The organism is Rothia sp. HMSC078H08 (genome assembly GCF_001808955.1).
Taxonomy (GTDB): Bacteria; Actinomycetota; Actinomycetes; order Actinomycetales; family Micrococcaceae; genus Rothia.
In genome coordinates this window covers 1-57,671 of the sequence record NZ_KV795254.1, presented here as the reverse complement: position 1 = coordinate 57,671, position 57,671 = coordinate 1, and the positions used below count along the sequence as shown (strand labels likewise).

The window sequence follows — 57,671 nt, the reverse complement described above, 5'->3', positions numbered from 1 at the left end:
CCCCACTCCCGAAGAGGAGTAGGTGACGCGGGCTTTACGCATGCTCAGGCAATTGACGCAAGCTAATCTCTGTAGCCCCAACCGGCGCGACTGAGCCTGGTTGCCTAGCGCAGTTGCCTAGCGTGCCGAGAAGATCTCGGACGCCTCCACAATCGCGATCTGCGCGGTGCGGGTCGAAATTGCCTCTTCGCGGCGTGCATCAGCGCGGCGCTTGAAGAACCAGCCGATACCCAGAATCGCGAACCAGACGGGCATCGCAAGCAGACCCATGAGGGTTTCCTCATCCATGGTGAGAACACCGATAGTGAAGGCGAAGAACGCCAGCGCCAGCCAGGCTGAGAACAAGCCGCCGGGCAGGCGGAACTTGGACTTCTCGTGACGCGAGGGGAACTTCTTGCGGTACATCAGGTAGCTGACCATAATCATGGCCCACGCGAAAATCACCAGCACCGCAGCCACGGTGGTGACCAGGTTGAACGCACGAGAAATCGAGTCACCTGCGTAGAGCAGCACGATGGAGGAGAGCAACATCACGGCCGAGAGGAACAGCGCGTTACGCGGTACACCGTTCTTGGAAATCTTGCCAAGGAACGCGGGGGCGCTACGCTCGCGCGCCAGGCCGAATGCCATACGCGAGGTAGAGAAGATACCGGAGTTCGCCGAGGAGGTCGCACTGGTAATCACCACAAAGTTAATGATGTGCGCGGCGATGCCCAGGCCCGCCAGAGTGAACATGGCCACGAAGGGGCTCTTATCGGGGCTGACGAGGCGCCAGGGGGTAACCATCAGGATAGTAGCGAGCGCGCCCACGTAGAAGACCATAACACGTACCGGTACGGCGTTGATTGCCTTGGGCAGGGTCTTTTCGGGGTCCTTGGTTTCTGCGGCGGTGGTACCAACCAGCTCGGAGCCCATGAAGGCAAAGACGGCAATCTGGAATGCGCCGAGGAAGCCAATGAAGTGGTTCGGGAACATGCCGCCGTCATTCCAGAGGTTTGCAACGGATGCCTGCGCGCCACTGGGCGAGGTGAAGCCGATAGCGACCATGCCGCCGCCAACAATAATCAGGGCAACGATGGCGACAATCTTGATCATGGCGAACCAGAATTCGATTTCGCCGAAGTTCTTCACGGACACCAGGTTCAGGGTCAGCAGAACACCGATGACGGCGAGCGCCGGAATCCATGCCTGCAGGTCGGGCCACCACATACGCAGGTAGCCAACAATTGCGATGATATCCGCGACGGCGGTGACCACCCACATGAACCAGTAGGACCAGCCGAGGAAGAACCCGGCCATGGGGCCGACCAGGTCGGTGGTGAAGTCGGAGAAGGACTTGTACTTCAGGTTGGAGAGAAGGATCTCGCCCATGGCTCGCAGCACCAGGAAGATGACGGCGCCGATGAGCATGTACACGAAAATGACGGAGGGGCCGGCGACGGAGATAGCGCGTCCGGATCCCATGAACAGGCCGGTGCCGATGGCACCGCCGATTGCAATGAGCTGAATATGTCGGTTGCTCAGACCGCGGTGCAGTCGTTCTCCCTGTTCGGGAGCTTTAGGATTCAGGCTGACGTTGTTCTGTTCAGTCACGACGTCCTCTTTTCTGCAGTTAGGCCCCGTAGCGCATATAGTGCATGGTGGATGAGGATTTTCGGCGACATCCGGCAGGTTTCGCGTATAGATATGCAACCACTATTAATGCGGGGCAGCCCCGGCTTTCGGGGCGGAAGATGCGCTCAACCATGGTTCGCGCCGCATCCGGGGCGCGTTCGAACATCACCCGATGCGGGAACCTTTGGGAGCTTACACATCTGTTTGGATAGATATTCTACACGCTTTGAACGGTGAATGAAATGTTTTTCTACCTTTGGTGTGTCGCGAATCTATTAAACAGGTCACTATCTGCCGCCTGACGGGGGCTAATAGACACAGAAAGCCCCGCCCTGCGCATCCATCAAGAATGCGGGGCGGGGCTCACACAAACCAGCCGGAGGAGAGCTGAAGACTACTTCTGAACAGCCTTGTCAGCAGTGCTCTCAGTAGCCAGCGCGCGAGCGCGCTTCGCGGCGTGGCGGCGGGTTAGGATCTCGTAGCCAATCGCCAGAACAATGAACCAGATGGGGGTCAGTGCCAGACCGACAGCGGTATCCGGGTACAGGCTCAGGGCGTAAACCATCACGGCAAAGAAGACCAGACCAAACCAGCTCATGCCAATACCCCAGGGCATCTTATACTCGGACGCTTCGTGGCGCTCCGGGAACTTCTTGCGGTACACCAGGTACGCAATCAGGATCATGCTCCAGGTGAAGATACCCATCATCGACGCCACCGAGGTCACCACGGTGAACGCCTCCATAATGCCGCTACCGGCATAGAGCATGACCAGGCTAAACAGCAGCATCACGGTGGTCAGGTACAGGGCGTTGGCGGGCACACCGTTCTTGGTGAGCTTACCCAGTGCGGAGGGTGCGGCACCATCGTGCGCCAAACCGTAGACCATGCGGGAGGTCGAGAAAATACCGGAGTTCGCCGAGGACGCCGCGGAGGTCAGCACCACAAAGTTCACCATGGAGGCGGCAACACCAATGCCAGCCAGGGAGAACATGCCCACGAAGGGGCTCATGGACTTATCCAGCTTGTCCCAGGGGGTCACGGCGAGGATGGTCATCAGCGGCACAGCGTAGAAGAGCGCAATGCGGAAGGGCACCGCGTTAATTGCCTTGGGCAGGGTGCGTTCGGGATGTTTGGTTTCCGCCACGGCGGTGCCGACCAGCTCAGCACCCACGAATGCGAAGAGCGCAATCTGGAAGGCGCCCAGGAAGCCAGTCACACCCTGGGTGAAAATACCGCTACCGGAGGGACCGGGGTGATCCCAGAGATTCGCTACGGAGGCGACGGTACCGTCGGGCGCAGTGAAGCTGAAGGCGACCATAAGCGCACCCACAACAATGAGCAGCACAATGGCGACGATTTTAATGACGGCGAACCAGAATTCGATTTCGCCGAAGTTCTTCACCGAGGGCAGGTTTAGCAGCAGTAGAGCCACGATCACGGTCAGCGCCGGGACGAAGGCGGGGATGTCCGGCCACCAGTATTTGACGTAGCCGGTAATGGCGATGACGTCCGCAATGCCGGTGACCACCCAGAAGAACCAGTACGACCAGCCGACAAAGAACCCGGCACGAAGACCAAGAATGTCGGTAATGAAGTCGGTGAAGGACTTGTACTTGGGGTTGGAGAGCAGAATCTCGCCCATGGCGCGCAGAACAAAGTAGATAACGCTACCGATAATGGCGTAAACAAAGACGATGGAGGGGCCGGTCAGGGCGATGGTCTTTGCTGAGCCGAGGAAAAGGCCGGTGCCGATGGCGCCGCCAATAGCGATCAGCTGAATGTGTCGGTAGCTTAGTCCGCGCTGAAGCTTGGAGTGCTCAGCTTCGGAGTCTAGGCCGGTGACGGAGTTGTGCTGCATTGGCTGCTGTGTCACGTATTTCTCTTTCCTGCGTCGATTCGCCCTAAATTTCACTCGGGGGCGAGTCCGGGTGGTTGGTATTCGTGCATAATCCTGAACGGCGTGCCAGGAGGCGGTTCCCGCGTTTCCCGAGCCGGCGCGGTGGACTTGGGCTTGTGGGCTCGGATTTCGCGGGGCTTCCGATTTCTTGCATCACCAATATAGGGTTATGCAGAGAATGCATAATTTCAAATTTTACCCCCTCATACCCACACAAGTACAAGGAATACAACATCACCAGATTTTTGAGACGGGACAATTGAGACGGGGCGAGCCTGTGGCATCTCTCAACCTTCACCCGATACACGCCTCGCATCACCCCTGAGCCGCCGCACTTTTGTCTGCGCACTGAATTTCTGTGTTTCTCAGACCGGCATACTCCCGGCTAGTTCAGTCTCACGCCCGGCTAGTTCAGCGTCACGCCAGCCCTGCGCGCCGCGAAACCGCACGGTGTAGCGGCGCTACGCTATTCTTTTAGGTATGTCTACTGAGAACACGCAGCCTAGCCAGGCACCCGAATCCACCGAAGAGAAGGCTAAGAAGCCGGTTCCCGAGGAATTCTTCCGCCAGCCCTACTCCTTCGTCCGCCGCGGCGACCGCCTCACCGCGCGCCGCCAGAAGGCCTGGGACACCTACTCCCCCACCCACGTGCTGGACATTCCGCGCCTGCGCACCGATACCTCCGTCGCGCCCGAGGCGACCTTCGACCCGGTTAAGATTTACGGCCGCGAGGCCTACCAGGTCGTCGAGATCGGTTCCGGTCTGGGCGAGGCAATCGTGCACCGCGCGGCTGAGGTGCCCGAGGCGAACTTCCTCGCCGTTGAGGTGTACACCCCCGGCATCGCGGACCTGCTGCTGAAGATGGGCAACGCCGGCGTGGAGAACGTGCGTGTGGCTCAGGCGAACGCACCCGAACTGCTCGACAACATGCTTGAGGAGAACTCCGTGGACGAGCTGTGGGTGTTCTTCCCGGACCCCTGGCACAAGTCCCGCCACCACAAGCGCCGTCTGGTGTCCCCGGCGTTCGCTGATAAGGTTGCACGCGTACTCAAGCCCGGCGGTATTTGGCGTCTGGCGACTGACTGGGAGGAGTATGCCCTGGTCATGCGCGAGGTTCTGGAGGCGCACCCCGACTTTGAGAACGTGAACCCCGGCGCCGGTGCGACCGAGGAGGATCCGCAGGGTGGTTGGGCTCCGCGTTGGGAGGGTCGTACCCTCACCAGCTTTGAGCGTAAGGCTCAGGAGGCGGGCCGCCGCGCGCACGATCTGACCTACCGCCGCAAGTAAACACCGCCGCAAGTAAGCAAGGCAACGCCAGTTACCGCCAGGTGGTTTCCCGCCAGCGCGCAAAGTGCATATAGGTTAAAGCAGGTGAGGCTCCCCGATCATTCGGGGAGCCTCACCTCCTTGTGTGTGGGTCTGAGTGCATGCGGGGCGGGGGTCTACCCTACCTCGCTCGCGCGGCGCTAAGACGCACAAGTCTATATGGGCGGCTGACCAGCTCAAATGAACTAGAAGCGAGCTAGAACAGCCGAACCATTTATCCCAGTGTAGCGGGTTTAGCCGGTTTAGCGCTGCGGTTTCGTATCATCCGCCGTAGCCGGCTGGTGACGCTGACGGTACAGCACCACAGCCGAAGAACGCTGACGAGGCGCCGGGCGGGTACCGCGGGCAATATGCACCACGTCGCCACTGGTACCGGCGGCGAACACGCGCTCCGCCAAGCCCAGCTTCACCTTCGCATCCTCAACCTGACGCTGCAGCGCCGCAATCTGCTCCTGCTGCTCCTCCACGAGGGACTCCAGCTCAATAATGCGGCGAATACCCTCCAGGGAGACGCCCTCCTGCGAGAGCTGCTGAATCTGCTGCAGACGGTTCACGTCACGCTGCGAATAGCGGCGCGCCTTACCGGGCGCACGCGAAGGCTGGACCAGGCCGATGCGGTCGTACTGGCGCAGGGTCTGCGGGTGCATGCCCGCCAGCTCAGCCGCCACAGAAATCACGAAAACCGGCAGGTCCACGCTGTGCAACGGCTTGCCGCTACGGGACTTAGATGATGATTCTCGAGATGCCATGGTTTACTTCGCCTTCTTCAACAGATCCTTACGCGGGTTCTCCTGCGGTGCCAGTTTTACAAACTTATCGAATGCTTCCTGCGCCTCTGCGCTCAGCTCGGTGGGCAGAACAATCTCCGGGATGACCAGCAGGTCACCGTCGCCGCCCTTAGCCTTGAAGCCGCGGCCCTTAGCGCGCAGTCGGCGGCCGACCTGACCGGGTGCCAGGCGCAGCTTCACGGTGGATGCGTCGGGCAGGGGCACCTCAATCACTGCGCCGTCGACGGCCTCGGCGAGGGTGACGGGCGCACGCATAACCAGGTTGTTGCCCTCGCGCGAGTACACGGAGTCATCGGAGACGCGCACGGTGACCTTCAGGTCGCCGCCGCGCAGGCCCTTGCCGCGCAGGCGGACCTTCTGGCCGTCCTTAATGCCGGCGGGGATGCGTGCCTCGGTGTGGGAGCCGTCCGGCAGGAACACGGTCACGGTCGCGCCGGTGTATGCCTGGGCGAGACTGACGCGGGTGCTGGTGGTGCTTTCTTCGGGGGCCGCGTGCTGTGCGCCGCCGAAGCCGCCGCCACCCATGCCGCCGAAGTCGGCGCTGGTGAAGCCTGCGGAGCGTCGGGAGCCGCCGGCGCTACCGCCGAAGAGGCCGCCGAGCAGGTCGTCAATGTTGATGCCTGCACCGCCGTTGCTGAAGCCGCCGAATGCGTCCGCGCCGGGGTAGCCGGTGTAGCCACCACCACCGAAACCGCCACCGCCGAAGCCGCCCATGCCAGATGCGCCGTAGCGGCGGATCTGATCGTACTCTTCGCGCTGCTTCTTGTCGGAGAGCACGTCGTATGCTTCCGAGATTTCCTTGAACTTCTTCTCTGCTGCGGCGTCGCCGGGGTTCAGGTCCGGGTGGTACTTGCGGGAGAGTTTGCGGTACGCCTTCTTGATGTCGCTTTCGCTTGCGTCTTCGCTGACACCCAGTGCCTTATAAAAGTCGTCGGTTAGCCAGTTTTCACTTGCCATGTTGTGTTTCTCCTTCTGCGGTGATGCGCCGCCCTCCTCGGTTACGGGACGGCTTGCAGGGGCACCGCGTGCTTGTGTTAATACTCTATATAAAAGTTTAGTCTACTTGACTCAATTTTGAAAGGGCTGAGCCCAAAAAATAGCACCCCTACAAGCCTTCTCGCCGCCACCACAGCTCGCCAAAACCCGCGCCAACACGCCGGTATAGCAACCCCGGCAGAACAGCTTAGGCAAACAACAGGGCGGGCACTCCCCCACCAGGGAGAGCACCCGCCCGTCGTTAGTTATTCAGCCATTGCTGAGCCGACCACCTTACGGTGCGACAGCCACAGCCACCTGAGCGGTACGAACCACGCGGTCGTTCACGCGGTAGCCGTAACGCAGAACCATGGAGACATGATCCTCGGCCACCTCGTCGGTGGGCTGCTGCAGTACAGCTTCGTGGATGTTCGGGTCGAAGGCGTCGCCTACTTCACCGAAGCGCTCCACGCCCTGCTTGCCGAGCAGCTCTTCGAGCTTCGCGGCGATGGAGGCGAAGGGGCCGTCCTGCAGGTCGCCGTGCTTGCGTGCGGCGTCGATGTCGTCGAACACCGGCAGCAGTGCGCCGACCAGGTCACTGATTACGAAGAGTCGCAGCTGCTCCTTTTCGCGGGCGGTGCGGTTCTTGTAGTTGGTGAACTCTGCCTGCAGGCGAAGCAGGGAGTCCAGGCGCTCTGCGGCGAGTGCCGCATCCGCAGATTCTGCTTCTACGGCGTCCTGGAGCTCAGCCTCGACGGCTTCCGCAGCTTCCTCGGGGCTTTCGACCGATTCAGCTTCGGGGTGGCCTTCCGCTGCGGGGGCGTTGAATGCCTCCTCCAGCGGGTCGGGGGTGGTGTTTTCCTGCTCAGCCATGATTACTTCTTCTCGTCTTCGTCGATAACCTCGGCGTCGACAACGTCCTCATCAGCGGCGGGCTTGGACTCGGATGCCTCAGCCTGAGCTGCTGCGTAGAGTGCCTCGCCCAGCTTGGACTGGGATGCCTGCAGCTTCTCGAATGCGGACTTCACTGCTGCGTCGTCGTCGCCCTCGAGTGCCTTCTTCAGCTCGTCGACATCGCCCTGAACGGAGGTCTTGACGTCCTCGGGCAGCTTGTCGCCGTTCTCCTTCAGGAGCTTCTCGACGGAGTATGCGACGGACTCAGCTGCGTTGCGGGTGTCAGCAGCCTCGCGGCGTGCCTTATCCTGCTCAGCGTGTGCCTCTGCGTCCTTGACCATGCGGTCGATGTCGTCCTTGGAGAGGGAGGTACCGCCGGTGATGGTCATGGACTGCTCAGCGCCGGTGCCCTTGTCCTTTGCGGAGACGTGCACGATGCCGTTTGCGTCAATGTCGAAGGTGACCTCAATCTGGGGCACGCCACGGGGTGCGGGGGCGATGCCGGTCAGCTCGAAGGTACCCAGGTTCTTGTTGTCGCGAGTGAACTCACGCTCACCCTGGAAGACCTGAATGGTCACGGAGGGCTGGTTGTCCTCTGCGGTGGTGAAGGTCTCGGAACGCTTGGTCGGGATTGCGGTGTTGCGCTCGATCAGCTTGGTCATCACGCCGCCCTTGGTCTCGATACCGAGGGAGAGAGGGGTGACGTCAATCAGCAGAACGTCCTTACGGTCGCCCTTCAGAACGCCTGCCTGCAGTGCTGCACCCATTGCCACGACCTCGTCGGGATTCACGCCCTTGTTGGGCTCGCGGCCGGTGAGCTCCTTGACGAGCTCAGCGACGGCGGGCATACGGGTGGAGCCACCGACCAGGATGACCTCAGAAATCTCGGAGATGGACACGCCAGCTTCCTTGATGACGTCGAGCACGGGCTTCTTGGTGCGCTCGAGCAGGTCGTGGGTCAGTTCCTCGAACTTTGCGCGGGTCAGCTTCTCGTCCAGGTGGATGGGGCCCTCGGGGGTCACGGACAGGTACTGCAGGGAGATGTTGGTGCTAGAAGCGCTGGACAGCTCCTTCTTAGCCTGCTCAGCTGCCTCCTGCAGACGCTGCAGAGCAATCTTGTCCTTGGACAGGTCAGCGCCGGTGTTTGCCTTCACCTGTGCGAGCAGCCACTCTACGACGCGGTGGTCCCAGTCGTCACCACCGAGGCGGTTGTCACCGCTGGTTGCGCGAACCTGAATGGTGGAGAAGCCGTCGTCGTCCTTGCCGACTTCCAGCAGGGAGACGTCGAAGGTACCGCCACCGAGGTCGAAGACCAGGATGAGCTCGTCTTCCTTACCCTTGTCCAGGCCGTATGCGAGTGCTGCGGCGGTGGGCTCGTTGACGATACGCAGGACGTTCAGGCCTGCAATCTCGCCGGCTTCCTTGGTTGCCTGACGCTCAGCGTCGTTGAAGTATGCCGGGACGGTGATGACAGCGTCGGTGACCTTGTCGTTCAGGAATGCCTCTGCGTCGCCCTTCAGCTTCATGAGGATACGAGCGGAGATTTCCTGCGGGGTGTACTTCTTGCCGTCAATCTCGGTGGTCCAGTCGGTGCCCATGTGGCGCTTGACGGAGGAGATGGTGCGGTCGACGTTGGTCACTGCCTGACGCTTTGCGACGCTACCGACCAGAACCTCGCCGTCCTTGGAGAATGCGACGACGGAGGGGGTGGTGCGGGTGCCCTCTGCGTTAGCGATGACGACCGGGTCGCCACCTTCCAGTGCTGCTACGACCGAGTTGGTGGTACCGAGGTCAATACCTACTGCACGTGCCATATGTTTATTCACTCCTTAGGTGTTAGTGCCCCGCTTCTTCTAATGCGAGGCGGGATAGTTTGAAAGTTTTGGAGGCGGTCGGTGCTGCGCGTGCCGCTCCGCGTGGGGTGGTTTGCGCGGCTCCCTTGAGCCTCATGTACTCAAGTATGCACTCTCCCGGAGGGGCTGTCAATAGACTTGAGCGAACTTTACTCAACTTTTTTATGCGGAGGGGCGTGAGGGGTGGGTTTTTTAGGGTTCTAGGCCGGTGTTTTGCGAGTGATTTTGAGGTGGCGGCGAGGCGCGAATGGGGCGTTTTGCCGCGAAATTCCGGGGTTTTTGGGTGGTGTGAGGGTGCGGTGCGGCGATTCAGCGCACGGCGGACCTGGGCGGGCTAACTGGGCGAAAAATTTTTTAAAAATTTTTAAAAAAAGGGGTGGAAAACCGAAAAATTGGGGTACGAGAGGTGGCGCAGGGGCAGCTTATATAGGGTGTGCGAGGCGATTTTTAAGTCTGGGGGCTAGGCCTCTGGCAGCGTTGCTAGAGGTGCGCTTCGTGCAGGCATCTCAAGTACGAACACCCGTAGCGAGAGATTAGAGATTCGTTCCTCTTATACAGAGGGCATGTTTATGAGCTCCATCGCTCACCTTATGAAGGTATCCCCGCTTGTCCGACCCGCAATTCTCTAACCTTCACCTGTGGCTTGAGGACGCCACCTGCCGTATGCTGGTTACTACCATATCCTCTCAAAGTAGACAGGAGACGCCAGTGTCCAAGACAGACAGCAATCAACATCAGGATAACGAAATACCATCCATCCCAGCAGGAGATTTCATTCTTTTCATTCTTTTCATACTCCTCACAGGCGCAATGATAACACCAGGAATATTATCCCCAAATCCACAAAATACACTCTCTTTCATTGCCTTAGTCGTAGATATCATAATATTCTTTCGCCTTACGACATACCTAACCAACAAGAACTCCCTATCTATCATAGTAAAAAAATGGGTTCATTATACACAGCAGTGCAGGGTTGAAGTCTCGCGAGTTATGCGCTCAATAATTCAAAATAAATGGACCATAAGGACATTTGTATTAGCCCTGTCCTTCTCTGCCTCTTTAATACTTGCAGAACACTGGAAAGAGGTAGTAAGTAAAATAACCACAGTACTTGAATTTTTCATAATTGAGAACAAGCCACTCGGAATTTCAATATTGATAACATTCATAGTTACTCTAATAATATTTCACAAAAAGATTATTACAACTTTCCAGAAATTTATTTCCGGCTTAACAAGTAAATATTTCATATTCACATTGGCCATCCTTGCAATTATTGGTGCATTATCAGCTTTATTAATACCAAGCTATACAAGTTGGTTTAGGGAGCCCGGATATACCAGTGCACAGCATGATAGCGCCAAAGAAACCCCAGAAAAGGTGCAGGAAACTCCCGCTTCTACGCCCTCGCCTACCGGCAATAAGGCTGCAGAGGTAGAACAAAAATCGACTTCGGATTTAAGACTTCACCTTCTGTATATCACGGGTGGAATTATTGCTATCCTTGGCCTAATTGAAACAAATCGAAAAAATAGCCAAGATCATATCCGCCAAGTTCATGCAGCTCGCCGCGACCGTTACATTGTAGCGGTTGATAAGCTATCAAATTCGGATGCATCTGTTCGTCTTGGTGGAGTGTATGCCCTTGTAGGCCTTGTCGATGAGTGGCTATATGACGACAATATCGATGAAAAGATTCGAACAAAAGAGGGGCAAGTTATTATCAATAATCTCTGCGCTTATGTTCGTTCACCGTTCCCTTTAGCAGAGAAAATTGACGGATATGAAACCCATAAGAAAATAGAAGATCGCAAGGAAAAAGAATCTAAGAATGAACTCAGCGAATATGAGTCCGAGCGCTTCAAAACTATACTCGAATATCTCACAAATCCCAATGATTATAAAGAACCCAAGGATATTACTACAGACTATGCAAAGTTTCACGAAGAGCAGGACGTACGCCGCACTATCTTTGATGAAATACACAAGCGCAGTAGCAAGATCTTCAAGAACGAGAGAGGCAAGGTAGTCAAAACCACTCCAGGACTGTGGAGTGACTTTGAATTTGATTTCAGCAGAGCACCAATCTTTTATTCCCTTAACGACCTCAAAATCGAAAAAGGTAATTTTTCAAACGCAAAGTTATATGCTGATGCAAGTTTCACCGGTTCAGATTTCGTCAGTGACGCTAACTTTAGCAATGCAACCTTCAGCAACAATGCATACTTCAACAAGGTAGCGTTCAGTAAGGCAACGTTCATCAGCCGCGCGGAATTCAACCACGTGAAATTCACCTGGGCCGACTTCGATAACGTGACCTTTGCAGGCCACGCAGAATTCGATGCGGTGGAATTCACCCAACATGCAAGTTTTTCCAAGGCGACCTTCGATAATCCTGTACGTTTCCGTTACCTGGCTGAGTTTATCGGTAACGTTAACTTCTCTGAGGCAGTCTTCACCAGCGAGGTGGACTTCACCAGAGCGACCTTTATTCAAGAGGTAGACTTTAGCAAGGCGACCTTCGCTCAAAAGGTAAATTTCAACTGTGTAATTTTCAAAAAATATGAACCAACCTTTGTGCAGGGGAACTCGAGAGCCCAGTTCTCCGTACACTCAGCTCACGAGGACTATAATTTCTCGCTCCATAGCAACAGTAAGCCTATTCCACCGGGTGAAGCCGAGCTTGACGGAGTAAAACGCCAGATTCCGGCCGGAACTGTGCTCTTCGACCCCGATTCAGACCGTATAAGTGAGCCTGCGAAGCCAATAGATAAGTTTGATAATCAGGGAGAAGCTCCCTCCAAGTAAGGCTCATTAGGAGAAGCCCCGTCTGCGTACTTCGCGCAGGCGGGGCTTCTTCTTTCAACCAGTGCGAGCGCGCAGGGGCGGGGCTCTCCCCTATGCTGGATATAAGCCAGCACCGGAGCAGGAAGGGCACACCGCCATGAACCTCAACAAACTCTTAACTGCGCTGCGGCAACGCAAAAACACCCCGGCACGCAACCAGCAGGCTGAGCGGCGTGAGCGCTACACGCACGCCCTCGAACAATTCCTCGACGGGCAGCCCGCCGTACGCCTCGGCGGGGCATACACACTCGCAAACCTGGCAGACGAATGGCTCACCGACGCATCCCTCCCCGAGCAGGGGCGCCGCGAAGAAGCCCAGACCATCATCGACGCGCTGACCGAGTGCATCCGCACCCCCTACCCCCTCGCGCAAAAGCGGCAGGTTCTAGAATCAGACGAAGCCCCCGAATGGTACGAAGGCAACTTTACGCGCGATCAGGAGGCACTACGCGAAGAGCAGCTAGTGCGCCGCACCGTCTTCATGGAGTTCAGCCGCCGCCTCGCCGCCGCCGAGAGCAACAAAGAAGGCAATGAGGAAAGCCAGCACACGGTGTCGCCGTCATCACCAATGTGGGCTGACCTGCGCTTCGACTTTGGCGGTGCACCCATCTTCTACCCGCTACGGCAGCTGCACTTTCAGAACGCCGACTTCGCCTCCGCAACCTTCTACGGTCCGGCGGATTTCTTCGGCGCAACCTTCCACGGTGACACCAGCTTCTCGGCGGCGCAGTTCACGGCCGACGCATCCTTCCATGGCGCGAACTTCAACGACTGGGTGGGTTTCAGCGCCGCACACTTCGCAGGCGCGGCAGAATTCGGCGAGGCACGTTTTGCGGACGCGGCAAGCTTCGCAACCGTAACCTTCACCGGCGAGGCGGACTTCTCAGACGTGGTCTTTTCAGCTGCGGCCGACTTCGGGGTAGCTTCCTTCGAGGCCGACGCCGACTTCTCACGCTTGAACACCGCAGGCATAGCCAGCTTCGCGGCGGTCACCTTCGGCGGAGAGGCAATATTCGCCGCCTCCACGTTCCACGATGAGGCGCACTTCGCCGCGTCGGTCTTCAACCGCCCGGCGGTGTTCTCCAAGTCGCTGTTCGGCGGGGCCGCGCGCTTTGCCGGTATAGCCACCAAGCAGACCGCAATATTCTGCAACGTACGCTTTGCGGGCGCGGCGGACTTTAGCGGGGCGACCTTCACGCAGTACGCGGATTTTAGTGGGGCGCGGTTCGACGGCGACGCCATGTTCAGCCGGTCGAGTTTTTTTGCGGTTATAAGGACGAGCTATGACATGGACTTCCCGCAGTACGCGAACTTCGCTAACGCGGCATTCGCGCAGGGCGCCGACTTTAGTGAGGCGACGTTCACGGCATTTGTCGGCTTCGGTAGGGCGACGTTCGCGGGGGCGGTGAGCTTTAACGGGGCGAACTTTGCGGGAGCCTACTTTGCGGGAGCCTACTTTGCGGATGCGAAGTTCAGTCAGAAGGCTGATTTTAGGCAGACTAGATTCGCGTACGCTGAGCCGTCTTTTTGGGACTCGGAGGGTCAACAGAAGAGTGCCCGGTTCTCGGCGCAGGCGAATCCGCAGGATTACCTGTTCGAGGTGCGCCCGGAGAGCCCGCACGGTTTCAGCTGTGGCGAGGCGCAGCTTCTTAATAGAACGTTCGTTCTCCCTGTCGGTGCGGTACTGTACGACCCGGATTCCTGGGACGAAGAGAAGCAGGAGTACACCCGCGTTAGTGAGCCCGCACAGTAATATCCCGAGGCCCCGCCACATTGAATGTGTGGTGGGGCTTTTGCGCGTCTGGTGGCCGCCGCCGAGCAGCTGGGCACAAAATAAAAACGGCACGAAAAACCCCGCTAAGCCTGTAGGCTCTAGCGGGGTTTTTCGAATCTTATCTACCCGGATTCGTTTATCGCTTTCCAGTGGTGTTACACCATGCCGGAGATAAATAAAACATAAATTGGGTAGCAAAAATCCGCGGAATGTTTGTCATCTGCTAAAATCAGCAGTGACAACGCAATTCCGCGTTGTCACCAAATCTCCATTCAAATAGAGAGGAGGTGAATCATATGGCCAAGAATTTTTGGCTGATTGTGGAACGTGGTAGCTATCTGGCTACCTTGTTCGTCGGTCTCGTAGAGATGCTCGATTTTGTGTCTTCGTGTCTCTTCTAGACCATTCTTTCGTGGGGCTACTGGCGATGTTCCCCCATCGCTGGTAGCTCCACTTTTATTTTATGGTCATTGTATATAAGGACAAGCCCTACACACGCGACCGTATACCTAATAATGTAGCGTAATTCTTAAGACATAACAACACGACAACACTAATTACGCACCTATTGTATCCACTGCAGGGAACAATATCGCCTATTTTGAGGATTTCCATACTCACCTCGTCTGCCGCAGATAACGGAAGCACCGCCTGTGCATCTCACGCAGACGAAGCCCCCCCCCCGTTGATGACCGGGCGCGACTCACGGCAAGCAGGTTTACCCTATGCTGGAAGGTGAACGTTCCTATCAGAGAGGACAGGAGAACCTAGTGCCCCGCGATAACGCATCATCCGCTCCGGAAAACCCGGTAATCCCAAAAGCGCAGGAGAAGCCTTGGTATATCCAACACTTTACTAAGCTCCTCATTAGCTTTGGTCTGGGTGGCGGCGCGGTTGCGATTCTTCTGCCTTGGATGCTGTGGTTGCACTGCGGTATGAGCTCCGGCAGTTCAGATCAGTTGCGCCTGCATCTTCTGTACGTCACTGGCGGTATTATTGCAGTTCTGACTCTTCTGCAGACGAACTGGAAGAACCAGGGTGACCGCTTCAAAATTGATGCCGACATCAAGAAGAATGAGCAGGACGCGGAGAAGAACGAGCGCGACCATATCCGCCAGGTTCATGCGGAGCGCCGTAGTCGTTACACCAAGGCTGTAGAACAGCTAGCCGACGAGAAAGCGGCCGTCCGTCTGGGCGGCATCTATACCCTCGTGGGTTTGGTCGATGAGTGGCTTGCTGATGAAACCCTCGACCCAGAAGAACAACAAAAAGAAGGGCAGGTTATTATCAATAACCTCTGCTCCTACAGCCGTTCTCCCTTCCCTCTTGCGGAGAAAATTGACGAATACGAAGCCCGCCAGGAATTAAAAGAGCTCGAATCAAAAAAGCCTGACACTCTTCTTCCAGATGAATCCTCAAAGCTCGATACTCTACGCAAGCGTTTTGAGGACTCTGCGGAATATCAGGAACCCGATAACATCGCGGCACTTCAAGCAGCATTTCATGAAGAACAGGACGTACGCCGCGCCATTTTCGAGGAAATGAGCAAACGTAGCAGCAAAGTCAGCATGGGTAAGAACAAGAAGGTAACCGTTACCCCCGGCACATGGAGCACCTTTGGGTTCGACTTTAGCCGGGCACCAATTTTCTACCCCTTGAACAACCTCACCATTGAACAAGGCAATTTTGTATCCGCCCGATTCTACGGTGAAGCAGACTTCGGTGGTGCAAAGTTCGCCGGAGCCGCCGACTTCCGGGATGCGAAGTTCGCCGGAGCCGCAGACTTCGGTGGTGCGGAGTTCACTGGACTCGCGTACTTTGACTACGCGGAGTTCGCCGGAGGCCACGCGGAGTTCGACGAAGCCGCAGACTTCAACAACGCAAAGTTCACCGGAAATGCAAACTTCGAGAATGCGATGTTCGCTGGGGACGCAGACTTCGATGGCGCAAAATTCGCCGGAGCCGCGTACTTTGGCGAAGCAGAGTTCGCCGGGACCGCAGACTTCGATGGCGCAAAATTCGCCAGAGCCGCAGGCTTCGGAAACGCAACGTTCACCGAAAACGCATACTTCAGCAGCGCGGAGTTCACCGAAGACGCATACTTCCGGGGCGCGAAGTTCAGCGGCAAAACAAGCTTCGAGGAGGCATATTTCGAAAAGTGTGCACCCATATTTGCTGATGCTTCCAACTCTGCCAGGTTCTCTGCACAGGTGAATCCGCAGGAATACCTGTTCGAGGCACACTCAGAAAGCCCGCACGGTTTCAGCTGCGGCGAGGCGAAGCTTCTTAACAGAACGTTCATTCTCCCTCACGGAGCCGTACTCTTCGACCCGGATTCCTGGGACAAAGAGAAACGGGACTACACCCGACTCAGTGAGCCCGCGCAGTAATATCCAGAGGCCCGCCACGTTGAATGTGTGGTGGGGTCTCTGTTTATGACCGCTAGAGGCCCCAGTCAGGTAGCTTATGCACTATGCTGAAAGGTGACCGTTCCTCTCAATGAAGACAGGAGATTGTCTTGGCAAACAATGAGACCCCGCTAGAAGAGCCACCTTATATTCGTCATTTCTCCCTGATACTCATCTTCCTCGGGTGCCTTGGAGGCTTCCTGGCACTTACAGTTCCTCTATGGAAGTCTTTATCCAACATTCCTGTCGTGGGCCCCGTTCTGGGTTTCTTAAGTCTGCTTATCCCGGCTAGCGACGCTGACAATAAGTACCCTGAAAGCAAAGCAATTGCGGATCTTCGTCTACACATTCTCTACATAACTGGCGGCATCATCGCCATCTTGACTCTTTTGCAGACCAGTTGGAAGAACCAGGTCGACCGTCGCAAGGTCGAGGCTGATATTCAAAAGAATGAACAGGATGCAAAGAACGAGGCTGCAAAACGTGAACAAGATGCCATCAAGAGTGAACGTGACCATACCCGCCAGGTACACGCTGAACGCCACAGCCGCTACACCACGGCTGTAGAACAGCTAGCTAATGAAAAAGCAGCCGTCCGTCTAGGTGGCGTCTATACCCTTGTGGGCTTGGTCGATGAGTGGATTGCTGATGAAACTCTCACCCCAGAAAAACAGCAGAAGGAAGGCCAGGCTATTGTCAATAGCCTCTGCTCTTATATCCGTTCACCTTTCTCTCTTGCTATCGACGGAAATATTATGGCCTACGACGGAATCAATTACGAAATGCCCCCAGAAAATTACGAAGGTGATTATAGAGGGGACCAAGCAAGACTTATAGATGAACAAGACACTAGAATATCAATTTTTAAAGAGATAAGCTCAAGAATAGATGATGAGATTCTCAACAAAAACAACCAAAAACATTGGAATAATTTTTCATACAATTTTTCGCGATCAGTTATTTTTTATCCACTTAGAAACTTATCTTTCTCGGAGGCAGATTTTTCATTTACAATATTCATTGGAGATACCAGCTTTGAATCGTCACAGTTCCTTCGCAGAGCATCTTTTGCTGGAGGATATTTTAAAGATGGCATTACATTCAAAAATGCATATTTTAAGGAAGGGGTAGATTTTTCGTATACAAACTTTGAAACAAGTGCCAATTTCAACGGCTTACAGTCAACAGGATCCGCAATATTTCAACTATCAAAAATACCCTACGATACAGACTTTTCAGATTCTTATTTTCCGTATAATTGCGAACATATCTGGAATTTCATACAGAGAAAAGATAAGCCTGGCGTAAAATATGGATCTGCAGATCTTATCCTGCCTAATAATGAGGTAATTACCAAAGATCTTCCAGTAGGGGCTCGTCTCTTCGATCCAGATTCCTGGGATGAAGAAAATAAGAAATATACTCGTGTCAGTGGGTCAGCAAAGCCGTTAGATAAATCTAATGACAGCAAAGAAGAAAAGCCCGCTGGATAAGGCTCATCTCTAAAAGGCCCCGCCGGCCCCTCATCGGCGGGGCCTTCGCGTGCCCTTGCGCCTCCGCGAGTACGCCTCAGCGAGCGCCTCCGCCCATCACCGTGCCGCCCAAAGAACCGCCGCAATCACCCACCGCGCCCAACCTTCCACGACCCCACCGATACACTAGAACCATGTACCGAATCATGACTGTCTGCACCGGCAACATCTGCCGCTCCCCCGTCGGCGAATACCTCATCCGCCAGCACGCCCAAGAAGCCGGCGTGCCCGTCACCGTCACCTCCAGCGGCATCAGCAACGAAGAAGAAGGCAACCGCATCGACCCGCGCGCCGCCGCGCAGCTCACCACCCGCGGTATCGACCCGTCCGCGCACCGCGCCAGCGTCTTCACCGTCGAGGACTTCGACCGCAACGACCTCATCCTCGCCATGGACGCACCCCACTACCTGCGGCTCAAAGCCCTCGCCCGCAACGACGAGGACAAAGCCAAGATCCGCATGATGCGCAGCTTCGACCCGAAGGTCACCACCACCCACCTGGACCAGCTCGGCATCTACGACCCCTGGTACGGTAGCGAACGCGACTTCGTGTACACCACCGGCCTCATTGACGCCGCCGCACGCGGCCTCATCAACCATCTCAAGCAGGAAGGCGACGCGCAGTGAGTCAGCGTATTCCCCTGAACCAGAACCGCCACGTCACCGGCACCACCGAAATCCTGGAACTCTGCAAAGACATGCTGCGCCTGGAGCACGGCATCGGCAACGATTTCGACATGGACACCGCCGAATTCACCGAATTCCGTGCGCAGTTCCTCGCCGACTTCGCGCAGATCCCGCTGATCATCGGCATTGACGGCCGTAGCGGCACCGGCAAAACCAGCCTCGCCACGCAGCTTGAGCAGGAGCTCACCGCCGCCGGACACAGCGTCCACGTGCTGCACCTGGACGACTTCTACCCCGGCTGGGACGGCCTCTTCGACGGCGTGGAGGCGTGGGACGCACTATCCGTGCAGCTGACCGAAGGTATTGCCGGGACCTACACCCCGTGGGATTGGGAGGCGGGCGCCCCCGGTGAGGTGCGCACCGTCGACCCGGCGGCTACGCAGGTCATTATCTGTGAGGGTGTCGGCGCGATTGCTGGCGCCTGCGAGGTGCGTATTCTCGCCACCGCCCCGGACGAGGTGCGCCACGAACGCGCTATGGCTCGTGACGGTGACACGTTCCGCCCGCACTGGGAGCGCTGGGCGGCGCAGGAGGAGGCGCTGCTCGCCGAAATCCCGGAGGACTACGCGACCGTGGACTTCATCTACGACAGCGCGGCGCAGTAGCAGCCGCCTACAATACAGTAGGGCCCAATGCTTTGTGTATCTGGAAGCATTGGGCCCTACGCTATTTAGAGGCAGTTTTATTCAGGCGCTGTTTTACTCGGGCATGGGAGCCGGGCTAGCGGATTCCATGCGGTCTTTATCCCAGTAGGTTGAGGTATTGCTCGGCGCGTGCGTGGAGGCAGTGCCGTCTTTTTCGTTACCCGGGTTGTTGCTAGAAAGCACAGCAAAGATTACGAGCAAAACGCAAGCTATGAGTAGCAGGATGCATAGCAAATATTTGTAATAGTGGTTGCGCATCTGAGGTGCTCCCTCCGGTCGTATCGCGTGGTATGACCAACGTAAGTTATGCGGTCGCCCCGAGCAATGCTTCTCAAGAATATTTCTCAAATATTTCTTCAGCACCGGGGGCTGAGCGGCAGGCTAAGCCAAGCCGCTCAAGGGGCGGTGTTATCCGTAAGCGACATCAGGGTGTCCGAAGCGAAGCGAGGACGGGTGCCCCTGTAGGAGCGTGGATAACACCGTCCTTTTGCTCCAGTATGCGTAGGGCGCAGCCACGTTTTCCGGAAGCGCCCTCAGGGTGTCGCACAGACGCTCTCCGCAGCGAAGCGAGGAGGGGCGGAGCGTCTGTGCGACGGGTGCCCCTGCGTAGGCGCGGAGGAAATATGTGGCGTGCCCTCCCCTGTCTATCCCTGTAGAAATGAAGGCAAGCGCCACCTTCCAAACCAACCAAACGGAGTGCCCCTCCCGGCTCAAAAAATATCAAACGTTTAACTTACGAAGCCGCGCCTGATTCTGCTAGGGTGAACAAGTTGTGCTTCCAGCCTGCGCAAGCTCATCCCCGGATCCGGCACCGCCGCATCCACGTCTTGTAGAGCCGCAGGCGCCGTTGCACGCGCATCACACAGAAAGAAAAAACTAAGACATATGTCTTCGAAGTCGACTAAGACCTCATTCGGGCTATCGCCCCTTTTTATCGTAGTTCTGGCGCTGCTGACCGCGATTGCGCCGCTTGCTACGGACATGTACCTGGCGGCGCTTCCTGCAGTCGCGGAGGACCTGAACACCACCAGCACGAACGCATCCCTGACGTTGAGTGCGTTCATGGTGGGTATGGCGCTCGGCCAGCTGGTCGTGGGTCCCCTCTCTGATAAGACGGGCCGCCGCAAGCCGCTGCTGTTCGGTGTGGTGGTCTGCTTCATTGCGACGGTGGCGTGTGGTTTCTCGCCGAATATTGAGCTGCTGATTTTTGCGCGTTTCATGATGGGCTTCACCGGTTCGATCGGTGCGGTGCTGGCGCGTTCCATCGTGACTGATACGACTGAAGGCCTGGCGACCGCTAAGCTCATGGGCATCATGATGATGATTAACGGCTTCGCGCCGGTGCTCGCGCCGCTGTTTGGTGGTTGGGTGCTGTCGTGGGGTAACTGGCGCGATATTTTCCACGTGCTCGGCGTGGTCACCGCGATCATGATGCTTGGCGTGGTCTTCGTGGTGAAGGAGACTCTGCCCGTGGAGGAGCGCTACCAGGGCACCGCCCTGAGCGTGTACTCGGAGCTGCCGCAGGTGTTTAAGGTGCGCCGCTACATGGGTTTCATGCTGACCATGTGCTTCGCGTTTGGTGCGCTGTTCTCGTACATTTCTGGTTCGACGTTTGTGCTACAGAAGATTCTGGGCCTGTCCGAAACCCAGTTCACGATTGTGTTCGGTGTGAACTCGATTGGTATTGTGCTGTTCAGTGCGATTGCAACGAAGCTGGTGGGTCGTGTGGCGCAGCGCCGCATTGTGAATGTTGGCGTGGTGAGCCTGCTGGTGGTGTCTTCGCTGCTGTTGGTTAGCTTCCTTGTCGGTATTTCGCTGGTGCCGACGCTGGTTCTGCTGTTCCTGCTGACCAGCTCGTGCGGCCTGATTTTTGGTAATGCTTCGGCGTTGGCGTTGAACGAGGCGCGCCACATGGCGGGTAGTGCGTCGGCGGTGATGGGTACGGTTCAGGCGATGCTGGGTGCGTTGGCTGCACCGCTGGTGTCGATTGCCGGTGAGCATGAGTACCTGCCGATGGGCTTCTCCATTCTGGGTTTCGCGGTCCTGACGGCGCTGGTGCTGTGGACTACGCCGCGTAAGGATTCGGATTACTCGGCTGACGGCAAGAGCCATGAGGCTCCGGCGGCGGGCCACTAGCCTGTTGTTGATTTTTGTGTAGCTAAAGCCCCGGATGGGCGACCCGCTAAGGGTTGCGCGTCCGGGGCTTTGCTGTGCCCGTACATGAAGCGTAGGGGCTGCCGCGTTTTCCGGATGCGCCCTCAGGGTGTCAGCCCGGACGCTCTCCGCAGCGGAGCGAGGAGGCGCGGAGCGTCCGGGTGACGGGTGCCCCTGCGTAGGCGCGGAGGAAACATGCGGCAGTCCCTTTTCTGATGCGTTTAGCTCTGCTGCGCCAGGTAGTTCAGCAGCGTCGCAGTCAGCTCCGGGTCATGCGCCAGCGCCGTGCCGTTCAGGTGAGTCACCGGCGCAATCAGACGCACCGACGACGCCAACCACACGCCGTCCGACTCGAACAAATCCTGCGGGTAGAGCGGGCCGAAGCCCAGCTCCCAACCGGCCTGGCGTGCCGCCTCGAACACCGCGCCCTGCGTGGTGCCGGGCAGGATGCCGTGGCTCGGCTCGGGCGTGTACAGCACCTTCTTGCCGTCCTCAATCTTGGCGACCAGCACCGAGGAGGTGGCGCCCTCCAGCACGCGACGCTCATCGGTGATGAAGATAGCGTCATCTGCGCCGCGCTCCTGCACGTATCGCAGAACCGCCATGTTCACCGCGTAGGAGAGGGTCTTCGCACCCGCCAGCAGCCACGGGTAGGCGCTGTTGTCCATCGGCTCGTGGCCGCGCGGCAGCAGCATCGCCTTCACACCCTCGGTGCGGCGCTTCACGATGGAGGCGGGCACCGGCGACGCCATAATCAGCGTGTACGGGCCAGGCTGCATGGAGGTCACCGCCTGGGTGGGGCCGCGCGAAATAATGATCTTCACGATGTGCTCTTCGCCCAGCGCAGTCTCGGCACCGGCGGTCGCCTCACGCATGAGGCGCTCCACCGCCGAACGCAGAATCTCGGGTTCCGGGTCGGGCAGATCCAACATGCGCGCCGACGACTCGAGGCGGGACAGGTGCATGCCGAGCTTACGCACGCGGCGGTTGACGGACAGCATGGTCTCGAAGACGCCGTCGCCGCGGGTGAAGCCCTGATCATCAACGCTGATGAGGGGCACGGACGGGTCAACGAAGATGCCCTGCGGGTTCTGTTCGTTCAGAAGAATTACGGTACTAGACATAGTTTTATTGTACGTTCGCAGCCGAACTGTAGGCAGGAGGTGTCTGTACCTTCCTGAAGCGACATCAGGGTGCCCGAAGCGAAGCGAGGGCGGGTGCCCCTGTAGGAGCGAAGGAAGAGTGCGGGCGCCTCCCTACTCATGTCCCAAGTGGGGGGCTAGGCGCGGAGGAAATATGCGGCACCCCGCCTCCCTGTAGGAGCGATGGAAGAGTGCGAGCACCTACGTATCCCAGCGCGGGAGGACGGTATCGCCCGTAGTGACATCAGGGTGCCCGAAGCGAAGCGAGGGCGGGTTCCCTGTAGGAACGAGGGCGAATACCGCCTCCCCAGCGGAGCCACGAAAGCGGAACCAGAAGCGGAACGGTCTAGCCCCAGAGGAACTGAATCGTACCCGCCGCAATAGATGCACCGTAAGCAACCGCAATGATGACGGCGGCGGCAATACTCACGTGCACGTCACGGCGCGAATAGGACGGCACACGAGCCCAGGTACGTTCGCCTGCGCCGAAGCCGCGCGCCTCCATGGTGATGGCGAGGCGAGAGCCGCGGCGGATGGCCTGCACGAGTAGGGCGAAGCTTTGCCCGCCGAAGGTTTGGGCTCGTCCAATGAGGGATTGGCCTGCGCCGAGTCCGCGGGCGCGTCGTGCCTGGCCGAGGGCGTTCCACTCGGCGAAGAGGATGCCGACCAGGCGCAGCGCGGCGATGGTGGCGAGCACGAATCGTGCCGGCAGTTTGAAGGTCTGCGCGAGGGAGTCGCCGAGGTCGGTCGGATCGGTGGTGAGCACGAACGCGAGGGTGGGCAGGACCATGGCGAGGGAACGGATCATCATGGCTGCGCCGACGGCTGCGGAGCCGGTGGTGATGGTGTTGAAGCCGAGGTTGAGGATCACGTCGCCGGTTTTGGCGCTGAGCATGGCGACGGACCAGCCGGTGGTGATTACGGCGATGAGGATGGGCCAGAATCGGGCGAGGACGTTGACGGGCCGGAACCCGACGAGGATGAACCCGAGCAGTTCGAGGGCGAAGAGGATTCCGGAGGTCAGCGGGTCGCGCACGATGAGCGCGGCGATGATGAGGGCGAAGGAGACGATGAGCTTGACGCCGGCGTTGAGGTTGCTGAAGTAGCTGGTTCGGTCGATGGTGCCGAAGAAGTCGGTGTTCATGCGTTCTCCTTTCCGTTGGTTGTCTGGGGTTCGGAGGCTTCGAGCGCTTCGAGGGTGATGGATTTGCCGACGAGCGCCGCGGTGTAGTCTTCGTCGTGGGTGATGGAGATGACGGCGGTCCCGTCGGCAAGGAGTTCGCGGATGAGGTCGACGAGTTCTGCCCAGGTGCGGGCATCCTGCCCGAAGGTGGGCTCATCGAGAATGAGTATTCTCGGTGCGGTGGCGAGTGCGGAGGCGACGGAGAGCCTGCGTTTTTCGCCGCCGGAGAGGGTGAAGGGGTTGGCGTCGAGTAGGTGGGTGAGGCGTAGGCGGGTTGCGAGTTCGTTGGTGCGGGCGGTGAGGTCGTCTTCGTTGAGGGGGTTGCGGGTGAGTGCGGCGAGTCGGCGGGGGCCGAGTTCGAGTTCTTCGCGTACGGTTCCGCGGATGAATTGGTATTCGGGTTCTTGGAAGACGTAGCCGATGCGGCTGAGCATTTGGGCGGGGGTCCAGGTGGGTACGTCCCAGTGGGCGCGCTCGCCGCCGTGGTTGCCGCCGTGGTTACCGTCGTAATTACGGAGCGTGTCGGTGGCGGCGAGGGTGCCGTCGGGGGCGGTGAGTAGCCCTGCGAGGGTGAGCGCGAGGGTTGATTTGCCGGCGCCGTTGGGGCCGAGCACGCTGAGGTGTTCGCCGGCGCGCAGGGTGAGGTTGATGCCGCCGCGCAGTACGGGCAGGTCGATGGGTGCGGGTGCGGGGGTGTCGCCGAGGCGTTTGATGGTGCGGCGGCGGGCGCGTCGTTGTTTGGGGGTGGGTTGTGCGCGGGTGATGCTGAGGTTTTCGGCGCGAAGTAGCGCCTCGCCGGTTGCAGTATCGCCGCCCGCCGTCTCGCCGATAGCGTTCTGCGGTGCACGCGGCACGTAGTTGGGTACCCACACGCCTGCGTCGATGAGTTCTTGGCGGGCTTCGGTGAGTACGGTGTCGGGTGCGCCGTCGTGGGTGATGGTGCCGCCTTCGCCGAGCACGATAATGCGGTCCATGTGCGGTGCCCAGATGCTCACGCGGTGTTCTACGACGAGCAGGGTTGCACCGGTCGCCTCCGTAGCGGTGAGGATGCTGTCGCGTACTTCCTGCACGCCGGAGGGGTCGAGGTTGGCGGTGGGTTCGTCGAGAATCATGGCGCCGGGGTGCATCGAGAGGATGCCCGCCAGGCCGAGGCGCTGCTTCTGACCGCCGGACAGTGCGCTGCTGGGGTGGTCGAGGGGCAGATGGTTGAGCCCTACTGCGGTGAGGGCTTCGGTGACGCGGACCCAGATTTCTTCGCGGGGTACGCGCAGGTTTTCGGGGCCGAAGGCTACGTCGTTGCCGACGGTTGCCATGACGATGGAGGATTCGGGGTCCTGCTGCATCATGCCTGCGGTGCCGCGCGCTTCGGCGGGGGCTTGCCCGTTGATGGTGATGGTGCCGCCGGCGGATTCGCCGTCGTCATCGTGGAGCACACCGGCGATGGCGTGCAGGAGCGTCGATTTGCCGGCGCCGGAGGTGCCCAGTAGCAGGACTTTTTCACCGGGGTTGATGGTGAGGTTGAGTCCGCTGATGACGGGTTCTGGGCGTCCGGGGTGGTGCCAGCTGAAGTTGTTGAGCTCGATGCGCGCCCCGCGCGGTGTTGCTTCCATGATGGTTCCTTAGCCTTTTGTGTGGCTGCTGTAGTGTGCCGAGTGATGACTCGTGGTGAGTGACTCGTGGTGAGTGACTAGCCGGTGGATAGTTGCTGGTGGTTAGCGGCGGGTCTTGCCGGATGCCAGCGAGGAGAGCACACCGGTCTTGGCGAGGTTCTGCACGAGAATCCATGCGAGGAAGCCTGCGATCACTGCGCCGGAGATGACGGAGCATGCTACGTAGATGATTGCCTTGACCGGTTCCATGTCGGGGTAGTAGATGAAGATTTCGTTACCGCCCATGAACAGACCGCAGAGTGCGCCGGCGAAGACCGCTACGAATGCGTCCCAGCGACGGTAGCGGAAGATTGCGAAGGCGATTTCAGCGCCGACGCCCTGGAAGAAGCCTGCGATCAGGATTTCGCCGCTCCACGCGCCGCCGGTGAAGAGTACGGAGATGAATGCTGCGACGATTTCGCAGAAGAGTGCTGCACCGGGCTTGCGGATGAGCAGGCCGCCGAGGGTGCCGCCGAGCAGCCACGCGCCGCCGATGATGGGGCGGAATTCGGGTGCTGCTACGAGTGCGGTTTTGGTGGCGGGGCTAACTGCGATGTCCCAGATCCAGAAGATGACGGCGCAGGCTACTGCGATAACTGCGGCGATGACGATTTCGTTGACTCGCCAGCGCAGGTTCGGCTTCTTCGCTTCTGCCTGTGCGGGTGCCTGAGTAGATGCCTGGGAGGCGGGGTTTACGTTCTGCGACATTGGTGGTCCTTCCGTCGTTGGAAGGGGAATGTCCTCGCCCTCTGTGTGGACGAGGGCATTGAGAAGAAATTCGACTCCCTACGCCGGTACTAACCGGATCAGGTTCGAGGGTCTGCTTAGCACTCTCAGCGCCTCGGTGGCGCTCCCCTGTCGTGTGGGGTTCCTTGTCCGTACCGTTGTGGTGCGGGTGGGAACCCAGGTTCGATTGTAGGCTTGTCTGGCTGTTCGTGCCAATTTGCCGCTTTTTGTTTCGTTCTTCTGCCCACATTACAGAATTGCACGGTGTACAATTTTGGGACGGAGAGGCTCCAAGGCGGCACGAACGCCTTAAACCCTATACGCTAGGGAGTGGCGCTCTTTTCTCACCCAACCCCGAAGGGGTTCACGGGCAGGACGCCGCATCGTATACAGCTAAGGAGATACATATGAACCCCGTCGCTAAGCTTGCTATTGCGGGTATCAACATGGGCGCTGCTGCCCTGGTTGGTAAGGGCCTGGGCGCAGCCTGGACCAAGGCTACCGGTAACCAGCCTCCCGCCATTTCCCACGAGTCTGAAGACACCCTGCGTCAGGTCATCCTCTGGACCGTTCTGACCTCCGTCGTGGGTGCTGTGGTGAGCTTCGGTATTGCTCGCCTGCAGCGTCGTTTCTTCAACTAAGACTTTGCGCTTTCCGCGCGAAAGTTCATGAACTAGGCGGTACGTATCTTTGCTCGGTACGTACCGCCTGGTGTTCCATCTTCAGCACGCCCGCCCTACTTCAGCCGGTTTCATGCCGCCGCTACGCTGAAGCGCCACCTCGGCATCCGAAAGCACAACTATGACTATTTCTTCTCCCCGCCGTAAGACGAAGGCTCAGCGTAGGGTCGTTGACCACGCGAACAGCCGCCGTTCGGTCGCGTCCTGGGTCATGTGGGATGTTGGTTCCTCGAGCTTCGACTCGATTATGACGACCTTCATCTTCACCGTGTACCTGACCAGCAGCTACTTCGGTACGCCCGAAGAGACCTCTTCGGCGCTATCACTGGGCCTGACCATCGCCGGTTTCCTCATTGCGATTCTGGCGCCGGTCACCGGCCAGCGTAACGACAAGTCCGGCAAGGGCATCTTCTGGCTCGGCGTGAACACCATGCTGCTAGTCGGCTCGATGGCGGCGTGCTTCTTCGTGGGCCCCACCCCGCAGTACCTGTGGCTGGGTGTCGCCCTGATTTCTGCGGCGAGCGTGTTCAGCGAGTTCGCGTACGTGAACTATAACGCCGTGCTACCGCGCATCTCCCACCCGGAGAATATCGGTAAGATTTCGGGCGCCGGATGGGCTGCCGGCTACATTGGCGGCATCCTGGCGCTGGCTGTGGTGCTGTGGGGTTTTGTGCTTACCCCCGAAGTGCTCGGCCTGACCACCGATAACGCCCTGAATATCCGTGCGGTCGCACTGTTCGCCGCCGCCTGGTGCCTCATCTTCTGTGTGCCGCTGCTGGTGCGTATGCGCACCCGCGAGCGCTTCCTGCCGGAGGTGCTGCCCACCCGCGAGCTGCGTTTCCTGGAGCTCGGTATGGAGCGTCTCTCCCCGGCTCGTCAGGGCGGTCTGCTCGCCTCCTACAAGGCGCTGTGGCGCACCATTAAGCGGCTGAAGATGACGTCCCCGCAGACGCTGTGGTTCCTGATTGCTTCGGCGGTGTTCCGTGATGGTCTGTCCGGTATTTTTACGTTCGGCGGTATTCTTGCGGCGGGCACGTTCGGTTTCAGCACTTCCGAGGTGATCCTGTTCGGTATTGCCGGTAGCGCTGTCGCGGCGGTTGGCGCGATCCTGGGTGGCTACCTGGATGATTACCTGGGCCCGAAGGCGATTATTGTTATCTCGCTGGTCGGCATTATTTTGGCGGCTACCCCGCTGCTGTTCTTCCCTCAGCCTGGCGTGTTCTGGGTATGCGCCCTGCTGCTGTGCCTGTTCGTGGGTCCGGCGCAGTCGGCGTCCCGCACCTTCCTGGCTCGCCTGGCGGATCCCGGTACTGAGGGTGAGCTGTTCGGTCTGTACTCGACCACCGGCCGTGCCACCAGCTTCCTGGCGCCGATGCTGTTCGGTCTGTGCGTGAGCATCATGGGCGCCCAGATTTGGGGTGTGCTCGGTATTCTGATCGTTGTGGTGGCGGGTCTGCTCCTGTTGCTGCCGGTGAAGGCGCCCGGTCCGTTGCGTATGCGTGCGGCTCGCCGCGAGCAGAAGCGCCGCGACAAGGCTGCCCAGTAAGGCAACCCAGTAAAGCATGCGGGGCTAAGCGTCCTGCAAACCGCCCTTGCGAACCCCCGCGCAAACCCGTAAACGCAAAGGGAGGGGCGGGTAGAAGAATGATCTTCTACCCGCCCCTCCTTTGTGCTTAAGCAGTGCTTATCAAGCGGAGCTCAGTAAGCCGCGCCAGAGAGCTATACCAGAGAACCGCAGTGGCTAGTCCTCCACCACGTCATCCTCATCATCAGAGACAGCGTCCTCAGAGGAATCCAGCGCAATCTGCTGCTCTTCCTCATCCAGAACCTCATCACTGGTCATCTGAGCCCAGGTTGCGTCATCAATCAGCGGATCATCAATCACACGAACCCACAGCATCGAACCAGCCGCCAGAGCACTCAAATTCTCGTCATACGCCTCCGCAGGCAGACCCTCAAAGATCTCAGCCAGACGCGCAAACAGGTCATCGTACGAAATGTCGCCCTCAGCCTGCAGCCAGCACTCCGCCGCAAAATCAGACAGCTCATTCAGCTCAGTGTCGCACAGCAGCAAGAACGGGCCGTCCTCACCCACACGCACACCCGAAGTACCCGGCATACGAGACACCGCAATCGTACCGTTCAAGAACACACCCGGCAGGTGATCCTCAACCGTGTACTTCTCCAGCTTCTCAACCTCATCAGCATTCGGCAGCTCACCACCATTCAGCAGATCCTGAACCAGCGGCAAAGTATCCTCAACCTCCGAGTACACCAGGCGCCACACGCCACCGCAACGCTCCACCAGCTTAGCCAGCGACACAACACCCTCAGGGTGACGCGCCAGACCCGAACTCTGCTCACTCAAGAACACCAGAGCCTCATGCAGCGGAACACGCTCAAAATACGGCTCAGAAGCCGACTCATCACGAGAAATGAACACAATACGCGACAGCTCATAGCTGAGGTCATCACGATCAACCACGTTCAGGCACAGGTCCACCGGGTTCTGCTGATCCTTCGGCGCATTCGGGTCAACAATCACAGACAGCGGCTTCGGATACGGCGACACAACACCCTCATCCGAAATAATCGCAGTCTCATCAGTCAGGTACGCAAACTTCGAACCCAAGAAACGCGACGCAGTCGTCTTACCGCTACCAGAAACACCCACCAGCGCCACAGCGCGCTTCGACTCAGGGTCACCAATAACAGCCGCATGCAGCATCACACCGCGACCAACCAGCTGCTCAATCATCGCCAACGTAATACGGCTCGTCAGATCCTGCATACCCGAATCATCATCAGCCACACGCAGCGTCGAAACCTTATCAAACGAACCCATCAACGGATTCGCCAAATCCATCACCGACTCATCAGTCGGCGCATGAACCAACATCACCTGATCAAAACGAGACAACGAAGCATACGCCTCATCAGGAGTATCAAAAAACTCCGGAGCAAGAGGCTCCCACGCCTTCTTAAAACGCTCCACAAAAGAGTCCGACATATCAATCAGATACAAAGAAACTTCCGCGCCAGCAACACGCAGAACAACAGGCTTCAGATTCATCAAAAAATCCTTAGAGAGTGAGAGATAAAAACCCGCACGCGAGTGAACGCACGAGCACAACAGGCGAAAAAACCGCCCAACGCGGGCGCACAAACACACAGCCTGCACGCCCGCACCCCAAAGCGGGAAAGACTAAGACTCCACAGAACCGTCCGCAGGAATCATCGTCTGATGAAAATTCAAATAACTACGCGAAGCAGTCGGGCCACGCTGACCCTGGTAACGGTTACCATACGCACCAGAACCATACGGATGCTCAGTCGGGCTACTCAAACGGAAGAAGCACAACTGGCCCACCTTCGAGCCCGGCCACAACATAATCGGCAAAGTCGCCATATTCGACAACTCAAGCGTCACATGACCAGAAAAACCAGGGTCAATAAAACCAGCCGTAGAGTGAGTCAGAAGACCCAAACGACCCAGCGACGACTTACCCTCCAGGCGGGCAGCCACATCATCAGGCAGAGTCACCTTCTCATACGTAGAGCCCAACACAAACTCACCCGGATGCAGAATAAACGGCTCATCAGGAGCCACCTCCACCAGGCGCGTCAAATCCTCCTGCGGCTGAGCAGGATCAATATGCGGGTACTTATGGTTATCGAACAGACGGAAGAAACGATCAATCCTCACGTCCACACTTGCAGGCTGAATCATCGACTCATCGAACGGATCAAGAACGATGCGCCCATCAGCAATCTCTTGACGAATATCGCGATCTGAAATAAGCACGTTTAAAGGATACCTGGCAAACACCACCCACGTGCAGGCATCCACCAGCCCCAGCACACAGGCCTACATCACATTTCAACCCCTGCGCCCGGCACACAAACAGCCGCAACACATTTCGCCCTCGACAAGCAGGCGCGATACACTGAAAAGGATGCGGCTGTAGCTCAATGGTAGAGCGCACGCTTCCCAAGCCTGATACGCGGGTTCGATTCCCGTCAGCCGCTCCACAAGCCCCGGACCTTATGGTTTGGGGCTTTATTTTTTAGGTTGGATGCGGTGGTTGGGCTCGGTTGGACGGGTCGAGGCGGTATGTTCCTTGCTCCTGCAGGGAACCCGTCCTCGCTTCGCTTCGGACACCCTGATGTCGCGACGGAACATACCGGCCTCTCCCCTACTAACTCTCTCCCCTTCTCCGGGCAGGTGGAGTAGTGGGTGCGGCTGCGCGGCTGGGAACGAACCGCGGGCGCTCGGTTTGGGAAGAGTGTGCGCGGAGGCGGGGTGGGGAATACTCGGGTGAGGTACCGCAGACAGCTCACCGGGAAACGGGATAGGTATTTGGGTGAGGTGGTGGCTCAGCTTAGGAGGTCAGGGTGCCTACCAGCGGGCTCAGCGCGAAAGGGCTTGCCGCAACTGCGCGAGCGCGGTGCCGCTATACCTTCCTGCAGCGACATCAGGGTGCCCGAGCTCTGCGAGGGCGGGTCCCCTGCAGGAGCGAAGGAAGTGTATAGCGCGCCAGCCTATCCCCTACACAAGCGAGGAACACACCCCGCAAGCCACCCCAAAACACTTGAAGAATGTTCAACTCACCCCACAGCTGTGCTAACCTAACCACAGAAATTCAATGAGAGATTTTCTCACAAACAGCTACTCGACGAGGAATCGTAGACCCGCATGACCCGCGAAACGCACCCCTACACCACCCCAGCACGCCCCCTCGACCTGAACCTCTACCTCGTCACAGGCGACAACCCCCTCGAAACCGTCCGGGCAGCCAAACACGCCACCTGCATCCAAGTCAGGTCCAAACCCATCAGCGCGCGCGAGCTCTACCAGCTCACCGAAGCTATCGCCGGCATCATCCAGCCGCACCAGACCCTCCTCGTCGACGACCGTGTAGACGTCGCCCTCGCGCTGCGTGCCCGCGGCGTGCGCGTTGACGGCGTGCACATCGGTCAAGACGACCTGCCCGTAGCCGACGCCCGCGCCCTCCTCGGCGCCGACGCGATCATCGGTCTGACCACCGGCACCCGGCAGCTCGTTGAAGAGTCCAACAAGATCGCGCACCTAATCGACTACATTGGCACCGGGCCGTTCCGTCCCAGCCCCACCAAGCAGTCCAACCGCCCGCCCCTCGGCATTGATGGGCTCCGCGAACTTGCCGAACTGTCCGCCGTGCCCACCGTAGCTATCGGCGACATCACCCCCGAAGACTGCCCCGCCATCCGCACCACCGGAGTTGCCGGAATCGCCATGGTCCGCGCCTTCGTCGACAACCCCGCGCTGCAGGCATAGCCATGACCATCACCATCATTGGTGGCGGAATCATTGGCCTCACCACCGCGTTTGAGCTCACCGAACGCGGCGAAAGCGTGCACCTCATCGACGCCGAAACCAGCGACTACGGCACCGCCGACGACGGCACGGCGCTCTACCCCGCCGCCAGCCACTACGCCGGCGGTATGCTCGCGCCCATCGCAGAAGTGCAATTCCAGCAGGACGCGCTCTTCCCGCTCATGACCGCCAGCGCCGACGCCTACCCCTCCCTCATGGAGAGGCTCAGCCGCGCCACCGACCTGCCCACCGGCTACGACACCACCGGCACGCTCATCGTCGCTGCCGACCGTGCCGACGCCGAGCACCTGCAACGCACCCGCGCCTACTACCGGGATATGAACCGCCCCGCGGACCCCGTCACCCCGACGCAGGCGCGCGCCCTCGAACCGCTCCTGGCACCGCGTATCGCCGGCGCTGTGAGCATCCCCAGTGACCATCAGCTGCACCCGCGGCTCATGAGGCGCGCCCTCAAAGACGCCCTCACCCGCCGCGGCGTCACCTTCGGCACCGAACGGGTCACCGCCCCGGATGCGGGCGACATTATCTGCACTGGACTAGGGGCAACACTGCATGGGGACTACCCGCTACGCCCCGTCTACGGGGACATTCTGCGTCTGCGCGCCCCGCGGCCCATCCTCAAGCATGTGGTGCGCGGCTACGTGAACTCCCGCCCCGTCTACCTCATCCCCCGCCCTGACGGGGAGCTGTGCATTGGCGCGACCAGCCGCGAAGACCACCGCACACTACCCGCCATTGACGGCGTGCACCAGCTGCTACGTGACGCGATCCGCCTCGTGCCCGCGGTTGAAGAGTGCGAGCTTCTGGAGGCGAACGTCGGCGCGCGCCCCGGCACCCCGGACGACCTGCCCATCTTCGGGTACCGCACTCGTGCCGACGGCACCCGCCAGCTCGTGTCCACGGGCTATTTCCGCCACGGTATTCTGCTTGCCGCACTCGCCGGCAAGGTTGGTGCAGAGGTCGCCTGCGGGGCTGAGATTCCGCCCATCATGCAGGCATGCGACCCGGCACGATTCACCCACTAAACACAGTCCCCGCCGGATGCACCCGGCACCTTCACGAAAGGATTTCGCATGATCATCACCTACAACGGCGAGCCGCTAACCACCAACGCCCCCACCGTATTTGACCTTGTCATGGACCAGTTTGGTACCGAGGCGGGCGTGGCAGTAGCCCTTAACCGCAGTATTGTGCCGCGTTCCACGTGGCTGGATGTCCCGCTGAACGAGGGCGATAGGGTGGATGCCCTCACCGCCGTTCAGGGCGGCTAATCTTTCAGCCTGTACCGGAGAGATACCCACCGGCAAAAAGAACAGCCATTCTCGGTTTTCTTTCTAAACCGGGCGCACCGTAGCGCCCCGCACCAACCAGCAGACCCCGTTATTTAGACGTTCCCACAGAGGAGAACACCATGAGCCTCACACCGCTCACCATCGGCGACCGCACCTTCACCTCCCGCCTCATCATGGGCTCCGGAGGCGCAACCAGCATGGACCTGCTCGAACAGGCGCTCATCGCATCCGGTACCGAAATGACGACGGTTGCCATGCGCCGTCACGCCGCAGGCACCCCCATTTTTCCGCTTCTGCAGAAGCTCAATATTGCGCCGCTGCCCAATACCGCAGGGTGCCGCACCGCAGCTGATGCGGTGATGACCGCGATGCTCGCCCGCGAGGCGCTGGGCACTTCCTGGGTGAAGGTCGAGATCATCCATGACGAAGACACCCTGCTGCCGGACACCGTGGAGCTGTTGAACGCTTGCGAGCAGCTGGTCGCTGAGGATTTCACGGTGCTCGCGTACACCTCTGACGATCCGGTGGCTGCCGCCCGTCTGGAGGATGCGGGCGTTGCCGCGGTCATGCCGTTGGGTGCGCCGATTGGTACCGGCTTGGGCATTTTGAACCCGCACAATATTGAGCTGATTACTTCTCGCGCGCAGGTTCCGGTGGTTCTGGATGCCGGCGTGGGTACCGCCTCCGACGCGGCGCTGGCGATGGAGCTGGGTTGCGACGCGGTGTTGTTGGCGTCGGCGGTGAATCGTGCTGAGGATCCGGTGGCGATGGCTCAGGCGATGAAGTTTGCGGTGCAGGCGGGCGCGTTGGCGCGTGAGGCTGGCCGTATTCCGGTGCGTGAGCACGCGAAGGCGTCGTCGCCGTCGGAGGGTTTTGTCTCGTGGATGTAAACCTTTCCCCTACCCCGGTGAATCCGAAGCATGCGCGTCTGGATCGCGAGCGCACGGACCGTCAACGTCGCCTCCCCGGCTTTGATCAGGACGCGGTCGCGGCGGCGCGTGTGCTCGTGATTGGTGCTGGTGGTTTGGGTTGTCCGGTGGTGCAGGCGTTGGCGGCGGCTGGCGTGGGGTATCTGCATATTGTGGATTCTGATTCGGTGGAGCTGTCGAATATTCAGCGTCAGCCGCTTTTTGGGGTGTCTGATGTGGGTGAGCCGAAGGCGGAGGTTGCGGCGCGCCGTGCTCTGGAGCTGTGCCCGTCGTTGACGGTTGAAACGTCGGTTCGGCATGTGGATGCGTCCTGGATTTTGGATCTTTTCGCCGCGTCGGCACCGGATTGTGTGGTGGATTGTACAGATACGTTTGCGTCGAAGTATCTGATTGCGGATGCTGCGCAGGTTGCGGGTTTGCCGCTGGTGTGGGGCACGGTGTTGCGTTTTGGCGGGTCGGTGAGTCTTTTTGAGCCGGATGGCGCGCATTTGCGTGATATTTTTCCGACGATTCCGCAGACGGTGGAGTCGTGTGCGCTTGCCGGGGTGTTGGGTGCGACGACGGCGGTGGTTGGTTCGCTGATGGCGACGGAGGTGCTCAAGTATGTGAGCGGCTTGCCGACGGCGGCGGGCACTCTGCTGACCTATGATGCCCTATCGGGTACGTGTACGTCGTTTGGGGCGGTGCCGGATCCGGCGCGTGTGGTGCCGGTGGATTTGTCGGCGCATGAGGTTCCGCAGGTGCTGTTGGATGTGCGTGAGGCGCCTGAGCGTGAGGAGTCGGTGAAGCATGAGGGCTCGTTGCATGTGCCGCTATCGCAGCTGAGTGACGCTGAGGGGTCGTTGTTGCCGGCAACCGACGTGCCCGCGGAGCTGCTGAGTCTGTTTGAGTCGGTGCGTGATCAGCGCGTGGGCGTTTTCTGCGCCTCGGGTGCGCGAGCGCAGCGCTTTGTGCAGGCGTACGCGGAGCTGGCGGGCGAGTACGGTGTGAGCCTCACGGCTATCTAAACGCATACAAGGCGTAGCTATCCCTTCCGGAGGCGACATCAGGGTCCCCTGTAGGCGCGGAGGAAGGGCATAGCGCGCCTAATCGTAAGGAAAGCGGTATCGTCCGTAGTGACATCAGGGTGCCCGAAGCGAAGCGAGGGCGGGTTCCCTGCAGGAACGAGGGCGCATACCGCTTTCCGCTTAACTCGTAGAGCTTAACCCGTAGAGACATTTCCCCCTGTGCAGGGCGTAAAATCGTGTATAACACGGCGGCACGTCGCACGGTTTGTTCTGCCTAAAAACTGCCACTGCCGCCTCCTGTTTTCGCACACTCACTCTAGGAGTTTTATGCTCACCGTCTCTACTGTGCCGCTTGTTTTGTGTACGGCACTTGTTGCGTTGACTTTGCTGATTAGCGGTATTGCTAAGGCGAAGGACCCGCAGAGTACCGTGACCGGTATTCAGAATCTTGGTTTGGAGAAGATCGCGCCGACCCGTGCGGTGTCGCTGATTTTGCCGTGGTTCGAGATTGCCCTGGCCGCCGTTCTGCTGCTGTCGCCGGTGCGTTTGCCTGTTGTGATTGCTTCGGGTTTGGCGTTGATTCTGATGCTGTTCTATACGGTGGTGATTGCGCGCGCACTGGCGACGGGTCGTACTGCGGGTTGTAATTGTTTTGGTTCTGAGTCGAATGCGCCGGTGAGCCGTTACACGCTGGTCCGTAATGTTGCGTTGCTGTTGGCGGCGGCTGGCGCGCATGCGAGCGCGTTGAGGGGCGGCACGGGTGTTGTGTCGACTCTGCTGGGTCTGGGTAATAGCGGCTGGACTTGGGTTTTTGGTGCGGCGCTGATTGCTGTGACGTTGGAGGCTGTTCGCCGCGGTGATGCTCTTGCGCAGCCGGAGCCGCAGGCTGAGGTGATTTTGCCGGAGCCGGTGTATGACGAGAACGGCGAGGAGCTGTATGTTCGTATGCCGATTCCTCATGCGGCGCTGTACCTGGAGAATGGTCGTCACACGAATTTGCGTGCGTTGGCTAAGAATCAGGCGCGTATGCTGGTGTTTGTGTCGGCGACGTGTGCTGGTTGTGTGAAGTTTTTGAAGACGATGTCTTCGTGGCAGGAGCGTCTGCCGCAGGTGGCGTTGCATCCGGTGTATTCGAGCCTGGAGTCGTTGCAGACCTCGCGTAATGCGGGTACGTTGCCTGAAGGGTTAACTCCGCTGATTGACCGTGATGCTGGTGCGCGCGCGAATTTCGGTAATGGTGTGCCGTTGGCGGTGGTTTTGGGTGCTGATGGTCTGATTGCTGGCGGTCCGGTGGCTGGTAAGGAGGAGGTTGAGGCGTTGCTGACCGATATTGAGGCGCAGTTCGCTGAGGCGGCTCGTCTGGCTGAGGAGGAGCGTCAGGAGCAGATGCGTAAGGCGATTGCTGAGGGCACGTCGAATACTGAGGGCGACCACCTCTAAACGCGTCCCTATCGTTTAGCCTCTGTAGCGTCCGTTCCCCTCCCGTAGCCCCGTCCGGCTCTTACTGCCCTTACCGGCAGACGCCGGGTGGGGCTATGCTAGTACGTAGCGCACACACCGCTTATACGCCGCGGTCACCTCGCCGGGTGGCGGCTGGCGCGTCCTCAACCCTATCAAAGGAGTTTTTATGGCAATGATGAGTTTCAACGCTCCGGGTGAGCGTGAGAAGTCCCTGTGGCTGATCCGCAAGGAAAGCAACCCGAATCACTCACAGTGGTACATTGACCGTTTTAAGGCGATGGAGGCTGAGGGTAATGATATGGCCGGTGAGTCTCGCCTAGTGAATGCGTTGGCGTCTCGTGGCGCGAAGATTCTTGATGCGGGTTCTGGCCCTGGTCGTGTGGGTAAGCAGCTGCACGCGTTGGGTCACCGTGTGACGGGTGTTGATATTGATCCTGAGCTGATTGAGGAGGCGCGCCGCGTCTGCCCGGAGGCTACGTGGATTACTGCTGATTTGGTGGATTTGCCGGAGGTGCTGGGCATTGAGGGTGACGCTACGGCGGAGAATGGTTTTGAGCTGCTGGTGTGTGCGGGTAATGTGATGGGTTTCTTGGCTCGTTCGACTCGTAAGCCGGTGGTGGAGAATTTCCGTCGCGTGTTGGCGCCGGGTGGCCGCGCTGTCGTGGGTTATGGTTCGGGTCCTGGCCGTGATTATGCGTTTGAGCAGTTCCTCGCTGATGCCCGCGAGGTTGGCCTGAACGTGGATAACACCTACTCTTCATGGCAGATGCACCCGTTTGTGGAGGGCTCTTCGGAATTTTTGGTGGCGGTTCTGTCGCGCCCGGCGAGCTAGGCTCGCATCTGAAACGAGCGCGCTAAGCGCATTTAGCTAGGCATACAAATGGCCCGGCGCCTCCCCTGTGTGGGGTGGGCGCCGGGCCATTTGTGTGTCCGGAAGAAGCGCGTCCATAAGAACTTTAAAGAATGGTTGTTCTAGTGGATCATGTAGATGTTGCGGGCGATTTCTTCGGGCAGGAAGGATGCGGCGAAGAGGATTGCCACGATGATGACGGCGAGCGCGGTCATGAGGCTGGAGCGCCAGCCGGGGTGCAGTTCGTTGAAGGTGATGAGTCCCTTGTGTTCTTTGTCCATGTTGACCACGTTGATCTGCTTGTAGATGGTGGTCTGGGGGGAGAGTTTGGAGGAGACTTCTCGCATGGTTTTGCCGTCCCAGACGCGGCCGTCGATGCGCATGAGCTGTTTGCCGTCTTTGTCGACGGCCCACATGGCGGGGAAGCTGCGGTAGCGTAGGCGACCGGCGACGGTTTTGAGTTTCTGGCCGTAGGCTTTTTTGGGGTAGAGCTTTTCGGCGTAGATGGTGTGGTCGATGTTTTCGAGGGGTACGGCGAACCAGCCGAAGGTGCGTGCGCGGAGCACGTGGGTTTTGGTGATGACGATAATGGTGGGTTTGAGAACTGAGTAGAGGTTGACACCGGCGATGGCGCCGATAAGAAGCACAAAGATGGTGTACGGCAGGGCCGGTCGCTTGTAGAAGACGAAGGCGAGCGCGGCGAGGAGCACAATGGTGCCGGGGAGTGCCGCTTCGATGCGCCTGCCGTAGGATCGCATGCGGGGGTGGAATAGTTCGTTGACTTCGCCGTATTTGGCGGGGACTTCGTGAGCGCGTTCTGCCATATACACAACTTTAGTGTGTGCGGTGCGTGAAACCTAGCGGACTACCTGCGTTACCCTGGTTCTATGCGTAATTTTTCTCCCGTGGAGCGGGTCCTGGCAATGTGGATGGTCGGTGTTGTGGTGGCGGTGTCTGTGGCTGCTGCGGCGCTGGTTATGACGAATAAGCTGGTGTATGGTCCGACTGGTCAGGTGCGGGAGTATTTTCATGCGTTGCGTACGGGTAATGGTTCGTATGCGCGTGGCCTGTTGGGTGCGCAGATCCCTGAGGGTGACGCGTCGCTGCTGGATGGGGATGCTTTGAGGCGTTCGGTGTCTTCGTTGGGTGAGGTGTCGTATGAGGTGGTGGAGACTAGCGCCGATGGTGAGCATGCGACGGTGCGTGCGTCCTATACGTTGGAGGGTTCGCAGCAGCATACGGATTTTCGTTTGCATCGTGCGGGTACTCATTGGGGCTTTTTTGATAAGTGGGCTATTGATGAGACGTCTTTACCGTCGGTGAAGGTGAATATTCAGGGTGTGGAGGCTGCGACGATTAATAACCGTAAGGTTGCGGTGGATGAGGGTGCGGCGTCGTTCCCGGTGTTTTATCCGGGTGTGTATGCGGTGTCGTATGATTCGACGGTTTATACGGCGCAGAAGGTGAATGAGGTGGTGACTGCGCAGGATGCGAATCATGCGGTGCGTATGGAGTTGAAGCCGAGTGATAATGCGTTGTCGTCGGTGAAGGAGCAGGTGCAGGATCATTTGAAGAAGTGTACGCAGCAGAGCACTCTTTATCCTGGTGGGTGCCCTTTTGAGTATGCGTTTACGGGTCGTGTGGATTCTGAGGTGAAGTGGTCGGTGGTGAAGGTTGCGGATCCGCAGGTGAGTGTGAGTTCGGCAGGTGTGTGGTCGTTGAAGCCGATGTCGGGTACGGCGAAGGTGTCGTTTACTCAGTTGGATTTGTTTACGGGTGCGCGTTCGCAGGTGCAGAAGGAGATTCCGTTTACGTTGAAGGCGTCGGTGGAGGCGGATGCGAAGGCGGTCCGAGTCTCCTTCTAAAGCCGCTGAGCTGCGCGAGAGCCAGTATGCTCTGAACGCGACATCAGGGTGCCTGAGCGAAGCGAGGGCGGGTTCCCTGTAGGAGCGGAAGAGCATACTGGCTCGTGGCTTATATGGGCTGAGAAAGGGCCGGTGTTATCCGTAGCGACATCAGGGTGCCCGAGCGAAACGAGGACGGGTGCCCCTGTAGGAGCGAGGATGACCCGGCCCTTTCGCGTCCCACAATCCTAAAAGTACAAAGGGAACCGGCGCTATCCGTAGCGGTATCAGGGCGGCACAGCAGAAAAGGGTCAGTATTATCCGTAGCGACATCAGGGTGTCCGAGCGAAGCGAGGACGGGTGCCCCTGTAGGAGCGAGGATAATACTGACCCTTGATTCTTTTATAGATCCCTAGTTGATACCGCGAAGGTCCAGGACGAGTTCGCTTTCGTCTGCTTCGTCACCGGTCACGACGACGGGAATACCCCAGTCCTGCTGGTAGAGGTGGCATGCTGCGTGCTCGGGGATGTCACCGTCGGGGGTGCCGTCGCAGGCGGCGGCGCGAGCGGTGATGTGCAGGACTGCCTCGGTGATTTCGGGGTTGAGTACGAGGGTGCGGGTCAGTCCGGTGGAGGTGCCGGCGCCTTCCAGGATGAAGTTCTCGGGGGTGGATGAGATCTTCAGCTGGGTGGGGTCGCCCCAGCGGGTGTCGAGCTTCTGGCCGGTGGGCACGGTGAATCGTGAGGTGAATTCGAGGGTGCCGCCGGTGAGCTTGGTGGAGGGGCGTGCGGTGGTGATGGCGCCTTCGTCGACGTGCTGTGCCTTGGCGGGGATGGAGGCGCGTACGAGCTGGTGGGCGTTGGTTTCGACGATGATGAGGCGCGGTTCTTCGCCGGGTACTTCTTCGACGAGCAGGTCGGAGGGTTCGTCGAGGCCGCGTTCGAGGGTGCCGAGGGTGCCGGTTGCAGGGTCCCAGCGGCGGATGGCGCCGTTGTAGGTGTCGGCGACTGCGATGGATCCGTCGGGCAGTTCGGTCAGGCCGAGGGGGTGCTGCATGCGGGCGGTGTCGGAGTCGCCGTCGACGAAGCCGAAGTCGAACAGGCCCTTGCCAACGGCGGAGGTGACCTGTACGCCGTCCTCGGTGAAGGTGACGTGGCGCAGGCCGCTGGTTTCGGAGCATGCGACCCAGAGGCTGCCGTCGCGTGCTTCGATGATGCCGGAGGGCTGGGCGAACCATGCGTCGGCGGCGGGGCCGTCGGCGAGGCCTTCGACGCCAGAGCCTGCGAAGATGCTGACGGTGCCGGTGACGGGTTCGTAGCCGAAGAGCTGGTGGGTGCCTGCCATGGCGATGATGAACTGGCCGGCTTCGCGGGAGTAGACCGCGTCCCAGGGCGAGGAGAGCGCAATTTCGGTGGCGGGTACACCTGCGGGGATGTGGTTGGGGTCGCCGGTGACGGCGTTGTCGCCGTCGATGACGCGCTGCACGCCGTTGCCTGCGAGGGTGCGTACTTCGCCGGTGCTCAGGTTGAGGGAGCGCAGGCGGTGGTTGACGGTGTCGGCTACCAGCACGTCGTAGCCGAGCTGTTCGCGCAGGTTTTCGGGTACGAGGGCGAGGCCGGCGGGTTCGTTGAAGCGTGCTTCGGTGCCGGTGCCGTCGACGTGGCCCTTGACGGGGTGGTTCACGGGGTCGTCGCCGCCGCCGTAGGTGTTGATGACGGTGTTGAGGTCGGCTGCTACCTGCAGGATGCGGTGGCGTGCGCTGTCTGCGACGAGGTAGGTGCGTTCGCGGTTGCCGAAGAGGTTTGCGGGGCCGAATTCGGCGGGCAGTTCGATGGCTTTGCCGGGGAAGGCGTAGGTGCCTGCTGCCTTGGGGCGGGGCACGTAGGGGCCGTCGCCGCGGTGCAGGGTGCCCTTCGCTTCGTGTTCTGCGACGAGTTCGCGTACGAGGGAGGTGAGGCCCTGTACGTGGCCTTCACCGGAGAGGTGGGCGACGATGTAGCCTTCGGGGTCGACGACGACGAGGGTGGGCCATGCGCGGGCGGTGTATGCCTGCCAGGTGGTCAGTTCGGGGTCGTCGAGTACGGGGTGGGTGATGTGGTAGCGGTCGACGGCTGCGGCGAGCGCTACGGGGTCTGCTTCGTGTTCGAATTTGGGGCTGTGTACGCCGACGGTGACGAGTACGTCGGAGAATTCTTCTTCGAGGGGGCGTAGTTCGTCGAGGACGTGCAGGCAGTTGATGCAGCAGAGGGTCCAGAAGTCGAGAATAACGATTTTGCCGCGCAGGTCCTGCAGGGTCAGGTTCTTATCGCCGGTGTTGAGCCAGGCTCGGCCTTCAAGTTCGCTGGCGCGTACGCGTACGCTGCGGGTGGTGTTCTCGCTCATGGTTTTCTCTCCTGTTGGGTGCGCCGCGTGTGGGCGCGTTGGTTTGCTGTCCCCATTATGCCAGCGTGGGGTGGGTGGTTCGCTGGGAGTTGAGCTTTGTGACTTGAGGGCTTAACGACCCGTCATATTAAGTCATATTCCCTGTTGTTGAGAGTTGTGCGGCTCTTCAGAGACTCGGTCTCGAGTTTGCAAGCGACCGCGTGCAGCTTGTCCCAAAGGAGTAACCCCGTCTCAGGTAGAGACGCGCAGGCAGATATTAAAAATCGGTCCGTGCACATCCAAAACGGATGCGCACGGACCGAGACGCTCGAGGCTTTTTACTTCGTGCCCACAACCGTGCCAAGCTTCTTCGGCTTTACAGGTTTTTGGGGGACGCTCGCGAAACCTTCCACTTGGGCGGGGACTTCGGGGGTTTTCAGCGAGGTAATGATGTCCTCGGATACATCGCCCTGATGGTAGGCAATGTTGGTGTTACCGCTCGCCTTGACTGCGATACGTTCACCGTCCGGCATTACCCTGACCCAGGCCCCATCGGAGTACGTTAGTTCTAGCTCACCGTTAGGCCTCAGACGGCTCCAGTTCCCGTCATGCTGGTGGAAGATGATGTATTCATTGTTCTTCCCCACGACCATAGCAAGCTTGTCTTTTTCTAAGATGTAGGTCTTACCATCGGCGTTTTCGCCCTTCACAACGGCGGGGTCCTTCTCAGCCTCGGCAATTTTTTGGTAGTACGTTTCGTAGTGTTTCCTGGCCTTGTACTGCATCTCGTCAGCCCCTACCGCTGAGGATGCTCCCTGCGTTGCGTCGCTGCTAGCGGTTGCCCTGCCAGAAGCGCTCGAAGTAGGTTTAGATGAGGGGCTAGATGAGCTCTCGCTACGTGCAGAGGGCGAGGCAGAGGGTGAAGCGGAGGCGCTTGCCGATGCGGACCTTCCGGAGGCTACGGGCGCTTTTATGGAGGGGGCGCAGGCGGCTAGACCGAGCAGGCTTGCCACGCTGAGAGACAGTACAGCAATAGACTTCTTCACGGCGGATTTCTCTTTCCGTCATGCGTCGCGACATCATCACAACGCTGTGTATGGATGTGGTTGGTAATGCCCAGCTTCGGGCATGCCCACATCCTAGCACCGCTGTCTGGGAAGAGCCTGAGCCCCCTCCTTCTGAACGCGAAAGCACCCCGCACGCATCACCACGGTCGGATGCGCACGGGGCGCTGGTGGCCCTGTTCTGTCAGGCTGTTCGGCCCGGGGCAGGAGCTATTTTTTACTAGAGGCCTGTAATCTCAGAGAAGTTACCAACCTTGGTGGGCTTGGCCGGGGTCTTAGCGGTGCCGCGGAAGCCGTCGATACGGGCAGGTGCCTTCGGGATCTCGATGGTGGAGAGGTCGGTTGTCTGCTCTAAGGTCTTAGTGTTCAGCACGGCAGCGGCGCCGTCTGCTTTGACGGCGGTGTAGAGGTTGTCCTCGGGGTTGGTCTTAATCCAGGAGCCGTCCTCTTCCACGACGATGGTTCCGCCGTTGGAGTCAAATCTACTCCACGCACCGGTATTCTTGATGATGACAATAGCGCCGTCCTTTGTTTCGAAGACAGCGACTTCATAGTTGTAGTAGACGGTGCCGTCGCTGGTCTGTACCTTCTTTACATCGGACTCGTTCTTGAACTCGTTCAGGGATTCCTTGACGGCGCTGTAGAATGCGGAGGTTTCCTGCTGGTTGGAGTCCTCGCTCTTCTTAAGTGCTTCGGTTGCTTCGCTGGGCAGACCGCTGGGGGCGCTGATGGTGCCCTGGGTGGTCTTGGTTTCTGCCTTGGTGGTTTCAGCGGCTGCGGAGGTGCTTGCAGGGGCCGAGGCAGTTGCGGAAGCGGACGCGCTAGCCGATGCAGAGGAGTTGGTGCCGGAGTTGGTGCCGGAATTACCGCTGCAAGCTGCAAGGCCGAGGGCACCGGCAATGGTCAGGGACAGAACAGCAATAGACTTCTTCACTGTATTTTCTCTTTCTGCATGCGCCGCTCTGCAACGGCGCAGTGCGTAATGTGGTTGACCTGTGCTCGGGTACCTCCCCGGTGTATGCCCTCATGCTAGCACCGCGGCCTGGAAGCTCCCTGAGATGGTGCGGTGCTCCCCCCCCCTCCCCCGCTACTTTCGCTGGTCTTCTCAGCTCTACGGGTCTTCCCAGCTCAGCTTGAAGACGCAAAGCGCCCCGCACGCATCACGGTCGGATACGTGCGGGGCGCTGGTGCCCCTGTTCTGTCGGGCTGTTCGGCCCGGGGGCAGAGGGCAGGGGCTAGTTTTTATTTGGCGTCTGCATTACTTGGCGCCTGCGACCTCGGAGAGGTCAGCAATCTTGGTGGGCTTGACCGGGGTCTTAGCGGTGCCGTTGAAGCCGTCGATGCGGGCCGGGGCCTTCGGGACCTCGATGGTGGAGACATCGGTTGCCTGTTCGAAGGTCTTGGTGTTCAGTACGGAGGCGGTACCGTCTGCCTTGACGACGGTGTAGAGGTTCTCCTTGGGGTTGGTCTTAATCCAGGAGCCGTCATTGCTCACGACGATGGTCGTACCGTTGGCGTCGATGCTGGTCCACACACCGTTATTCTGGATGCTGACAATAGCGCCGTCCTTGGATTCGAAGGCAGCGAATTCATCGTTGTAGTAGACGGTGCCATCGCTGGTCTGCACCTTCTTCACGCCGGACTGCTCCTTGAGCTGCTCCAGGGCTTTCTTGCTGGCGGTGTAGCCTGCGGAGGCTGCCTGATCGGCGGATTCCTGGCCCTTCTTGAGTGCTTCGGTTGCTTCGCTGGGCAGACCGCTGGGGGCGCTGATGGTGCCCTGGGTGGTCTTGGTTTCTGCCTTGGTGGTTTCAGCTGCTGCGGAGGCGGTGCTCTTGCTGGTTGCTGCTGCGGAGGTGCTTGCGGGTGCCGAGGCAGTTGCGGAAGCGGTTGCAGAAGCGGACGCGCTTGCCGATGCGGAGGAGTTGGAGTTGGCGCCGGAGTTGCCGCCGCAGGCTGCGAGGCCGAGGGCACCGGCAATGGTCAGGGACAGAACAGCAATTGACTTCTTCACTGAATTTCTCTTTTCTGTATGCGCCGCTCTGCGGCGGCGCAGTGCGTAGTGTGGTTGACCTGTACTCCGGTATGCCCGGTGTACGCCACCATGCTAGCACCGCGACCTGAAAGCTCCCTGAGATGGTGCGGTGCCCCCTCCCCCGCTTACGGGTCATCTCAGCTCTACTGGTCTTCTCAGCGCGGCTTGAAGACGCAAAAACGCCCCGCACGCATCACGCTCGGATGCGCACGGGGCGAACGGGTCTAGCTAGTCACCAGCTATGTAGTGGATACGTTTAGTTCGTAGCCAGGCTGGTCGGCTTAACGGGATTCTTCGGGGCAGGCAGGTCTCCCACAGGAGCCGGGGGCTTGGGCAGCTCCAGGGACTGGTAGTCGCCCGAAACCTCCGAGGTCTTAACGTTCATAATGGAAGCCGCACCGTTCTCATCAACGCTAATTACTTCACCGTTAGGCTTGACGGCAACCCAGCCGCCCTTATCAGTCACGGCGGCAACCTCACCTTCAGGGGTCACACGTACCCAGCTACCGTCTTTCTCAATGCTGATGTAGCTACCGTTCTTAGCTTCGACAACAGCGATGCTTCCGTCAGGGGCAGTGTACACGTTGCCTTCAGTGTTCGTAGTCTTCTTGGCGGAGCGGTCTTTCTTAGCCTCTTCGACGGCTTCCTTGTAATGCGCGTATAGCTGCGGACCGTAGTTGCTATCGGTGGGGTCCGTGGGCATGGAGGAAGCACCCGACAGTCCACTCTTCTGGCTTTCGGATGCCTTAGCGGAGGAGCTCGAGCTATTTGCGTGTGCAGAAGCAGATGCACTTGCCGAAGTGGATGCTGAGGTAGCTGCCGAGGTGGTTGCAGTTGCGGACGCGCTGGAGGAGGCAGACGCGCTTGCCGAAGCGGACGCGCTCGCGGATGCACTCTGGCTTTCGGCGGGTGCCTTGGCGTTGGAGCTGCACGCGGCAAGACCGAAGGTTGCGGCGAGGCTCAGGGACAGAACAGCCATAGTTTTCTTCACTGTGTTCTCTTTTCTGGTAGATCCCCGTGCTATGCCGGGGAGACCTATAGTGTGGTTGTTTGTTGAGTGAGAGTTGAGTGAGAGCTAGATTCTGAGCGCCTCCCTAATCCTAACAACAGTTATGCGAAGCTTCCTATTTTCCCTAGGAGTTCAGCGCAACTTGAAGACGCAAAACGGCCCCGCACGCATCACTATCGGATGCGCACGGGGCGTCTTCATAAGTCACGGACTGTCACGCTCTACGAGCGCCACAAGCCGCTGTTAGCTCTTTACAGCTTACTTGGGCTGTGCGGGCTTGACGGGGGCGACCTTAGCCTGTGCGGGCTTTGCGGGAACCTTCGGAGCCTTCAGGTCTGCCTTCTCGCCGCCAACGATGGAGGTTACTTCACCGGATGCGTCCACGGTTGCCTGCAGGCCGCTGTTAGCCTGGATGCTCCAGGAGCCATCAGCCTTGACTGCGACCTGGCCGTTTGCGTCCTGGCGGCTCCAGGAACCGTCAGCCTGTACAGCTACCTGACCTTCGTCACCCTGAATGGTCCAGCCGCCGTCCTCAGAGACAACGACGTCGCCCTCTACGGTTGCGGAGGAGGAGTTACCCTCGGAGTCCTTGGACTCAGCCTTGGTGCCCTTTTCGTCGGACTCTACCTTGGAGGAGTTGCCCTCGGAATCCTTAGCGTCAACGGAAGCCTTGCCGTCTGCGCCGACCTTCACGTCTGCGGAGTTGCCCGCACCGTCGTTAGCCTTGACGGTGACGTTGCCGTCCTTGTCAACCTTCACATCTGCAGTAGCGGAAGCGGAAGCTGCAGAGGTGGTTGCCGCAGAGGATGCCTTAGCCGATGCGCTTGCGGACGCAGTTGCCGAAGCGGATGCGGATGCAGTCGCGGTAGTGGTGGTGGAAGAGGACTGGGAGCCACATGCGCTCAGGCCCAGTGCGCCTGCGAAAGCGATGGACAGAACCGCGGTGGTCTTCTTCATTGCGGGGGCGATAGCCATTGTTTCTCCTTGTGGTTGTTAGTATGGTGCGGCTAGTTGGCGACGTATTCGCGTCGTGCGCGGGATCCGTGTGGGTTCCCATAACGATTATCGGTTTAACCAACCGCGTTAATTCTATCGAGTTTGGGTCTGTTTATCCGGGTGCATGGGTGTTTATCCGCATTCTAGCGGGTGGCATAGCCCACGTTTTCGCCCGGTTCGTCAGTCAGCTTCTTAGCGGCGGGGAGTGACGGGCTTGACGGGGTTAGCGACAGCACCGGCGGGCTTGAGGGGGACGCTGGGTACCTTAACCGCGCCTTTGCCGCCGGTCTGTTCCCAGGTGCCGTTAGCTTCTACCTCGATTACGCCGTTCTCGCCGGTCTGTTCCCAGGAGCCGTCAGCATCAACCTCAACGACGCCTCCATCGCCAACGCGCTCCCAGGAGCCGTCAGCTCGTACCTCGATGATGTCGCCGTTGGGGGCGTGGTAGGACCAGCCGCCGTCGGTCTTGATTTCGATGAGGGTGTAGCCGTTGGCTGCGCTGACGGTTCCGCTGTCGACGGTCACGGTGCCGTTACCGGAGCTGTTACCTGCGCCGTTGGAGCCGTTCTTGGCGGTGGTTTCACCGGCCTTTTCGTCGACCTTTGCGGAGGAGCCCGAGTTGTTCGATGCCGAGCTGCCATTGACGGTTGCGTTGCCGCTAACATCGGCGGTCACGCCGGTTCCGTTCGCGCCGTTGACGGTCACATTACCGTTGGCGTCTGCGGTGACCCCGGTACCATCAGCACCGCTGACGGTCACACCGTTTTCGGTGACGGTGACGGTGCCCTGGGAGCTGCTTGCGGTGGCGCTCGGGGAGGCTGCGTCGCTTGCCTTGACGGTGACCTTGCCGTTGCCCGCGTTGACTGCTGCGTCGGCGGTGGAGGATGCCTTAGCGGTCGCGGTGGCGGTGGGTGCCGGGTTGGAGGTGTTCTGTGTACCGCAGGCGCTCAGGCCGAGTGCTGCGATTGCTGCCAGGGACAGTGCTGCCGCGCCGGTGCGGAGGCGGTGGTTGGTGGGCTGCGCGGAAGTACGCTGAGCGTGGCGTGCCATGAGGGGTTCTCCTTGTGAGTCCCGGAGGGTCGGTCGTCCGGGGTTTGTATGGTTGTTTTTCCGGTTGGGGGTTGAGCCGCTTGTATGGTGTGTGGCTTTTCCTTATCCGGTGATTCCAGCTTAGGGTGTGAGTCTAAGATTGAGCTTTAGTTTGCTGTGTTTAAGCTGTGTCCGGACGGCAATGTATAAGTATTTTTCCCAGTGGGGTTTCATAGTCGCGGATTTTCGCTCAGCTTATGCATAGCTTTCTGCTTAAATGTATAAATTTTCTTTATTTTTCTGTAGCCCATCATAGCTTCCCCTGTGAAACCGAGCTACTTTCTGTATCTTATGCTCGAGTTAAGGGTTAGGGTCTTGAAGACCCACCTTGTGCACGCTCCCCGCCGCGCGCACCCTCCCAGCCCTCCAGCCGCTCTGCCTCCCCCAGCAACCCATGCCCTATCAGCAAGAGAACATCTGGGCATACTAAAAGACCCCCACCATATTGGTGGGGGTCTTTTAGCAGATTCAAAGTCTCAAGAATTACTTCTTCTTAGCGACTGCTGCCTTCAGCTTGGAGCCTGCGGTCAGCTTCACGCCGTGACCGGCGGGAATCTGGATGGTTTCGCCGGTCTGCGGGTTACGGCCGGTACGAGCTGCACGGTCGGTGCGCTCGATTGCCATCCAACCGGGGATGGTGATCTTCTCGCCCTTGGAGACGGAAGACTCGAAAACCTGGAACACTGCGTCGAGGACTGCGTTTACAGTTGCCTGGCTCTTGCCAGACTTCTCTGCAACCTCTGCAACGAGTTCGGTACGGTTCTTAGCCATTAGGGTGCCCCTTCCAGAGACTTAAGGTTTGAGTCTAAAGCGAGTGACCGTCGGTGACGACGGAAAACCGTTTAGGAACTAAAATACCAGATTTACCAGCTGGACTTGGTGATACCGGGCAGCTCGCCGCGGTGTGCCATTTCGCGGAAACGCACGCGGGAGATACCGAACTTCTGGAAGGTACCGCGGGGGCGGCCGTCGATCTGGTCGCGGTTACGCACGCGAACGGGGGAAGCGTTGCGGGGCAGCTTCTGCAGTGCCACGCGTGCTGCTTCGCGCTCCTCGGGGGTAGCGTTCTCGTCGATCAGGGTCTTCTTCAGCGCGATACGCTTCTCGTTGTAGCGAGCGACGATGACCTTGCGCTGCTCGTTGCGAGCGATCTTGGACTTCTTAGCCATTCTTAGCGCTCCTCTCGGAAGTCAACGTGCTTGCGAACGACGGGGTCGTACTTCTTCAGCACCATACGGTCGGGGTTGTTGCGGCGGTTCTTACGGGTCACGTAGGTGTAACCGGTGCCAGCAGTGGACTTGAGCTTGATGATAGGACGGAGGTCCTTAGCCTTGGATGCCATTTACTAGATCTTCTCCCCGCGTGCGATGATTTCTGCAACAACGGCATCGATGCCACGAGCATCGATAACCTTGATGCCCTTAGCGGACACGTTCAGGGTTACCTTACGACGCAGCGAAGGAACCCAGTAGGTCTTCTTCTGAACGTTCGGGTCGAATCGACGCTTGTTGCGGCGATGCGAGTGCGAAATGCTGTGTCCAAAGCCGGGAACAGCTCCGGTCACCTGGCAGACTGCTGCCATGTTTCACTCCTTTATTGATTGACTTTTATGACGGTACGCAGTCGATGTTACTCGTGAGCGTCCCGCCACCAATGTAGAAGCACCGGGTTATTCGCCGGGCTAGAGTGTTTGAGATCGTCACGTGGGTGAGAGGCCACGCATCGATCCCCGCCGCGGGAAAAACGGTGAAGCTTATTAGTGTCGAGAGGCGTTTCCACCACTACGAACAGCGTTAAATTCTAGGTAAATACGGGGGTTCGTGCAAGCCTGCACGCCGGATTTTGCCTTAAAAATCCGCGGAATCTCGGTGTTCTGAGCCGATTGCGCCTCGTTTAAGCGAGGCACGCGATTCGCGGATGCACGCCTGCCGTCGGGCGGCAAACATACCTACCTATTCTACCAAAAATGGATGTTTTTGCAAGTCCAGATGTTTTTAAGGAATTCTTTAACGCCCCTAGTCAGGCGTTAATGCACTGATTTAAGAACGGGCGTTCTCTATGTGACCGGGGATAAATTACACCGTTGAAATTCATGTTGTGAGATTAACAGCTTAAGCCGGATTTAAGCCGAAAACAGCCCCGCGTCACCGCTTCTGACGGTGTGCGCAGGGCTGTTAAACAGACTTAAACACGCGCTTAAAGAGCTTTTAACTCTCGTTTTAACGCTTCCGCCCCGGTTTTAAAGGGCAGTTTAAGGGCTCGTCGCGGTGCGGATACGGCCGCTTTGCCCCGCTCCGTTACGGTGTAGATACGACACAAGTATGGGGCAGATACGGCGCAGAGCACTCCCCTACCGATACAGTTCTAGCTAGGGTTCTACGCCGTATCGTGAGCCCCCGCGAGCCTAGTTCTTCAGCCTAATTATTCAGGCTTGCCGCGGGCACCCACTCCGGGTACTTGGGGCTCACGCCGTCACCGGAGCTCGTACCCTTCAGGCGGCGACCAATCCACGGCAGGGCGAACTCGCGAACCCAGCGCGCCTCCTGCTCGATCTTCTCGCGAGCAGTCAGCTGCACCTCCGGGGGCAGTACCGATTCGGTCACCACGCCGGGCAGGCCGAGCTGTGCCAGCACGCGGGATGCGAAGCGTTCGTGGCCGAGGTCGTTCATGTGCAGGCGGTCGTCAGCCCACAGACGCCAATCGAGGAAGTCAGTCCAGCGCCAGTAGTCGATAATGTGCACGCCGTGATCCTCGGCGATACCGCGCAGTAGCTCGTTGTAGGTGGCGGTGCGGCCGCGGGTGCGGGCGAAGGGGCCCTGACCCTGCACATCCAAGCCCGTAACGGTCAGAATCGTGATGTCCTGGGCGCGCATGGCTGCGAAGGCTTCGTCGACGCGGGTCATGAGCTGATCGATATCAACGTTGGGGCGCATGATATCGTTACCGCCGCCGTAGAAGGTAACGATATTGGGGCAGAGGTCCAGGGCTCGAGGCAGCTGTTCATCCAGGATGGGACCGAGCAGGCGGCCGCGGATAGCAAGGTTTGCGTACTGCGCCTGCGGGTCTACTGCACCGATGCCTTCGGCAACGCGGTCTGCCCAGCCGCGCAGGCTGTTAGGGCGGCGGCGGTCAACGTCGCCCACACCTTCGGTGAAGGAGTCGCCGATTGCCACGTAGCGTACTGATTCACCGTTGAGCTTGCCGTTGGAGTCTAGGAGCGGGGTCGTCATTGTGTTCTTCTTTCCGGGCCTCTATAGAGAATGACCCTTCTGTGGAAGAAGCCGGCACACCCGCGCGGTGTACCGGCTTCTTCGCTTAGCTTTCGGTGCGTCCTACTTTCCAGTATCCCACTGTTATGGGCGCTTCATCAGATATGAGCGGGGGTTTCTTAGGATGCGACAGCTGAACCGGCAACGGTGGACGCACTCCGGGGATGCGGAACAACCACGACGCTGCCGTCGTTAAACGGATCGGCGACCTCTGCTTTCAGACCGAAAATGGTGTGCAGGTTCTCACGGGTGAGCACGTCGTGTGCTTCGCCTTGAGCGACGATGGAGCCGTCCTTCATCGCGACGAGGTAATCGGCGACTCGGGCGGCGAGGTTCAACTCGTGCAGCACCATGATCATGGTGGTGCCGCGTTGCTCGTTGAGGTCCGAGAGTAGGTCGAGTAGCTCCACCTGGTGTGCCAGGTCGAGGTACGTGGTCGGCTCGTCCAGCAGTAGGATGTCGGTTTCTTGGGCGAGCGCCATGGCAATCCAGACGCGCTGACGTTGGCCGCCAGAGAGTTCGGTGACCTGTCGTTCGGCGAGGGACATGGTGTCGGTGGCTTCTAGTGCCCAGGCGACCGCCTCATCATCTTCGGCGCTATTGCGTTTGAAGAGTCCCTGGTAGGGGTAGCGTCCTCGGGAGACGAGGTCGGCTACGGTAATTCCTTCGGGGGCGATGGGATGCTGGGGCATGAGCCCAACCATGCGGGCGAAGCCCTTCATGGAGTATTCGTGGGTGGGTTTGCCGTCGAGGGTGAAGTCGCCGTTGAGCGGCTTGAGTAGTCGGGAGACACCGCGTAGCAGGGTGGATTTACCGCAGCCGTTGGGGCCGATGATGGCGGTAACTTTGCCCTTCGGGAATTCGAGGGAGAGGTCTTTGACGATGGTGGTTTCGCCGTAGCCGAGGCTGACGTTCTCTACTTTGAGGGTGCGTTCGGTGATTTCTTTCATGGCGTCCTTTCTTCTCTAAGGCTTTTCCCGGGAGCCTCCTAACTTAGCCTATCCTAATTTCGGGTCAGAATATAGCGAATCCCCCGAACCGTTCACACTTCTGTAGAACAGCACGGGGGATCCGCTATATCGGCGAACTTTAGAAGTTCACTTTTCCGTTGACGAGCCAGCCGCCTTCCGCTGCACGCTGGAAGACTTCCTGAGCCATGGTGCGGCTGTAGGTCTTGGAGACATGGTTGTCATCGATGTAGACGTAGATGTTTCCAACCACGGGGCTGCACATGCCGTCCGGGCAGTACACGTCCTTCAGGTCCACCATGACGGCACCCTGGTTGCGGTACTTGTCGAAGATTTCCTTTGCAGGGTTTTCTGCGGCGTACTTGTCGCTTGCGGGTCGTGCGCAGGAGCTCTTGTCGGCGCCGGCCTTCTGAGCGCATTCGTAGATGTTGTACTCGAAGCGCGGGTTATCGCGCAGGCCAATGACCTGGACTCCTGCTTCGGTGAGGCGGCGGACCGTCTCATCGAGGCTCGGGTCGACTCGTTCGTCGTTCGAGCGTGCCTGGGCAACGGTGGCGATGAGCACCACGGTCTGCGGCTTACGCTTGAGAATTTCCTCGGTCATCTTGGTGTTGAATTCCGAGCATTCGTTGCTGGCGTTGACGGCGCGGACCGGGTACTGGCAGCCACCGAGCAGGTAGGTCTGCAGGTTGGTTTTGGTCTGTTCTGCGATGGGCTTGAAGATGCTCAGCGCCTGTTCGGCGTGGGAGTTACCGATGACCATGGTCAGCGGTGCGTCCTCGGGTCCGTACTTCTGCAGGCTGCAGTACTTGGCGAGTGCCGGGTCGGAGGGCGCGAAGCTGCCAACGCAGGGGTCGCTCAGTCCGTCGAACTGGGTTTTGACGTCACCACCGGAGGGGATGGGGTTGTCAATGAGTCCCTGCTGGGCGCCGCCGATAGCGCGGGCGCCGGGGTAGTTTTCGCTGGCGGTCTGTACCTGCAGTTCGGCGTTCTGCTCGGACTGGGTGTTGCGGTAGCCTACCCATGCCTGTGCGGCTACCAGGGGTACACCTGCGACCAGGAAGATCGCGAGGATGAAGGCGAGCTGGTCTGCCCAGGTCTTGACCGAGAAGATGGTCTTGAAGCGCATCTTCATCATGAGCCAGGGTACGAAGGGGTCCTTGCGGTAGCGCAGCGGCTTCTCGACGAAGCGGATGAGCAACCATGCCAGGCCGATGGAGGTAAGGATGATGACAGCACCTTCGATGAAGTTCACGCGGGAGGTACCGACGGCGCTGCTGTAGAGGATGAGGATGGGCCAGTGCACCAGGTACAGGGCGTAGGAGATGTTGCCGAGGTTCTGCAGGGGTGCGGAGACCAGCAGTCGATCGATGCCCCAGCGGCTGTTGGTGCGGCCTGCCATGATGACGAGCGCACCGGAGATCACGGGCCAGAGCGCCAGGTAGCCGGGGAATGCTCGTTCAACGGGCAGGATTGCGCCACAGGTGACCAGACCGATGATACCGACCCAGCCCATAACCACTCGAGCCTTTTCGGGTGCCTTCCACTTGAGGGTGAGCATTGCCAGCAGGGTGCCGATGGCAAATTCCCACAGGCGGGTGCGGGTGTCGAAGTAGGCGAATCCCTGGTTGGTGTCGGTTTCGACGATGGAGAAGGTCAGGGATGCGACGAACACCGTGTTGAAGATGAATACCGCGGTGGTGAAGAGGTTCCCGCGGAATCGGTGCACGACGTAGGCTACTGCGGCGAAGAGCAGGGGCCAGATGATGAAGATCTGTCCCTGGATGGAGAGCGACCAGAAGTGCTGGAAGGGTGACTTCACGGAGGCGTTTTGGGCGTAGTAGTCTACGGAGCTGAACGCGAGGTTCCAGTTCTGGAAGTAGAACAGGGAGCTCCTTGCGTCGGTTACGGTTTGCGACCAGCGACTGGGCGCGAGCACGAAGAAGGACGCAATGGTGGTACCCGCGATAACCACGGTGGCTACGGGTAGCAGTCGCTGGAAGACGTGCATCCAGTAGCTGAAGAGATTGAGGGGTTTGCCTTCGTTGATCTTGCGCATGAAGGAGAGCGAGAGCAGGAAGGCGGAGATGAAGAGGAAGACGTCCACGCCGCCGGAGACTTTGCCGACCCAGACATGGTAAAGCACCACGAGGAGCACGGCGAAGGCGCGCAGGCCCTGGATTTCGGGGCGGAATCCTCGCGATTCGATGAACTCTTCGAGGGGGTAGTCGCTGGCTTCGCGTGCTTTGATGCTGCGCGGGGCGGTGGTGTAGGTTCCCTGCGAGGCGGGAGCCTGCGGGGTTCCGGAGGTTTCAGACATTCTCGGTTCCTCAGGATGGATGTCGATGTGCTAGTGCGGGTCCCTTAGACACTACAGGACACTCGTACAATAAAATCCTGATCCGCACCTCTGCTATGAGGCTGGTGCGAACCAGGATTTTTCTGAGCCCCCTACCGGATTCGAACCGGTGACCCTCTGTTTACAAGACAGATGCTCTGGCCAACTGAGCTAAGGAGGCAACCTGTCCAGTGTACCTTATTCTCTTGGTTGAGTCTGCTTAGTTGTTCTTTTAGGGTTTGGTTGAGAATACTTCTAAATTATGGGGTGATAGTATGTTCGTTTCCTTCGTTTTACCCCTTATGAGCACCACCTCTGTATGCTGCTCACCCACCCCTCGTACTCATCACCGTGTATGGAAAAACCCGGTAGCCTCGCGTGGAGGTTACCGGGTTTTCCTGTATCGAAGCGGTTACTTCTTCTTAGCTTCGATCTTTTCCTTCAGGAAGGTGCTGAAGTCGTTGCTGGTGTACTGGTCACCATCAACGAAGACGGTGGGGGTACCCTTAATACCGTTCTTTGCGGATTCAGCGTTGACCACGTCCACGAAGGGGCGCCACTTGCCATCGTTCATATCGGAGCCGATGGAGGCGTGGTACTTCGAAGCAATGTCGGCGATCTGCTGGTTGTTCATGTCGCCGCTGCCCTGGTGGGTGAAGATCTCACGCTGGTAGTTCAGGAAGTCGTGGGTGCTGACCTGGTTTGCCACGGAGTATGCTGCTGCCGCGTTACGTGCGGAGTATGCGGTGGGCGAGGAACGGTCCAGGAAGGTCAGGTTACGGATTTCCAGGGTGATGGTGCCGTCTTCGACGAGCTTCTGGATTTCCTCACCGTACTTCTTCTCAAACTCTGCACAGTGCACGCAGTTGTAGTCCTGGAAGATGGTCACGCGTACGGGCTGGCCGTTCTTGGATGCCTCTTCAGCGGTCTGCACGCCCGGGGGCAGGGTGTTGACTGCTGCTGCGGTTCCGTTGACCATGGGGGTCACGGAGGAGGTCGAGGTTGCGAGCTGCTTGAAGTCGCGGGTCTCCTGGGTGGAGGAGTTCTGGACGATGCCGTCCTTGGTCAGCACAATGCCACCGTATTCGTTGGCGCTGGAGGGCACCGGGCCGCTTTCTGCTACCTTGGTGTTCTTGTTGCCGTTGACTACGACGAAGCCGATGATACCTACGATGATGAGGACCACGGCGAGTACGCCGAACTGGAGCCAGCGGCGGCTTGCCTGGCTGGGGCTCTTCTTGGCCTGCTGGGCCGCAATCTGGCGGGCTTTTTCGCGGGCGTCGGTCGACATGCCTGCTCCTTTGGTTGGGAATATGGGTGGCGGTTCGTCCACTTCTTCTAGCCTACTCCTTATGGAGTACGCACCCATCAGGGCAGAGGTTCAGAGTGCCAGTGCTCGTCTGAGCTCGGCGCCTTCTGATCTCTGCCGGGCGTTCTAAAGCTCAGCTTCCTGCTACGTATAGCAACTGAAAGGTATGTCGAGCAGTTCCTATCATGTGGATAGGTTCTGTCTTTTCTCTAGTGTGGATGTACCGCGCTACCCGTCTAGCCTACCGAATGGGTGCCTTATCGGCTAGTTAATACTCTGACTGAGATACTGTGATGTCTATTCTCACGCTCTCAGCTTATTTTCCTCGTAAACTTTCGTAGCTCTGGGAGGTTCCTCCCCTGCCACAAGCTACGCCGAGGCACCCACCCGGTTCAGCTCCCCAGCCGTTAGGGAATGTTGTAGACTTCCACTCCCCCAATGAAGGGGCGGGTGTTGTAGTTACCATTCCACTTCACGCTCAGGCCGTGCTTCTCCAGTACGGGAATAACCGTCTCTCGCAGCAACTGTGCGGAGAGCTTCTCGTGAAGGGCCCTAATCTCTTCCTTCTGCGCATCGCTCAGGGTATTCCATTTTTCTTCGTCCCTGGGGTAAGCGAGGAAGGAACCGAAACCGATGTAGGTTCCGCCGCTCTCAGCGAGGCTTTCAGTGTCCTGCTCATGGAAGTAGATGTATCCCTTCCATTCACGGCTATCATCCATTTCGTCCCAGATTTCTGCGGATGCGCAGGTACCGCAGCAGGTGAAGTTCTGTCGTGCAATGACTCCTTCTTCTTCCAGCGCTGCGAAGGCACGGTTGAGGTTGGAGTTCTTCTGCATTTCGGGGGTAATGCCCAGCTCAGCAGCAAAGGCACGACGACGCTTGATGAGCTCTTCCACGTAGTCCTCTACGCGCTTCTCCCAGAGCTTGCTGTCTTCGTTCTCCCCATCGTATTCCAGACCGAGTACGTCCATCACATAATCGGTAATGGTTTCTACGTACTGCTCAGTATCAGATTCACCCATGAACAGCAGGGGCCAGATGGGCCAGAGCAACTCGGCTTCGTCTTCTTCATCCAGCCCCCATTCTTTGGGGAAGGGCGGGTCGAGGCGTTCTTCGCTCCAGCGTTCGTAGATGCTCTTCTCATCAGCCATGATGATGCTCCTTTGCGTGTTCTCTATTCGCTCGGGTAGAGATGTGGATTGCTCTTGTTGTTAAGGTACCAAGAGTTTCTCCACCGTGCCCTCTGCTTCGTCATTCAGGCGGATCTGTGAACTCCCCATCTCGTCGCCCCTGCATCAAGGCTGGCAGGCTGTCTAGGTTGCGTCCCCTGTTCCTCTGCTTCTCAGCTGAGTCTCTAAACCTCTGCATCTCTGATGAGTTAGGTTTCTTTCGTCCAGGAGTTTTCATTCTAAGAGTTTTTGGGTACACAAAAAGAGGGGAAGACCTATAAGGTCTTCCCCTCTTGAATAAAAAACCCGCGGCGACCTACTCTCCCACACCCACAAAAGTGCAGTACCATCGGCGCGAAGAGTCTTAGCTTCTGGGTTCGGAATGGAACCAGGCGTTTCCCTCTTGCTATAACCACGGAAAATCTAGCGAATAACTTCGTTATTCAAAATTTCCGAATAAAAAGCCTCAACTTCCCGAAGGAAGCCCAGGGTTATTATCCAAAAACCATACAGTGAACGCAAACAACA

47 protein-coding genes, 2 tRNA genes, 1 rRNA gene and 1 riboswitch are annotated in these 57,671 nt (G+C 58.8%); of the genes, 19 read left to right on the top strand and 31 right to left on the bottom strand.

Features of this window, described 5'->3' with window-relative positions:
- Nucleotides 1-117: 117 nt before the first annotated feature.
- Entirely contained in the window at nt 118-1,593 is a 1,476-nt protein-coding gene (locus tag HMPREF2528_RS03860) for an amino acid permease (RefSeq protein ID WP_070542552.1), read from the bottom strand.
- A gap of 415 nt (nt 1,594-2,008) precedes the next feature.
- Nucleotides 2,009-3,475, bottom strand: coding sequence for an amino acid permease (locus HMPREF2528_RS03855; RefSeq protein ID WP_070542549.1), 1,467 nt, complete (start codon nt 3,473-3,475; stop codon nt 2,009-2,011).
- Between the two features lie 519 nt (nt 3,476-3,994).
- Between HMPREF2528_RS03855 and trmB the strand changes: the two genes are divergently transcribed.
- Nucleotides 3,995-4,801, top strand: a complete 807-nt coding sequence (trmB, locus tag HMPREF2528_RS03850) for a tRNA (guanosine(46)-N7)-methyltransferase TrmB (RefSeq protein ID WP_049354968.1) — start codon at nt 3,995-3,997, stop codon at nt 4,799-4,801.
- A gap of 281 nt (nt 4,802-5,082) precedes the next feature.
- Here the strand turns inward: trmB and HMPREF2528_RS03845 are convergent, their stop codons facing one another.
- The 4 genes from HMPREF2528_RS03845 to dnaK form a co-directional block, all read right to left on the bottom strand.
- Nucleotides 5,083-5,589, bottom strand: coding sequence for a heat shock protein transcriptional repressor HspR (locus HMPREF2528_RS03845; protein WP_049355825.1), 507 nt, complete (start codon nt 5,587-5,589; stop codon nt 5,083-5,085).
- A gap of 3 nt (nt 5,590-5,592) precedes the next feature.
- Entirely contained in the window at nt 5,593-6,585 is a 993-nt protein-coding gene (locus tag HMPREF2528_RS03840) for a DnaJ domain-containing protein (protein ID WP_070542546.1), read from the bottom strand.
- A gap of 312 nt (nt 6,586-6,897) precedes the next feature.
- Entirely contained in the window at nt 6,898-7,476 is a 579-nt protein-coding gene (locus HMPREF2528_RS03835; RefSeq protein ID WP_070507933.1) for a nucleotide exchange factor GrpE, read from the bottom strand.
- A gap of 2 nt (nt 7,477-7,478) precedes the next feature.
- Nucleotides 7,479-9,311, bottom strand: coding sequence for a molecular chaperone DnaK (dnaK, locus tag HMPREF2528_RS03830; RefSeq protein WP_070542543.1), 1,833 nt, complete (start codon nt 9,309-9,311; stop codon nt 7,479-7,481).
- A gap of 747 nt (nt 9,312-10,058) precedes the next feature.
- Here dnaK and HMPREF2528_RS03825 point away from each other — a divergent pair.
- The 7 genes from HMPREF2528_RS03825 to HMPREF2528_RS03795 all read left to right on the top strand — a co-directional run bounded on the left by HMPREF2528_RS03825 (nt 10,059) and on the right by HMPREF2528_RS03795 (nt 21,380).
- Nucleotides 10,059-12,161 carry a pentapeptide repeat-containing protein gene (locus HMPREF2528_RS03825; RefSeq protein ID WP_070542539.1) on the top strand — a complete coding sequence of 701 codons (2,103 nt, stop codon included), beginning with the start codon at nt 10,059-10,061 and terminating at the stop codon, nt 12,159-12,161.
- Between the two features lie 136 nt (nt 12,162-12,297).
- Nucleotides 12,298-13,953, top strand: a complete 1,656-nt coding sequence (locus HMPREF2528_RS03820) for a pentapeptide repeat-containing protein (protein WP_070542536.1) — start codon at nt 12,298-12,300, stop codon at nt 13,951-13,953.
- A 791-nt stretch (nt 13,954-14,744) separates the two neighbouring features.
- Nucleotides 14,745-16,364 carry a pentapeptide repeat-containing protein gene (locus HMPREF2528_RS03815; RefSeq protein ID WP_246823872.1) on the top strand — a complete coding sequence of 540 codons (1,620 nt, stop codon included), beginning with the start codon at nt 14,745-14,747 and terminating at the stop codon, nt 16,362-16,364.
- Between the two features lie 128 nt (nt 16,365-16,492).
- Nucleotides 16,493-17,875: a pentapeptide repeat-containing protein gene (locus tag HMPREF2528_RS03810; protein WP_070542529.1), complete on the top strand. Its 1,383-nt coding sequence runs from the start codon at nt 16,493-16,495 to the stop codon at nt 17,873-17,875.
- Between the two features lie 185 nt (nt 17,876-18,060).
- The gene (locus HMPREF2528_RS03805; protein WP_245534294.1) at nt 18,061-18,540 is read left to right on the top strand and encodes a low molecular weight protein-tyrosine-phosphatase; all 480 of its coding nucleotides are present in this window, start codon (nt 18,061-18,063) and stop codon (nt 18,538-18,540) included.
- Nucleotides 18,537-19,205, top strand: a complete 669-nt coding sequence (locus tag HMPREF2528_RS03800; protein ID WP_070542525.1) for a nucleoside/nucleotide kinase family protein — start codon at nt 18,537-18,539, stop codon at nt 19,203-19,205. The genes HMPREF2528_RS03805 and HMPREF2528_RS03800 overlap by 4 nt, the downstream gene beginning before the upstream one ends.
- Before the next feature lie 924 nt (nt 19,206-20,129).
- Nucleotides 20,130-21,380: a multidrug effflux MFS transporter gene (locus tag HMPREF2528_RS03795; protein WP_070542522.1), complete on the top strand. Its 1,251-nt coding sequence runs from the start codon at nt 20,130-20,132 to the stop codon at nt 21,378-21,380.
- Nucleotides 21,381-21,619: 239 nt separating this feature from the next.
- On the opposite strand, the gene HMPREF2528_RS03790 is transcribed toward HMPREF2528_RS03795, so the two are convergent.
- The 4 genes from HMPREF2528_RS03790 to HMPREF2528_RS03775 all read right to left on the bottom strand — a co-directional run bounded on the left by HMPREF2528_RS03790 (nt 21,620) and on the right by HMPREF2528_RS03775 (nt 26,080).
- Complete coding sequence (locus HMPREF2528_RS03790; protein WP_005509006.1) at nt 21,620-22,522, bottom strand: aminotransferase class IV; 903 nt, start codon at nt 22,520-22,522, stop codon at nt 21,620-21,622.
- 364 nt (nt 22,523-22,886) lie between these two features.
- Nucleotides 22,887-23,684 carry an energy-coupling factor transporter transmembrane component T family protein gene (locus HMPREF2528_RS03785; protein WP_070542518.1) on the bottom strand — a complete coding sequence of 266 codons (798 nt, stop codon included), beginning with the start codon at nt 23,682-23,684 and terminating at the stop codon, nt 22,887-22,889.
- Nucleotides 23,681-25,333, bottom strand: a complete 1,653-nt coding sequence (locus HMPREF2528_RS03780) for an ABC transporter ATP-binding protein (protein WP_070542514.1) — start codon at nt 25,331-25,333, stop codon at nt 23,681-23,683. Before HMPREF2528_RS03780 ends, HMPREF2528_RS03785 begins: the two co-directional genes overlap by 4 nt.
- Before the next feature lie 102 nt (nt 25,334-25,435).
- A complete protein-coding gene (locus tag HMPREF2528_RS03775) occupies nt 25,436-26,080 on the bottom strand; it encodes an ECF transporter S component (RefSeq protein ID WP_049352191.1) in 645 nt (214 codons plus the stop codon).
- Nucleotides 26,081-26,138: 58 nt separating this feature from the next.
- Nucleotides 26,139-26,239: riboswitch (TPP riboswitch) on the bottom strand.
- Nucleotides 26,240-26,505: 266 nt separating this feature from the next.
- Here HMPREF2528_RS03775 and HMPREF2528_RS03770 point away from each other — a divergent pair.
- Together HMPREF2528_RS03770 and HMPREF2528_RS03765 are read left to right on the top strand one after the other, a co-directional pair.
- Complete coding sequence (locus tag HMPREF2528_RS03770) at nt 26,506-26,739, top strand: DUF4235 domain-containing protein (protein ID WP_005506756.1); 234 nt, start codon at nt 26,506-26,508, stop codon at nt 26,737-26,739.
- Between the two features lie 160 nt (nt 26,740-26,899).
- The gene (locus HMPREF2528_RS03765) at nt 26,900-28,324 is read left to right on the top strand and encodes an MFS transporter (RefSeq protein WP_049338539.1); all 1,425 of its coding nucleotides are present in this window, start codon (nt 26,900-26,902) and stop codon (nt 28,322-28,324) included.
- 195 nt (nt 28,325-28,519) lie between these two features.
- Here HMPREF2528_RS03765 and HMPREF2528_RS03760 read toward each other — a convergent pair whose 3' ends face one another.
- Complete coding sequence (locus HMPREF2528_RS03760; protein WP_049352194.1) at nt 28,520-29,851, bottom strand: septin family protein; 1,332 nt, start codon at nt 29,849-29,851, stop codon at nt 28,520-28,522.
- A gap of 132 nt (nt 29,852-29,983) precedes the next feature.
- Nucleotides 29,984-30,583, bottom strand: coding sequence for a dCTP deaminase (gene dcd, locus HMPREF2528_RS03755; protein WP_005509013.1), 600 nt, complete (start codon nt 30,581-30,583; stop codon nt 29,984-29,986).
- 153 nt (nt 30,584-30,736) lie between these two features.
- On the opposite strand from dcd, the gene HMPREF2528_RS03750 reads away from it, so the two are divergent.
- The 8 genes from HMPREF2528_RS03750 to HMPREF2528_RS03715 all read left to right on the top strand — a co-directional run bounded on the left by HMPREF2528_RS03750 (nt 30,737) and on the right by HMPREF2528_RS03715 (nt 37,676).
- Nucleotides 30,737-30,810: transfer RNA gene (locus HMPREF2528_RS03750), tRNA-Gly, on the top strand.
- Nucleotides 30,811-31,474: 664 nt separating this feature from the next.
- Entirely contained in the window at nt 31,475-32,095 is a 621-nt protein-coding gene (locus tag HMPREF2528_RS03745) for a thiamine phosphate synthase (RefSeq protein ID WP_070507964.1), read from the top strand.
- Between the two features lie 2 nt (nt 32,096-32,097).
- A complete protein-coding gene (thiO, locus tag HMPREF2528_RS03740; RefSeq protein ID WP_070542509.1) occupies nt 32,098-33,180 on the top strand; it encodes a glycine oxidase ThiO in 1,083 nt (360 codons plus the stop codon).
- A gap of 48 nt (nt 33,181-33,228) precedes the next feature.
- Entirely contained in the window at nt 33,229-33,426 is a 198-nt protein-coding gene (thiS, locus tag HMPREF2528_RS03735; RefSeq protein WP_049338535.1) for a sulfur carrier protein ThiS, read from the top strand.
- A 140-nt stretch (nt 33,427-33,566) separates the two neighbouring features.
- Nucleotides 33,567-34,337: a thiazole synthase gene (locus tag HMPREF2528_RS03730; RefSeq protein WP_012904136.1), complete on the top strand. Its 771-nt coding sequence runs from the start codon at nt 33,567-33,569 to the stop codon at nt 34,335-34,337.
- Complete coding sequence (locus HMPREF2528_RS03725; protein WP_070542506.1) at nt 34,328-35,383, top strand: ThiF family adenylyltransferase; 1,056 nt, start codon at nt 34,328-34,330, stop codon at nt 35,381-35,383. The genes HMPREF2528_RS03730 and HMPREF2528_RS03725 overlap by 10 nt, the downstream gene beginning before the upstream one ends.
- 327 nt (nt 35,384-35,710) lie before the next feature.
- Entirely contained in the window at nt 35,711-36,823 is a 1,113-nt protein-coding gene (locus HMPREF2528_RS03720) for a MauE/DoxX family redox-associated membrane protein (protein ID WP_070542503.1), read from the top strand.
- A 187-nt stretch (nt 36,824-37,010) separates the two neighbouring features.
- Nucleotides 37,011-37,676, top strand: coding sequence for a class I SAM-dependent methyltransferase (locus HMPREF2528_RS03715; RefSeq protein ID WP_070507977.1), 666 nt, complete (start codon nt 37,011-37,013; stop codon nt 37,674-37,676).
- A gap of 140 nt (nt 37,677-37,816) precedes the next feature.
- Here the strand turns inward: HMPREF2528_RS03715 and HMPREF2528_RS03710 are convergent, their stop codons facing one another.
- On the bottom strand, nt 37,817-38,518 hold the full coding sequence (locus HMPREF2528_RS03710; RefSeq protein ID WP_049340542.1) for a hypothetical protein: 702 nt from the start codon (nt 38,516-38,518) through the stop codon (nt 37,817-37,819).
- A 63-nt stretch (nt 38,519-38,581) separates the two neighbouring features.
- Here HMPREF2528_RS03710 and HMPREF2528_RS03705 point away from each other — a divergent pair, with 63 nt between their 5' ends.
- Nucleotides 38,582-39,559: a hypothetical protein gene (locus HMPREF2528_RS03705; RefSeq protein ID WP_070542499.1), complete on the top strand. Its 978-nt coding sequence runs from the start codon at nt 38,582-38,584 to the stop codon at nt 39,557-39,559.
- Nucleotides 39,560-39,950: 391 nt separating this feature from the next.
- Here the strand turns inward: HMPREF2528_RS03705 and HMPREF2528_RS03700 are convergent, their stop codons facing one another.
- From HMPREF2528_RS03700 to rrf, 18 genes are all read right to left on the bottom strand, one after another.
- On the bottom strand, nt 39,951-41,921 hold the full coding sequence (locus HMPREF2528_RS03700; RefSeq protein ID WP_070542496.1) for an NHL domain-containing thioredoxin family protein: 1,971 nt from the start codon (nt 41,919-41,921) through the stop codon (nt 39,951-39,953).
- A gap of 317 nt (nt 41,922-42,238) precedes the next feature.
- Complete coding sequence (locus tag HMPREF2528_RS03695; protein ID WP_049334034.1) at nt 42,239-42,685, bottom strand: hypothetical protein; 447 nt, start codon at nt 42,683-42,685, stop codon at nt 42,239-42,241.
- 499 nt (nt 42,686-43,184) lie between these two features.
- The gene (locus HMPREF2528_RS03690) at nt 43,185-43,898 is read right to left on the bottom strand and encodes a preprotein translocase subunit SecD (protein ID WP_070542492.1); all 714 of its coding nucleotides are present in this window, start codon (nt 43,896-43,898) and stop codon (nt 43,185-43,187) included.
- Nucleotides 43,899-44,222: 324 nt separating this feature from the next.
- A complete protein-coding gene (locus HMPREF2528_RS03685) occupies nt 44,223-44,975 on the bottom strand; it encodes a preprotein translocase subunit SecD (protein ID WP_070542490.1) in 753 nt (250 codons plus the stop codon).
- 277 nt (nt 44,976-45,252) lie between these two features.
- Nucleotides 45,253-45,975 (bottom strand): transcriptional regulator, encoded by a 723-nt coding sequence (locus tag HMPREF2528_RS03680; RefSeq protein ID WP_239669162.1) that lies wholly within the window; start codon nt 45,973-45,975, stop codon nt 45,253-45,255.
- Nucleotides 45,976-46,263: 288 nt separating this feature from the next.
- Nucleotides 46,264-46,980, bottom strand: coding sequence for a hypothetical protein (locus HMPREF2528_RS03675; protein WP_044150774.1), 717 nt, complete (start codon nt 46,978-46,980; stop codon nt 46,264-46,266).
- A gap of 213 nt (nt 46,981-47,193) precedes the next feature.
- Nucleotides 47,194-48,051, bottom strand: coding sequence for a hypothetical protein (locus HMPREF2528_RS03670; RefSeq protein ID WP_049361985.1), 858 nt, complete (start codon nt 48,049-48,051; stop codon nt 47,194-47,196).
- A 522-nt stretch (nt 48,052-48,573) separates the two neighbouring features.
- Complete coding sequence (locus HMPREF2528_RS03665; RefSeq protein ID WP_005506733.1) at nt 48,574-48,861, bottom strand: HU family DNA-binding protein; 288 nt, start codon at nt 48,859-48,861, stop codon at nt 48,574-48,576.
- Nucleotides 48,862-48,953: 92 nt separating this feature from the next.
- The gene (rpsN, locus tag HMPREF2528_RS03660; protein WP_005506731.1) at nt 48,954-49,259 is read right to left on the bottom strand and encodes a 30S ribosomal protein S14; all 306 of its coding nucleotides are present in this window, start codon (nt 49,257-49,259) and stop codon (nt 48,954-48,956) included.
- A 2-nt stretch (nt 49,260-49,261) separates the two neighbouring features.
- Complete coding sequence (gene rpmG, locus HMPREF2528_RS03655) at nt 49,262-49,432, bottom strand: 50S ribosomal protein L33 (RefSeq protein WP_004005967.1); 171 nt, start codon at nt 49,430-49,432, stop codon at nt 49,262-49,264.
- Between the two features lie 3 nt (nt 49,433-49,435).
- Nucleotides 49,436-49,672 carry a 50S ribosomal protein L28 gene (gene rpmB / locus HMPREF2528_RS03650; RefSeq protein ID WP_004005966.1) on the bottom strand — a complete coding sequence of 79 codons (237 nt, stop codon included), beginning with the start codon at nt 49,670-49,672 and terminating at the stop codon, nt 49,436-49,438.
- A gap of 835 nt (nt 49,673-50,507) precedes the next feature.
- Nucleotides 50,508-51,320: an SGNH/GDSL hydrolase family protein gene (locus HMPREF2528_RS03645; RefSeq protein WP_070507999.1), complete on the bottom strand. Its 813-nt coding sequence runs from the start codon at nt 51,318-51,320 to the stop codon at nt 50,508-50,510.
- Nucleotides 51,321-51,478: 158 nt separating this feature from the next.
- A complete protein-coding gene (locus HMPREF2528_RS03640; protein WP_049340521.1) occupies nt 51,479-52,309 on the bottom strand; it encodes an ABC transporter ATP-binding protein in 831 nt (276 codons plus the stop codon).
- Nucleotides 52,310-52,448: 139 nt separating this feature from the next.
- The gene (locus HMPREF2528_RS03635) at nt 52,449-54,647 is read right to left on the bottom strand and encodes an acyltransferase family protein (protein WP_070508001.1); all 2,199 of its coding nucleotides are present in this window, start codon (nt 54,645-54,647) and stop codon (nt 52,449-52,451) included.
- 125 nt (nt 54,648-54,772) lie between these two features.
- Nucleotides 54,773-54,846, bottom strand: a tRNA-Thr gene (locus HMPREF2528_RS03630).
- A gap of 231 nt (nt 54,847-55,077) precedes the next feature.
- Nucleotides 55,078-55,956: a DsbA family protein gene (locus tag HMPREF2528_RS03625; protein WP_070508003.1), complete on the bottom strand. Its 879-nt coding sequence runs from the start codon at nt 55,954-55,956 to the stop codon at nt 55,078-55,080.
- 425 nt (nt 55,957-56,381) lie between these two features.
- On the bottom strand, nt 56,382-57,125 hold the full coding sequence (locus tag HMPREF2528_RS03620; RefSeq protein ID WP_012904151.1) for a DUF6891 domain-containing protein: 744 nt from the start codon (nt 57,123-57,125) through the stop codon (nt 56,382-56,384).
- A 321-nt stretch (nt 57,126-57,446) separates the two neighbouring features.
- Nucleotides 57,447-57,563: ribosomal RNA gene (gene rrf / locus HMPREF2528_RS03615) — 5S ribosomal RNA — on the bottom strand.
- Between the last annotated feature and the right edge of the window lie 108 nt (nt 57,564-57,671).

Coding starts and splice junctions, on each gene's coding strand:
- HMPREF2528_RS03680 (WP_239669162.1), bottom strand. CDS start 45,975: ATGGCTGTTCTGTCCCTGAGCCTCGCCGCAACCTTCGGTCTTGCCGCG.
- HMPREF2528_RS03805 (WP_245534294.1), top strand. CDS start 18,061: ATGACTGTCTGCACCGGCAACATCTGCCGCTCCCCCGTCGGCGAATAC.
- HMPREF2528_RS03720 (WP_070542503.1), top strand. CDS start 35,711: ATGCTCACCGTCTCTACTGTGCCGCTTGTTTTGTGTACGGCACTTGTT.
- HMPREF2528_RS03710 (WP_049340542.1), bottom strand. CDS start 38,518: ATGGCAGAACGCGCTCACGAAGTCCCCGCCAAATACGGCGAAGTCAAC.
- rpsN (WP_005506731.1), bottom strand. CDS start 49,259: ATGGCTAAGAAGTCCAAGATCGCTCGCAACGAGCAGCGCAAGGTCATC.
- HMPREF2528_RS03620 (WP_012904151.1), bottom strand. CDS start 57,125: ATGGCTGATGAGAAGAGCATCTACGAACGCTGGAGCGAAGAACGCCTC.
- HMPREF2528_RS03665 (WP_005506733.1), bottom strand. CDS start 48,861: ATGGCTAAGAACCGTACCGAACTCGTTGCAGAGGTTGCAGAGAAGTCT.
- HMPREF2528_RS03675 (WP_044150774.1), bottom strand. CDS start 46,980: ATGGCTATCGCCCCCGCAATGAAGAAGACCACCGCGGTTCTGTCCATC.
- HMPREF2528_RS03840 (WP_070542546.1), bottom strand. CDS start 6,585: ATGGCAAGTGAAAACTGGCTAACCGACGACTTTTATAAGGCACTGGGT.
- thiS (WP_049338535.1), top strand. CDS start 33,229: ATGATCATCACCTACAACGGCGAGCCGCTAACCACCAACGCCCCCACC.
- HMPREF2528_RS03775 (WP_049352191.1), bottom strand. CDS start 26,080: ATGTCGCAGAACGTAAACCCCGCCTCCCAGGCATCTACTCAGGCACCC.
- HMPREF2528_RS03640 (WP_049340521.1), bottom strand. CDS start 52,309: ATGAAAGAAATCACCGAACGCACCCTCAAAGTAGAGAACGTCAGCCTC.
- HMPREF2528_RS03695 (WP_049334034.1), bottom strand. CDS start 42,685: ATGCAGTACAAGGCCAGGAAACACTACGAAACGTACTACCAAAAAATT.
- HMPREF2528_RS03700 (WP_070542496.1), bottom strand. CDS start 41,921: ATGAGCGAGAACACCACCCGCAGCGTACGCGTACGCGCCAGCGAACTT.
- rpmG (WP_004005967.1), bottom strand. CDS start 49,432: ATGGCATCCAAGGCTAAGGACCTCCGTCCTATCATCAAGCTCAAGTCC.
- HMPREF2528_RS03765 (WP_049338539.1), top strand. CDS start 26,900: ATGACTATTTCTTCTCCCCGCCGTAAGACGAAGGCTCAGCGTAGGGTC.
- HMPREF2528_RS03790 (WP_005509006.1), bottom strand. CDS start 22,522: ATGTCTAGTACCGTAATTCTTCTGAACGAACAGAACCCGCAGGGCATC.
- HMPREF2528_RS03635 (WP_070508001.1), bottom strand. CDS start 54,647: ATGTCTGAAACCTCCGGAACCCCGCAGGCTCCCGCCTCGCAGGGAACC.
- HMPREF2528_RS03795 (WP_070542522.1), top strand. CDS start 20,130: ATGTCTTCGAAGTCGACTAAGACCTCATTCGGGCTATCGCCCCTTTTT.
- trmB (WP_049354968.1), top strand. CDS start 3,995: ATGTCTACTGAGAACACGCAGCCTAGCCAGGCACCCGAATCCACCGAA.
- HMPREF2528_RS03625 (WP_070508003.1), bottom strand. CDS start 55,956: ATGTCGACCGACGCCCGCGAAAAAGCCCGCCAGATTGCGGCCCAGCAG.
- HMPREF2528_RS03770 (WP_005506756.1), top strand. CDS start 26,506: ATGAACCCCGTCGCTAAGCTTGCTATTGCGGGTATCAACATGGGCGCT.
- HMPREF2528_RS03715 (WP_070507977.1), top strand. CDS start 37,011: ATGGCAATGATGAGTTTCAACGCTCCGGGTGAGCGTGAGAAGTCCCTG.
- rpmB (WP_004005966.1), bottom strand. CDS start 49,672: ATGGCAGCAGTCTGCCAGGTGACCGGAGCTGTTCCCGGCTTTGGACAC.
- HMPREF2528_RS03645 (WP_070507999.1), bottom strand. CDS start 51,320: ATGACGACCCCGCTCCTAGACTCCAACGGCAAGCTCAACGGTGAATCA.
- HMPREF2528_RS03670 (WP_049361985.1), bottom strand. CDS start 48,051: ATGGCACGCCACGCTCAGCGTACTTCCGCGCAGCCCACCAACCACCGC.
- HMPREF2528_RS03760 (WP_049352194.1), bottom strand. CDS start 29,851: ATGAATCTGAAGCCTGTTGTTCTGCGTGTTGCTGGCGCGGAAGTTTCT.
- HMPREF2528_RS03780 (WP_070542514.1), bottom strand. CDS start 25,333: ATGGAAGCAACACCGCGCGGGGCGCGCATCGAGCTCAACAACTTCAGC.
- HMPREF2528_RS03730 (WP_012904136.1), top strand. CDS start 33,567: ATGAGCCTCACACCGCTCACCATCGGCGACCGCACCTTCACCTCCCGC.
- HMPREF2528_RS03705 (WP_070542499.1), top strand. CDS start 38,582: ATGCGTAATTTTTCTCCCGTGGAGCGGGTCCTGGCAATGTGGATGGTC.
- HMPREF2528_RS03745 (WP_070507964.1), top strand. CDS start 31,475: ATGACCCGCGAAACGCACCCCTACACCACCCCAGCACGCCCCCTCGAC.
- HMPREF2528_RS03785 (WP_070542518.1), bottom strand. CDS start 23,684: ATGAACACCGACTTCTTCGGCACCATCGACCGAACCAGCTACTTCAGC.
- HMPREF2528_RS03855 (WP_070542549.1), bottom strand. CDS start 3,475: ATGCAGCACAACTCCGTCACCGGCCTAGACTCCGAAGCTGAGCACTCC.
- HMPREF2528_RS03845 (WP_049355825.1), bottom strand. CDS start 5,589: ATGGCATCTCGAGAATCATCATCTAAGTCCCGTAGCGGCAAGCCGTTG.
- HMPREF2528_RS03820 (WP_070542536.1), top strand. CDS start 12,298: ATGAACCTCAACAAACTCTTAACTGCGCTGCGGCAACGCAAAAACACC.
- HMPREF2528_RS03835 (WP_070507933.1), bottom strand. CDS start 7,476: ATGGCTGAGCAGGAAAACACCACCCCCGACCCGCTGGAGGAGGCATTC.
- dnaK (WP_070542543.1), bottom strand. CDS start 9,311: ATGGCACGTGCAGTAGGTATTGACCTCGGTACCACCAACTCGGTCGTA.
- thiO (WP_070542509.1), top strand. CDS start 32,098: ATGACCATCACCATCATTGGTGGCGGAATCATTGGCCTCACCACCGCG.